This is a genomic window from Hymenobacter cavernae (assembly GCF_014641455.1).
In the GTDB taxonomy this organism is placed as follows: Bacteria; Bacteroidota; Bacteroidia; order Cytophagales; family Hymenobacteraceae; genus Hymenobacter; species Hymenobacter cavernae.
In genome coordinates this window covers 575567-632912 of sequence record NZ_BMHT01000001.1, presented here as the reverse complement: position 1 = coordinate 632912, position 57346 = coordinate 575567, and the positions used below count along the sequence as shown (strand labels likewise).

Sequence of the window (57346 nt, the reverse complement as noted above, 5' to 3'; positions counted from 1 at the left end):
CAGGCCGTGGTGGCACATCGACACGAGGACACAAGGGTGCTAAATCGCGCTCTGGCTATTCCAAGAAGTCTGGCTTCGAAGGTGGTCAAATGCCTCTACAGCGCCGAGTACCAAAGTTTGGCTTCAACAATATCAACCGAGTAGAGTACAAGGGTATTAACCTAGATATTCTACAAACTCTCGCTGAGAAAAGCGGGTCCGCTACTATGGATGCTACTTACTTTGTAACTAGCGGCTTAGTATCAAAAAATGCTAAAATAAAAGTATTGGGTCGAGGCGAACTCACTCAAGCTATTGAAATTCATGCTCATGCTTTCTCAAAATCGGCTATCGCTGCTATTGAGAAAGCTGGTGGCAAGGCCGTGACGCTCTAAGCCTATAGGCAATGAACAAGTTCATCACAACGATTAAGAACATTTTTGCGATTGAAGATCTGCGGATGCGGATCTTCAATACGCTTTTCTTCATTGCCATTTATCGGCTGGGTTCTTACGTTGTGTTGCCCGGCGTTGATCCTACTCGGCTGAAGCAAGGTGCCCAAGGGTTGTTCGGTATTTTAGATACCTTATTAGGAGGGGCATTTAGCCATGCTTCAATCTTTGCTTTAGGCATTATGCCTTACATCTCAGCTTCAATTGTACTACAACTGCTTACAATAGCAGTACCGTACTTTCAGAAGTTACAGAAAGAAGGAGAGTCAGGCCGTAAGAAAATCAATCAGTATACCCGGGTTCTGACTATTCCAATTGTAATGGCACAATCCGTTGGTTTTATTGCTACGATTAACGCAGACGCAATCATCAATCCTGGTACTTTGTTTACCATTTCTACAATGGTAATAATAACTGCAGGTACTTTGTTCTGTATGTGGCTAGGTGAGAAAATTACTGACAAAGGAATAGGCAATGGCATTTCAATGATCATAATGATCGGAATCGTCTCCCGTCTTCCTGGTGCTATCATTGGTGAAGCAGCCGCTAAAGGTATGCGTGGTTCATTGATCTTCTTGATTGAAATGGTTGTGTTGTTTCTAGTAGTTATGGCAGTAATTGTCTTAACTCAAGCCGTGCGCCGTATTCCTGTACAGTACGCTAAGCAAGTAGGCGGTACAACTCAACTGAACGCTCAACGACAATTCATCCCTCTCAAGGTGAACGCCGCTGGTGTAATGCCTATCATCTTTGCTCAATCATTGATGTTCGTACCAGCAATTGTAGCATCAATTTGGCAGAATGATAGCGATACTGCCAGTTATATAGGTGTAAAGTTTTCGGACTATACCTCATGGCAGTATAACCTGGTATTTGGTATTCTTATCATTGTCTTTACTTATTTCTACACTGCAATTAGTGTCAATCCCAATCAGATTGCTGACGACTTGAAAAGAAGCGGTGGCTTTGTTCCAGGTGTAAAGCCAGGAAGAGATACATCGGAGCATATGGATGAAGTATTAACTCGAATTACTTTGCCAGGAGCAGTAGCATTAGCACTTATTGCTATCTTTCCCGCACTTGCTTTATTAGCTGGGGTAACCCGTCCTATGTCAGCTTTCTATGGTGGTACTTCACTAATCATCATGGTTGGTGTTGTGCTAGATACATTGAACCAGGTAGAAAGCTACTTGTTGATGCGCCATTACGATGGTATGATGAAAACAGGTAAGCTTCGTGGCCGTACGCAGAACATCGCAATGGCCTCTTAAAGCATGTTGGTCTACAAAACTGAAGAAGAGATAGAACTCATACGAGCTAGCGCGAAGGTGTTAGCTCAAGCTCATGGAGAAGTGGCTTCCATGATTAGGGAAGGAGTTTCTACTCGGGAACTAGATAGCCGTGCTGAGGAATTCATCCGTGACCATGGTGGTCAGCCTTCTTTTAAAGGGTACAATGGGTTCCCTTTTAGCCTTTGCATTTCACCAAACTCAGTTGTTGTTCACGGTTTTCCTAGCGATTACACGCTAAAAGATGGTGACATCATCTCTGTTGACGGTGGTGTGTTGTTGAATGGTTATCATAGTGATAGTGCTTATACTTACTCAGTGGGAGAAGTATCCTCAGAAGTATTAGCATTATTAGAGTCAACAAAAAAATCCTTGTACCTAGGTATTGAGCAGGCAGTAGCTGGCAATCGGCTTGGTGACGTGGGTTACGCTATTCAGAGCTTTGTCGAAAAGAGGGGCTATGGTGTAGTGAGAGAACTGGTTGGTCATGGTGTAGGCCAGGATTTACATGAGTCGCCACAAGTTCCTAACTACGGTAAACGTGGTGCTGGACTGAAGTTGCAAACAGGTTTAGTTATTGCAATTGAGCCTATGGTGAATCTTGGTACCAAGAATGTTGTTCAGGAGGCAGATGGCTGGACTATCCGTACGAAAGACAGGAAGCCTTCAGCACACTTTGAGCATACAGTAGTAGTAAGAAAAGAAAAGGCGGAGATTTTAACCTCCTTCGAATACATAGAAAAAGCCTTACAGTAGCCTTATGGCCAAACAATCCTCCATTGAGCAGGACGGAGTAATTCTGGAAGCCCTCTCTAACGCGATGTTCCGTGTAGAGTTAGAAAATGGACACCAGTTGGTGGCTCATATTTCCGGAAAGATGCGAATGCACTATATCAAAATCCTGCCTGGAGACAAGGTGAAGCTGGAAATGTCGCCCTACGACTTGTCTAAGGGCAGAATTGTTTACCGTTACAAATAACCCGACGACATGAAAGTCAAAGCATCGGTTAAGAAGCGCAGCGTTGACTGTAAGGTGATCCGCCGTAAAGGCAAGCTTTACGTTATCAACAAAAAGAACCCACGCTATAAGCAGCGTCAGGGTTAATAGCACCAGACTTTTCAAAAAAAGCACATGGCTCGTATTGCAGGGGTAGATATCCCGGATAACAAACGTGGCGAAATCGCCCTTACGTACATTTTCGGAATTGGTCGCAGCTCGGCTCAGAAGATCTTAAATCAAGCTGGCGTTTCGCTAGACAAGAAGGTTAAAGATTGGTCAGAAGCTGAAGCCGGTGAGATTCGTGGCATTATCGCTGCGGAGCATAAGACGGAAGGTGTGCTGCGCTCTGAAGTGCAGTTGAACATCAAACGTCTAATGGACATTGGGTGTTACCGTGGTTTACGTCACCGTAAGGGGTTGCCGGTTCGCGGACAACGTACCAAGAACAACTCGCGCACTCGTAAAGGCAAGCGGAAAACCGTTGCCAACAAGAAGAAAGCTACTAAATAAACTGTAGCGGAAATCGAAGCCTAGCTAGGTAAAGCAAGTACCTAGCTAGGCTTCAACACCTTCCGCATTTTTGCGATAACTAAATGGCACAAAAAAGAAAAGACAAAGCTAAAAAGCGCGTTGTCGTTGTTGAGCAAGTAGGCCAAGTGCATATCAAAGCCTCATTCAACAATATCATTATTTCCATCACCAACAACAACGGCCAAGTAATTTCTTGGGCATCTGCTGGCAAGATGGGTTTCCGTGGTTCGAAGAAAAACACTCCTTATGCTGCTCAAATGGCAGCTACAGATTGTGGTAAGGTAGCTCATGATCTGGGTTTGCGCAAAGCTGAGGTGTTTGTGAAAGGACCAGGTTCCGGCCGCGAGTCGGCTATCCGGACCCTTCAAAACGTGGGAATTGAGGTGACGACCATTCGCGATGTGACGCCGCTGCCTCACAACGGTTGCCGCCCTCCTAAGCGTCGTCGCGTTTGATATATTGAACAAGCGAGCAATGACCTTCTGTTGTTGTCTTGCTTCTGGTGCCAGCTTTCTGATGTAAGTGCCTTGGTAAGTACATCTCTGACTGCTGTGCATGTAAAGTTCAACCCCAATAAAACTCAAAATCCCCGAAATGGCACGTTATACTGGTCCTAAAACCAAGATTGCCCGCCGCTTCTCGGAGCCGATTTTCGGCCCAAGTAAGGCGCTCAATAAAAAGAATTACCCTCCTGGCCAACATGGCCGCGGCCGTCGCAAGAAGCAATCTGAATATGCTATCCAGTTAATGGAGAAGCAGAAGGTGAAGTACTTGTACGGTATGTTGGAGAAGCAGTTTGAGAACCTATTCCACAAAGCTGCTACGATGCCTGGTATCACAGGTGAAAACCTACTGTCTTTGCTGGAGTCGCGTCTCGATAATACGATCTATCGCTTAGGCGTTGCTCCAACTCGTCGTGCTGCTCGTCAGCTGGTTCTTCATAAGCACATCACGGTAAACGGGGAAGTAGTGAATATTGCTTCTTACAAGCTACGTCCTGGTGATTTAGTTGGCGTTCGTGAGAAATCAAAGTCTTTAGAAGCCATTGCAACTAGTCTGAGTGCTCGTAATTCACGTGCATTCTCTTGGTTAGAGTGGGATGGTAAGGAAATGGTGGGCAAGTTCCTCAATGCCCCCTCTCGTGATCTGATTCCTGAGAAAATTCAGGAGCAGTTGATCGTCGAGCTGTATTCGAAGTAATAATTAGCCTAGGACAAGATGGAAGCCTAGGCTACTTCGATTTTTTTCCTGTTTTATTTTTAAAGCCCCATTTATGTCAATCTTAGCTTTTCAAATGCCGGAGAAGGTTGTTATGGAGAAATCCGACGACTTTTACGGAACGTTTGAATTCAAACCGCTGGAGAAAGGCTACGGCGTCACGATCGGCAACGCATTGCGCCGTATCCTGCTGTCGTCGCTGGAGGGCTACGCTATTACGTCGGTTCGCACCCCTAGCGTTCTGCACGAGTTCATGACTATTGAAGGAGTGATTGAGGATATGTCCGAAATCATCCTGAACCTTAAGCAAGTTCGCTTCAAGAAAGCGAGTGATGCCATTGAGGATAAAATCACGGTTCGTATCAAAGGTCAGGACACGTTCACAGGTGGCGATATCAACAAGTTCACCAATGGCTTCCAGGTTCTAAACCCGGACTTAGTGATCTGTCACGTTGATCCAAGCGTAGAGCTAGAGTTTGAATTTACGATTCAGAAAGGGCGTGGCTACGTACCTGCTGAAGAGAATAAGCCTTCTGACCAAGTGTTCGGCCAGATTGCTATTGATGCCATCTTCACGCCAATCAAGAATGTGAAGTATAGCATTGAGAACACTCGTGTAGAGCAGAAGACTGACTATGAGCGCTTGTTGATCGAAATCCAAACGGATGGTTCGATTCACCCGGAAGATGCTCTAAAAGGTGCTGCTAACATCCTGATCCAACACTTCATGTTGTTCTCTGACAACACGATGACCTTCGAGACGGCTAAAGCTGAAGAGGAGGAGACGGTTGATGAAGAAACACTGCACATGCGCAAAGTCCTGAAAACGCCATTGGCGGATATGGACTTATCTGTACGTGCTTATAACTGCTTGAAGGCTGCCGACATCAAAACGCTTGGTGACTTGGTGCAGCTGGATATGAGCGACATGATGAAGTTCCGCAACTTCGGTAAGAAGTCTCTTACGGAATTGGAGAACCTCGTAGAAGAAAAAGGTCTAAACTTCGGTATGGACCTAAGCAAGTATCGTCTCGACGAGGACTAGCGTTTTAAATGTGCTGATTAGCTCTTGTACTGATGCCTTAATGCATCGAGTACATCAACTAGTCAGCACATTCATTTTATACACATTCATACATCAATACGCCCTAGGGGTGGCAGTTCTAATGAGATGGTTGTTACACCAACTGTCCGCCGTGGTTGCCATCCGCAAGCGTATACTTTTGCAAAACGCATAATACAAAATGAGACACGGTAAAACCATCAATCACCTAGGTCGCACGGCTGCGCACCGCAACGCTATGTTGTCAAACATGGCATCTTCTCTGATCCTGCATAAGCGTATTACAACTACTGTTGCAAAGGCGAAAGCTCTGCGCAAGTTCGTAGAGCCGCTGCTGACTAAGTCGAAGAGCGACACGACGCACTCGCGTCGTACCATCTTCGCTACGTTGCAGAACAAAGAGTCGATCAAAGAACTATTTGATGCAGTAGCTACTAAGATTGCGAATCGCCCTGGTGGCTATACCCGCATTCTGAAGTTGAGTGACAACCGTCTAGGTGATAATGCCGAAATGTGCGTTATCGAGTTGGTTGATTATAACGAAGCGCTGCTAGAAGCTAAGAATGCTGGTGAAGCTAAAACTACTACCCGTCGTTCGCGTCGTGGTGGTAAGAAAGCAACGGACGCAACTGCTACGACTGGTGAAGCAGTGGCTCCGGCAGCAGTAGTAGAAACTAGCGCTCCTGAAGACACCCCTACAACTACGGTTGAAGAAGGCGAAACTCGGGATGAAGCGAAGGCTGCTGACGAAGAAGCTGCTTCGTAATCCTAGCTAGTAGATAATTAAAGGGACGTGCTGCATAGCACGTCCCTTTTTGTTTGTGGCAAACGCTACATTCTGCGTAACACGTTAGCCCTGTTAATTGAATTCCTTACCTTGGCGCCCGGAAAAACCCTCGCCTTGTATCTTCTTCCTTCTTAAGCTGGGCTAGGATAGAATACCATCTTTCACCTTCATTTTCTTTCATCATGAGCATTATCTCAGCCATCCATGCTCGGCAGATTTTTGATTCGCGCGGTAACCCAACTATTGAAGTAGATGTCACCACTGAAACAGGTGTAGTAGGCCGGGCCGCTGTGCCATCGGGGGCGTCTACGGGCAAGCACGAAGCCGTAGAGCTTCGCGATGATGATAAGTCCAAGTACATGGGCAAGGGCGTGCTGAAAGCCGTTGACAACGTAAATAGCAAGATTGCGGAAGAGCTGGTCGGTTTCTCGGTGTACGAGCAGGCACTGCTCGATAAGATCATGCTGGAGTTGGATGGCACGCATAACAAAGGCAACCTAGGTGCTAATGCCATTCTAGGTGTGTCGCTGGCGGCTGCTCGTGCGGCAGCGCAGGATGCTGGTATGCCGCTGTACCGTTATGTAGGTGGGGTAGGGGCAACAACTTTGCCGGTGCCGATGATGAACATCCTGAACGGTGGCAGTCACGCCGACAACTCCATCGACTTCCAGGAGTTCATGATTATGCCCGTGGGAGCTAGCTCGTTCTCGGAAGCATTGCGTTGGGGTACGGAGATCTTCCACCACCTCAAGAATGTGCTGAAGAAGCAAGGCTTTAGCACCAACGTAGGCGATGAAGGCGGCTTCGCCCCCAACATCAAGTCCAACGAAGACGCTATCAAGATTGTATTGCAAGCCATTGAAACGGCTGGCTACAAGCCCGGCGACGACGTGATGATTGCCATGGATGCTGCTACCTCGGAGTTCTACGAAGATGGGCACTACCACTTCAAGAAGAGCACCGGCGACAAGCTGACTTCTGCGGAAATGGTGGCTTACTGGACCGACTGGACCAAGAAGTACCCCATCATCAGCATCGAAGATGGTATGGACGAGGACGACTGGACTGGCTGGAAGCAACTCACCGACAGCATTGGTTCGACGACGCAGCTGGTAGGCGACGACTTGTTCGTGACCAACGTAACGCGTTTGCAGCGCGGCATTGATGAGAAGATTGCTAACTCAATCCTGATCAAGGTAAACCAGATTGGTACGCTGACCGAGACGATTGACGCGGTAAACCTAGGTCGTCGGAATGGCTACAAGAGCATCATGTCGCACCGCTCGGGTGAGACGGAGGACAACACCATTGCTGACCTGGCAGTGGCGCTGAACACCGGCCAGATCAAGACGGGCTCGGCTTCGCGCTCCGACCGGATGGCTAAGTACAACCAACTGCTGCGTATCGAGGAAGAGCTAGGTGAAATCGCCTACTTCCCCGGCAAGAAGATGTAGCTTTTGCAAAAAGCACAGCTAATTGAAACGGCTGACTCCACGAAGATGGAGTCAGCCGTTTTGTTATATTTGGACTGCTATGGAGATTTACGGCTTATTTCAGCGGGTACCACGCTTCTTTCGCAGCTTCTATTTCGTGACTGGATTGGGCTTCCTGATCTGGATGTTCGTGTTCGACGCCAACGATTTTGTGAAGCAATACGAGATGTACTCGAAATGGCGGGAGCTACAAACGGAGCGGGATTACTACCTGAAGAACATTGAGTCGGTGAAGAAGGACCGAGCGGAGCTGCTCAGTAGCCCGGAGCTGCTGGAGAAGTTTGCGCGGGAGAAGTACATCATGAAGCGCCCCAGCGAGGACGTTTTCATCCTGGTGCCGCAGGAGGAAAACTAAGCCATTCTTCTCGCGAGCTAGGTTTCATAAGCCTGCGACTTGTGACGAGTGAAGCAGCTAGGAAGCAGTTTGTTGCGTATTGGCACTATGTTGAAGCTTTTTCCTGTCACATACCGATATCTCCTGCTTGTGCTTGGGCTCACGCAGGTGCTAAGTCTGGTATTTCTGTTGAAGCCTTGTATCGCTGAACCTAGGGTAGCTCGGCCATCGCAGGTGCAGGTGGCGCGGCAGTTTCTGCTTGCTTTGTTACAGAAGCAATACAAGCAGGCGTACCAGCTGCTGGCTCCGGAGGTGAGTGCGGCCGTTACGTTGCGGCAGTTTGAGGCTTCGGCGCAACCCTTAGTGGAGCAAGGCCAGCGGCTGGGTTCAAGCATTGCGTTGTATAAGCTAGGTATGCGCATCAGTGATGGGCCGACGACGCGCTATTTCTACTCATTCTCATTCAAAAGCGACACGTTGCAGCCAAAGCCGCGGGTGCTGCTCGATGTCAGCTTCCGCGATTCCACCGCCACGCGTATTCTGAACTTCACCTTGATTCCAGCACCGCAGCGTAAGCAGAAATAGCTTTCCTGAAAACGACCAAAGCCCTTCTTGCAGCTGAACAACAGACGTTGCTCTGACTGCGAGAAGGGCTTTGGGCATTAAGCTAGGTTGGAAGAAGCTATTCTATCTTCTTGCCGGTCATGGCTTGCTTGATGGAGATGTTCATCACGCGCTCAGCGAACGGGCTCGTCAGCGACTCTAGCTCGTCCACGGCTTTCAGGATGGTATCCTTGTCATTCGAGGTAAGGGCATCTTTCAGCTTTTGGGTTTGGGCGGTAGTTTGCGTGATTTCCTCTTGGGTGAGGTGTTCCGCGTTCTTCGTGATGAAGCGTTCCACCTGATAAATCATCTGCTCGGCTACGGTGCGGGCCTCGATAACCATGCGCGCGGCTACATCTTCGCGGGCGTGGGTGAGCGAATCCATCAGCATCTGCTCTACTTGCTCGTCGGTGAGGCCGTATTGAGGCTTAATTTCGACGGCCTGATGGGTGTTTGAGCGCAATTCGATGGCTTCAACTTTCAGAATGCCGTCGGCGTTCAGGATGAAGTTTACATCCACTTTGGGCAAGCCGGCCGGCATGGCGGGAATGCCGCGCAGGTCGAATTCGGCGAGCTTGCGGTTCTCTTTTACCAAATCCCGCTCGCCTTGGTACACCGAGATTTTCAGGTTCACCTGACCGTCCACGGAAGTCGTGTACTGGCGGCCGGCTTTGGTCGGGATTTTGGAGTTGCGGGGGATGATGGGGTCCATCAGCCCGCCCAGGGTTTCGATACCTAGGGTCAGCGGCGTCACATCGAGCAGCAGTACGTCGCGGCGGTTGCCGGCCAAGATGTCGGCCTGAATGGCGGCACCCAAGGCAACTACTTCGTCGGGGTTGAGCGAGTTGTTGGCGGGCTGCTGGAAGAATTCGGACACCGTGTCGTACACCAGCGGCACGCGCGTAGAGCCGCCAACCAGCAGCACCGCATCCAAGTCTTTCGGACCTAGCTTTGCGTCGGTCAAGGCTTGGCGGCACGAATCAATCGTGCGCTGCACCAGCGGCTGAATGAGGCTGTTGAACTTGGCTTTAGTGAGCGGCAAACGCGTGCCGGCAAACTCCGCCACAAACTCGTCGTTCTGGCTCAGATGCTTCTTGGCTTGCTCGGCTAGCAGGCGCAGCTCCTGTTGCGCATTCCCATTGTTGAACAGAACTGTGGCTAGCTGATATTCAAACGTCCAATGGTCGATGATGGCGCGGTCGAGGTCGTCGCCACCTAGATAGGTGTCGCCATTGGTGCTCAGCACCTCAAAGATGCCCTGCTGAATGCGCAGAATGCTGATGTCGAAGGTGCCGCCACCTAGGTCGTACACGGCCACCGTTTTTTCCTCGTCGGGCGAGAGGCCGATGCCGTAAGCCAGTGCCGCTGCCGTGGGCTCATTTACAATGCGCAGTACCTCCAGACCAGCTAAGCGACCGGCATCACGCGTAGCCTGGCGCTGCGAGTCGTTGAAGTAAGCGGGCACCGTGATGACGGCGCGGTTGACGGGCGTTTTGAGGGCGTGCTCGGCGCGGGCGCGTAGCTCTTTCAGAATCTCGGCTGACAAGTCGATAGGCGAGTAAAATCGGTCACCGACCCGGATTTTTACCAAACCTTCGGAGTTGTCGTCAATGATTTTATAGCCGAAATGCCCGGCGTGCTCGCCCACGTCGCGGTATGATTTGCCGAGCAGGCGTTTCACCGAGTAAATTGTGTTTTGCGGATCGGTGAGCAAATACTCCCTGGCCTCGTTACCGACGATCGGATCGGCATCATCGGCGGGGAAGTGCACTATGGACGGCACGATGGTGCCGCGGCCCTGGTCGTTGATGGCCACGGGTTGGCGGCCTTCCGGGTGAATGTAGGCCACTAGGCTGTTGGTCGTACCTAGGTCAATGCCAACAATAATTTCTTCCTGTTGAATGCTCCCGGTGGAGAGGTTGATTGCGACTTTGGCCATGCGTATAGAAGAAGGCGCACCGGAGCGCGCGGAGTGAACAAAACGGTTTTGCCAGACTTGGCTATTCCTTAAACCGTTTTGGGCCGCAAAAGTAGCGAAGAAAAGCCGGCAGGTATAGACTTCACGCGCAGCCTGGCGCTGGCCCTTGCCAACGGGAGGGTATGAAAGCTAGGTATTTAAACGAAACAACCTCCAAGTAGGCGCTTGCCAGCGGCAACCTAGGTTTATTTCGGCGCCCGAGAGAATGGCCAAGGAGGGAATCAATTTGCGCCCATGCGGGTTAAATAGCTGGAAACCATCAGGAAAGTTAAGCTGCTTGATGGTTTTTTGCGTACAAAGAATCAGATGGTTTCCCGGCACTGGGAGGCCTTTTCCAATAAACCGAAACCGATCAGTGAAGATGGAAAAGCCAAATGTAGTGCATCGCCAGCGTCATAAGCGTCGCGCACGTCGGATGATGCGCCGCGTGCTGCCGTTCATCGCTTCGTTGTTCATGGCGACGCCGTTGGCTTCGCCCATCAGCAAATCGATGGCAACGGGTGTGCGCACAGAAGCGCGGACGCCCTCGGCCAAAGAGATGCAAACTGCTTTCTACGAGCAGAACCTTCATAGCCTTTATCAGAGCTTGAACGTGGAGCAGCAAGGCCTGCGCTACGATGTGTTTGAGAAAGCCATGACCGGCTACCTCAACCTCAAGCAAGATCAAAAGCTAGGTGACAAGCAGCTGCTGACAGTTGTCGACTTTAGCCTGCCTTCTACCGAGAAGCGTTTGTGGGTGCTGGACCTGGCTACCAAGCAGGTGCTGTTCCATACGCTCGTGGCTCACGGCCACAACTCGGGCGAGAACATGGCGACCAACTTCTCCAACGAGAACGAGTCGAACATGAGCAGCCTGGGTTTCTACGTGACCGACAGCGAGTACATGGGTAAGCATGGCCGCTCGCTCAAACTTCAGGGCGTCGACCAGGGCTACAACGACAATGCCCTTATGCGCTCCGTGGTGATGCATGGCGCCGACTACGTGAGCGAAGACTTCATCCGCCAGAATGGCCGCTTGGGCCGCAGCCTAGGTTGCCCGGCTCTGCCAATGGACCAATACGCGCAGATTATCGACGCGGTAAACGGCGGCACTTGCTTGTTTATCAACGGGCAGAGCCCCACGTATTCTTCGCAGTACTTGAACACCGAACTGGCAATGAACGCCTACCTAGGTGGCACTCAGACGACGATCTAACCAGACTTTGAATAAACGAAAAGCCCGACTGCTGATCTAGCAGTCGGGCTTTTTTGTGAGCGTAGCCTAGGTTTTTACAAGGTAAGGCCGAACTTCTTGCCGACGGTTTCCAGATCCTTCACCACCGGCTCCAACAGTGGAATCCCGTCGAGCAGCCGGTGCGCGGACATCTCGCGCTCCGGGTCGCCGGGAATGAGAACCTGCTTGCCTTCCACGGCGCGGGCGTTGCGGAAAGTCGAAATCCAGTTGTCCATGTGGGCTTTGAACTCGGCGGCCGGGCGGAACGCATCAATGCGCATGGCCCCGAAAAAGTGGCCGATGCCTTGGCCCACCGGATCGGCGGGGGGCTGGAGGAAGGCGACGAAGGGCGGCACCCACGGGCCGTAATTGGCGCCGGAGAGCACCGCTGAGAAAATGTCCACGATGCTACCGAGGCAATAGCCCTTGTGCGAACCGGTTTCGCCACCGAGTGGGAGCAGAGCGCCACCGTCCTTTAGCTCATTTGGGTTCGTGGAACCTAGGCCGTTCTTGTCCTGAATCCAGCCGTCGGGGGCGGGCAGCTGCTTGCGCTGCAAAATTTCGAGCTTGCCGTTGGCGGCGGTGGTCGTGGCGAAGTCGGCAACGAAGTCGGGCTGCTCGCCGGCGGGCACGGCTACGGCAATCGGGTTGGTGCCCAGGAGGCGGTCGAGCGAATAGGTAGGGGCTACGAGTGGGCTGGCATTGGTCATGGCCATGCCGATCATATCGTGGGCCAGCGCCTTCATGGCGTGGTAGCCGGCAATGCCGAAGTGGTTGGAGTTCTTAACCGAAACCCAACCTGTGCCAGCTATCCGCGCTTTCTCCAGAGCCACGTTCATGGCTTTGGGTGCTACCACCAAACCTAGGCCACCGTCACCGTCGACCACGGCCGTGCTCGGCGTTTCGTACACCACACCCACGCACGGCGTCGGGTTGATGCGCCCGGCTTCCCAGAGCCGCACATAGCCGATCAGTCGGGCGACCCCGTGCGAGTCGATACCGCGCAAATCGGCCGCCAGCAGCGACTCGGTAGCCAGGATCGCATCGTCGTCAGGGCAGCCAATGCTTTTGAAGACGGACTCCGTGAAGGTGAAAAGCTGGTTATAAGAGAACTGCACTGAAGTTTTGAGTTTTAAGTGTTGAATGTTGGATGCTTGGGAGTTAGAAGTGTTGGGTCTCGAATGCTAAGCGTTTAGAATGTTGAATATTCTTTTTTGGGAATTCTCTTAACTCAACATTCAACACTTAAAACTCAACACTTCTAACTTCGAAGCATTTCCGCCAGCAAGCCTTCCTTTAAGGCGTAAGCCGAGGCGCAGATGCGGGTGAATCCGTAGGTTTTCAGCACGAAGTCGACCAGCACGCAGGCTACCACAATCATATCGGCCCGTAAGGGCGTCATGCCGGGCAAGGCCAGGCGGCCCACGCGGTCGAGGTTGAGCAGCAGATTATAGCTTTCGTAGAAGCTGTCTAGCGTGATTTCAGTTTTAGGTGGTAAGGCATGTTCCGCCCGATTAACCCCGACACGCGCGGCTTGCAGATCACCTAGGGTATCAAAGGAGCCGGAAGCGCCCACCAGATCTATTGGCTGGTAGTGCTGCACGGCAGCTGTCAGCGGAGCTAGCTTCTCGGCTAGATACTCCTGCTCGGCGCACACATCCTCAGGCGTCAGCGGATCGTGCTTCATGAATAGATCGAGCAGACGCTGCGCTCCAATCTCGAAGCTTTGCTTCCAGAAAATAGTGGTTTGATCGGCAATGATAAACTCCACGCTGCCGCCGCCAATGTCCATCAGCAAATGTGGCTGCTGACCTAGGTTCACGGCCTGCCGCACGCCCTGGCAAATCAGCTCTGCCTCCCGGTCGCCGGGAATCACGTCGACCTTAATACCTGTCTGCTCGAAAATATCCTGCACCAGCTCGGCGCCGTTGCGGGCGCTTCGCACGGCGCTCGTAGCCGTTGCGCGCACTTCCGTAGCTTGGTGCAGCTCAATATCTTCCTGAAATGCCGTGAGCGTATGCAACGCCCGCGCATAAGCCGCTGGCGCAATTTCCCCGTTGCTGATGCCGCCTTCGCCCAGCCGCACGCCCACCTTCGTTTGAAGCAACACCGTAGGCGTGGCATGACGTGGCTCGGGCAGTTCCACGATCAGCAGGTGGAAGGTATTCGTGCCCATGTCGATGAGGGCCAGGCGCTGGTGGTGAAGCATATGTTGGTTTTTGGTTGTTTGTTTTTGGTTTTGGCTACTTGTAAAAGGGTATGGAGGCTAAGGAATAACGTACGTTTAGCCGGCCAGCTAAAACCAAAAACAAACAACCAAAAACCAACCTCAGCTGCTAAACCGGCAAAAAGTCCCGAGCGGCAGCTTGCGCTGGGCTTGGTCGTGCAGGTAAATCTCCCCGATTTCGCGCACGCCTTGGATAGGAGGGAAGATGTTAGTGACGAGATTATCCAGGATCAGCGCCGAGAAGCCCAGCGAATACAGGTTAATCAGGAAGAAGTGGTCTTCCGGATCCAAGAGTTGGCGGCAGAGCTTGAGCAATTCGTTCAGCTCATCTTCCAGCTGCCACTTCTCACCGTTCGGGCCGCGGCCGTAAGCAGGAGGGTCGAGGATGAGGCCTTGGTACTTGGTGCCGCGTTTCACCTCGCGCCGCACGTACTTCATGGCGTCTTCCACGAGCCAGCGCACACCGTCGAGGCCGGAAGCTTCCATGTTGTCGCGGGCCCAGAAGTTTACCTGCTTCACCGAGTCGAGGTGCGTCACGTCGGCGCCAGCGGCGCGGGCGGCCAGGGTGGCGGCGCCGGTGTAGGCAAAGAGGTTCAGCACCCGCGGCACCGCGGCCTTGCGCTTTTGGGTTTGCTCGAAGATGAAGCGCCAATTGGGGTCTTGCTCTGGAAACAGCCCGACATGCTTGAACGCCGACAGACCTAGCCGAAAGCGCAGGCGCAGATCATCCTGGTTATAATTGATAACCCATTGCTCGGGCATACCGGGCTTGAGCTGCCACTGGCCGCGCTCGGTGCTCCCCTTTTCGCGGCGGAAGGTGGCATTGGCCCGTTGCCACTCGCTGGCGGGCAGATGCGGGTCCCAAATGGCTTGAGGCTCGGGGCGGGCTAGCACATAGCGGCCGAAGCGCTCCAGCTTTTCAAAATTGCCGGCGTCGATTAGTTCATAATCGGGCCAGGTGCCGGTGGTCAGGAAGGAATACATAACTTTCGGTAAAACCGCTCAGGCGGAAGGACAAAGGTAGTCTGTTGCCCGGTATCGTTGTTGGCTAACCCGTTATACGGCACGGTTATGACTGAAATAGAACGTCTGCTGGATCAATTTCGCCGTGCTTACAACGGCGACTCCTGGGCGGGTCCCTCGCTCGTTGATACGCTTCAGGGCGTCACGGCCGCGCAAGCCGCTGCTCACCCGCTGCCCGGCGCTCATAGTATCTGGGAAATCGTGCTGCACCTAACAACCTGGGTCGAAATCGTACAGCAGCGGCTGGAAGAAGACAAGCTGATCGGTCCGACGGATGCGCAGAACTGGCCTGGCTTACCGGTTGTAACAGATGAGGCGGCCTGGCAGCAGGCGCAAGCAAACCTAGGTTGGGCACACGAGCAGCTGCTGTCAAAGGTTGCCAGTCTGCGCGATGAAGACCTAGGCCGGCACTTACAGCCGCTCGACGACTACCCGGCCAGTACGCCCGGACCGTACTACGTGCTGCTGCACGGATTGGTGCAGCATAATCTCTATCATACCGGCCAAATAGCCCTGCTACGGAAAGCATTTGCCTGAAAAATATGTTGAGGACCTAGGTGCCAACGCTAGGCCGCGGCTGCCGATCTTTGCCTTCTTTTACTGCTATGACGACGCTACACTTTCACAAATACCAGGGCACCGGCAACGACTTCGTGATGATCGACGACCGCGCCCGGCAGTTTGATATAACAGACTATAAACTTGTGCGCCACCTCTGCGACCGGCGCCTGGGCATCGGGGCCGATGGTCTGATCCTGCTCCGTCAGCACGCCGACTACGATTTCGAGATGGTGTACTTCAACGCCGATGGGCACCTAGGTTCGATGTGCGGCAATGGCGGCCGTTGCACCGTGGCCTTCGCCCGGAAGCTGCACGTCATTCAGGACCACGCCCATTTCCTCGCCGCCGACGGTCCGCACGAAGCGCGCATCGAAGCCGATGGTACCGTGCACCTGCGCATGCAGAACGTGCCGGGTCAGCAGGAGCTAGAGGAGCACGGCATTTTCTTAGATACCGGCTCCCCACACGTCGTGCAGTTTTTGCCGTCGAATACGCTGGCCGAACTCAACGTTTTTGCCCAGGGCCAAGCCGTGCGCTACAGCGACTACTTCAAAGAGAAAGGCACCAACGTCAACTTCGCGGAAGCACCGGCTACCCACGGGCAGCCCTGGCAGGTGCGCACCTACGAGCGCGGCGTGGAAGACGAAACGCTTTCCTGCGGTACCGGCGTCACGGCGGTGGCCCTGGCTGCTTCGCGACGCGGCGCGACTAGCCCCGTGCACCTGCGCACCCGCGGCGGCGACTTGCGCGTGTCGTTCGAAGCTCATCCGGACGGTTCATTCACCCACGTTTACCTCAGCGGCCCGGCGACCTGGGTGTTCGAGGGCACGATTCACGGCTAAGTTGCCGCCTTTCTCACCCGCATAGCCAGAAATACCTGTACCTGCAACAAGCGCCCGACCTGCTAGTCGGGCGCTTGTTGCATTTTGACGATCAGCGACTTAGCTTAAGGTGATCTTCTGCCTCATAGTGCAAGGATCTTTAGATCACCTCACCATTTGCCTTAATGCTCAGCTTCCCGAAGTTCAGCTTTTGCTAAGGGCTGATTAAAGGAATAATAACTGCACGAATCAAAATAATTATATGCAGGTCCTCTATAGATAAAGCTGAGCTTCTGTTCTATTTCAAGAAATACTATTCCGTTTTTGCGAGGGTAGAAGGACGACGTCTTGTTTTATTCTAATATTTGTTGGTAATTGAAGAAGTTTCATCTAACCTTTTTCTTCATTTGCTAAACTGTATACACCTCTTCCCCGTGGCTCACAGCATACATTGCCCAATCTGCTGGTTATGTGATACGGCAATTCGTTTACCACCTAGGTTCCTTAATATACTCTAAATGCTACAGTCTGATACCGTTCTGCTGCGGGCGCTGGAAGACTCTGACCTGGATTTTCTGTACGCTTTGGAGAATGACCCTGCTATCTGGGCCGTATCGGATACGCTGGCGCCGGTTTCGCGCTTCACGCTGCGGCAATATCTGGCCAATGCTTCCGCCGACTTCCACGAAGTGCGTCAGCTGCGGCTAATTATCTGTTCTACAGCGGATGAGCGTGCCGTAGGAGCCCTCGATCTTTTTAACTTTGAGCCGTTGCATCAGCGGGCTGGAGTCGGCATTACCGTGCTGGCTTCCGAGCGGCGCCGTGGCTATGCCCAGGCTGCGCTGGCGCTTTTGCTGGAGTATGCGGGTCGGCACCTGCGCCTGCACCAGCTGTATTGCACTATTGCCGCCGGCAACGAAGCTAGCCTGCTGTTGTTCCAGGCCGCTGGTTTTCAGCAGGTAGGTATCCGCCGGGAGTGGCTGCGCACGGGCTCCGGGTGGCAGGATGCCATTGAAATGCAGCACATAATTAAAATTTAGTTAAAACAGAAGTAGCGTTAGCACCTAAAAGTTAATCAGCTACTTAGGCGAAACCGCTTACAGCTAGTGTTGAGCTTCAACCAGCGCAGCATCGAGAACCTTCGGCCGGAAGGTATCCTTTTTCGCTGACCTCCGTATAAATAATCACTGCGGGATTAGGCACCTGTACCGGACAGAATTACCAATCCTTCGTTCTACTTTCCAGCTTCTTTGATATGCCGCTCCCGACCTCGGCGGAGGCAACGCCACGCGCTGCCTCTCCAACTAACCAAAACGCTCCGACTGCTCGTACCACTACTACTACACCGCCTATTTCCTCTTCCTACTCCCTACCCGATCTTGTGTGCTTTGCGCACCTGCACTGGGATTTTGTGTGGCAACGGCCGCAGCATCTACTCTCTCGATTTGCCCAGCAGGGCCGCGTATTTTACGTTGAAGAACCCTTTGTTCACCCGGATCAGGTAGAGCCGCACCTGGAAATCAAAGAACGGCAGAACGGTCTGAAAGTAGTGGTGGCGCACCTGCCAACTGGCTTAGACGAAGCTAGGTCCAACGAAATCCAGCAGGAATTGCTGAAGCGCTACTTCGCCGACAACGCCATCAACCAGTACGTGTTCTGGTACTACACCCCGATGGCGTTGGATAAATCGAGAGATTTTACGCCCGCTGTTACCGTGTATGACTGCATGGATGAGTTGGCTAATTTCAAGTTTGCGCCCCCACGCCTGCGGCAGCTGGAACAAGAGCTTTTCCAAAAGGCTGATTTGGTGTTCACGGGTGGCCAGAGCCTGTACGAAGCCAAAAGCAAGCAGCACAACGATGCCCACGCTTTCCCCAGCAGCATCGATAAGGATCATTTTGGACTGGCTCGCACCGAAATTGCCGATCCGCAGGACCAAGCCGCTATCCCGCACCCACGAATTGGATTTTACGGCGTTGTAGATGAGCGCCTGGATATTGAGCTGCTTGGCCAGTTGGCCGCTGCTCATCCGGAATGGCAGTTTGTGATTATCGGACCAGTTGTGAAGATTGATCCGAACAGCCTGCCCCGCCCCGCCAACATCCACTACCTAGGTGGCAAGGATTATTTACAGTTGCCCGCTTACATCAAAGGCTGGGATGTAGCCACGCTGCTTTTCGCTGACAACGAGAGCACTAAGTTCATCTCACCCACCAAAACGCCGGAGTATCTGGCCGCTGGTAAGCCCGTTGTGAGCACGCCCATCCGGGATGTAGTGCGGCCCTACGGCGAATTAAATCTCGTCCAGATTGCAGCCAATGCCAAGGATTTCGCGTCAGCTATCCAGGTTGCACTAACCCAGAAAGATGATGCCGACTGGCAGCGTCGGACCGACGAATACCTAGGTACCATCTCCTGGGATCTGACCTGGGAATCTATGGTGAATCTGATGCAGCAAAAATTAGCTGCTAAGCATACTGGTCCGAACGGAGCCAGCTAACCTTCAACACGATTAGGCCGTTCACTACTCGCGCTTCTTTCCATCTCTTCTACCAAGACACAGATTTAGCTATGTTCGACTATCTCATCGTCGGGGCCGGTTTTGCCGGTAGCGTGCTAGCCGAGCGGCTGGCTACCCGTTCCAACAAGAAAGTCCTCATCGTAGACAAGCGCAGCCACATTGCTGGCAATGCGTATGACCATTACAATGAGGAAGGTGTGCTGGTGCACAAGTATGGTCCCCATATCTTCCATACCAATTCGAAAGACGTATTTGAATATCTATCCAACTTCACCGATTGGCGTCCCTACGAGCACCGTGTGCTTGCTTCAGTAGATGGCCAGTTGGTGCCAATGCCCATCAACCTCGATACCATCAATAAGCTGTACGGCCTGAACCTGAATAGCTTCGAGGTAGAGCAGTTCCTGGAGTCGCAGGCAGAGGAAGTGCCCGTAATCCGTACTTCCGAAGACGTAGTAGTAAGCAAAGTTGGTCGCCAGCTCTACGAGAAGTTTTTCCGCAACTACACCCGCAAGCAGTGGGGCCTCGACCCATCGGAGCTAGATAAGTCGGTAACGTCACGTGTGCCTACCCGCACCAACCGCGACGACCGCTACTTCACCGACACCTACCAGTCGATGCCGCTGCACGGCTACACTCGTATGTTCGAGCGGATGCTGGATCACCCCAACATCAGCATCATGCTGAACACCGACTACCACGACATCGTTGACTTCATTCCGTTCAAGGAAATGATCTTCACGGGTCCGGTAGACGAGTACTTCGACTTCAAATTCGGCAAGCTGCCCTACCGCTCGCTGGAGTTCAAGCACGAAACGCTGAACACGGAGCAAGCCCTAGCTGCTGCGGTAGTGAACTACCCGAACGACAACCTCTACACGCGTGTCACGGAGTTTAAGGCCCTCACCGGTCAGAAACACTCCAAAACCAGCCTCGTGTATGAGTATCCGAAGGCAGAAGGCGACCCATATTACCCAGTGCCACAACCGCAAAACGCGGAATTGTATAACAAGTACAAGAAGCTAGCCGACGAAACCCCTGGCGTACACTTCGTAGGCCGTTTGGCTACGTACCGTTACTACAACATGGACCAGGTAGTGGCCCAAGCTCTAACGCTTTACAAGAAGCTGACGGAGAAGTCGGAGGAAGCTGCTACTAAGCTGCCGCCCATCACTGGTTCGACTTCCATTCTGGATAAGATTGTGAAGCGTGCACCTTCTAAAGAATAGAACACGTAACACAGAGTAGCCCGCTGCGCTGGTAGTAGCTGGTAAAAGGTTCGCCTGTCATCCTGAGCTTGCCTAGGATCTTTTGCACGGTTGGGTTTCAGGACCTGACACAGTGAGAAAGATCTAAAAGGCAGCTTAGGATGACAGTCGCATTTTGTACCGGGGAGAACTCAACGGGGGAACAGGATAACCCCCTGAGCGCTACCCACAACTAGACGTTTGATGGAAGCAGTAGAAGTATGGGGTGGCATCGAGTGCACAATTCGACGCATTGGCGAAGGATACTCGGACCAGCTCGTCAGTAGCGGCCACCGGACCCGCGTCGAAGACCTGGATCTGTTTGCTGACCTAGGTATCCGCAAGCTGCGCTACCCGATTCTCTGGGAGCAGGTAGCCCCGGAAAGCCTCGATAACCCCGACTGGACCTGGACCGACGAGCGCATGGCGCGCCTACAGGAGCTAGGTATCGACCCGATTGTGACGCTGCTGCACCACGGCAGCGGGCCGCGCTACACGGCGCTTCACCAGGATAACTTTGTGCCGTTACTGGCCCGCTTTGCCGGGATGGTGGCCGAGCGCTACCCCTGGATAACGCACTACACCCCCGTAAACGAACCCCTCACGACGGCCCGCTTCAGCGGCCTGTACGGCATCTGGTATCCGCACGGCATTGATGATCATACCTTTGTGCGGGTGCAGCTGAATCACATTAAGGGCACGAAAGAGGCCATGAAAGCCATTCGGCAGGTAAACCCGAATGCCAAGCTGGTGCAGACCGAAGACCTCGGCAAAACGCACAGCACGCCCAACCTAGGGTATCAGGCGGAGTTTGAAAACAACCGGCGCTGGCTTACCTACGACCTGCTCTGCGGCTACCTCGACGACCACCACCCAATGTGGGGCTACCTGCGTGATAATGGCGCTTCTGCTGAGGAACTGATGGAGCTGGTGAATGAGTCATCGCCGCCCGACATCCTAGGTATCAATCATTACATTACCAGCGAACGGTTTCTCGACGAGAACTACCAGTTCTTTGAAGCACATCGGCGCGTCAATGGTCATGAGCGCCCCGACTACGCCGATGTAGAAGCCGTACGGGTGCGCCCAATCCAGCTTATGGGATTCCACGGGCTGCTGAAAGAGGCTTGGGAACGGTATCATATCCCGATTGCCATCACCGAAGTACACCTCGACTGTACGCGTGAGGAGCAGATGCGCTGGGTGCAATATGCGTGGGAGGCAGCCAACAAGTTGAAGGAAGAAGGCGTAGACATGCGAGCCATTACCATCTGGTCGTTGCTCGGCGCCTACGACTGGAACTCGCTGCTCACCCAGGAAGGAGCCTTTTACGAAAGCGGCGTATTTGATCTGCGTGGGGGCAAACCTCGGCCTACCGCGTTGTTCAAAATGGTCAAAAGCCTCGCTACGCAAGGTTATTATGAGCACCCCTTGCTGCGGAATAAGGGGTGGTGGGAGCGCGACGACCGATTTCGCTACCATCACCATTGTCCCACCTCCAAGACCTCCTAAACTATGCAAATACTCGAACGAAACGACCTGATCGGCGGCCTCACCCAGCCACCAGTCCGGCCTTTGCTCATCACCGGCGCCAATGGTACCCTAGGTCGCGCCTTCCAACGCATTTGTGCCATTCGGGGCATCGAAGCAGTTGCCCTGAGCCGCGCCGAACTGGACATCACCGATCCGGTTTCGGTAGAAGCAGCCTTGTCGCGCTACAACCCGTGGGCAGTGGTAAATACCGCCGGCTATGTAAAGGTTGACGAAGCCGAGAAGGATTTTGATCGGTGCTACCGCGAAAACACCACCGGCCCCGCCATTATGGCCGCCGCTTGCGCCTACCGCGACATTTATTTCCTCACGTTCTCGTCGGATATGGTATTCGACGGCAACAAGTCGGCAGCGTATGTAGAAAGCGACACAACCTGTCCGCTCAACGTGTATGGCAACAGCAAGCGCCTCGCCGAGCGTGATGTGCTGGCGCGCATGCCCAAAGCCCTAGTGGTGCGCACGAGTGCTTTCTTTAGTGCCTGGGACGAATACAACTTCGTGTATTATGCCTTGCGGGCCGGCCACCAGAAGCAAGCCTTCGAAGCCGCCGACAATGTGCTCGTTTCCCCGACCTTTGTGCCGGATTTGGTGAATGTATCCTTGGATCTTCTCATTGATGAAGAGCGCGGCGTGTGGCACTTGGCTAACCAGGGCGCCTACACCTGGGCCGACCTGGCTCGCCTGGCCGCCGACATGGCCAGCCTGGATACGTCCTTTGTTGTGCCGCGCTCCATGCAGGCCTTTGGCTTACCGGCTACCCGGCCCGCTTACAGCGTGCTTGGCAGCAAGCAAGGTAACCTGCTGCCGACTACCGAGGATCGGCTGCACCGCTGCGTATCGGAGGTGATGACGGCCATGCGCAACTCCCCCGAAGAGTCAATGGCAGTGGCCTCGTAGAACCTAGGTTGGGCTCCAGACTGAGGCAAAGCATCGGCTCTGCCCTTCCGACTTTAGCAAGCTATTATAGGCAACCTAGGTTTGGCTGATAAGCCCTAGGCGCAAGCGTTTGAAACTCTGCCAAGATTTCCTTTTCTGAAACCCTGCATACTCTTTGAAGTAGCAGGGTTTCTTCGTTCAGGGAACCAAGGAGCACCACGGGCGGGTTTTTCCTAAAAACGCCGTAAATTTGAGGTGCGCCCCGGCGTTTCAGCTAAAAAACACTAGCATGCTTGATTTTATAGGGAAGACCGTCGCCAAGATTTTCGGCTCGAAAGCGGACCGGGACTTGAAGGAGATTATCCCATACGTGGCACTTATCAATGCCGAATATGCCAAACTGGCATCAATCTCCGATGATGAGCTGCGCCAGCGTACCGAGGAGGTGCGCGGCCGCATTGATGCGCATCTGAAAGCCATTGATGACCAGATTGCCGGGCTGCACCAGCACATTGCCAACGAGACTAGCCTTGATGCTACGCAGAAAGAAGCCCTTTTCGACCAGATTGATGCGCTGGAAAAGCAGCGTAACAAGGAGCTGGAAGTAGTGCTGCTCGAAGTGCTGCCAGTGGCTTTTGCTATTGTTAAAGAGACATCCCGTCGTTATAAAGAAAATGGTCAGTTGGTGGTAACTGCCACCGATTTCGACCGCGAAATAGCCCGCCAGAAGAGCAACGTGACCATCAGCGGTGACAAAGCCATCTGGGCTAATAAGTGGATTGCCGCCGGTGCGGAAATCACCTGGGACATGGTGCACTACGATGTGCAGCTTATTGGTGGCGTGGTGTTGCACCAGGGTAAGATTGCGGAAATGGCGACAGGTGAGGGTAAAACCCTCGTTTCGACGCTGCCTGCTTTCCTGAATGCGTTGGCTAAGCGCGGTGTTCACCTTGTAACGGTGAACGACTACCTGGCCAAGCGTGACTCGGAGTGGAATGCGCCGCTGTTCGAGTTTCACGGCATCACGGTGGATTGCATCGACAAGCACCAGCCCAACACGGATGCTCGTCGTAAGGCTTACCTGGCCGATATTACCTACGGCACCAACAACGAATTCGGCTTCGATTACCTGCGTGACAATATGGCGCGCGACCCGGAAGAGCTGGTGCAGCGCAAGCACCACTACGCCATGGTCGACGAAGTGGACTCGGTACTCATCGACGACGCCCGGACGCCGCTTATCATCAGCGGCCCCGTACCGCGCGGCGACGTGCACGAGTTCTACCAACTGAAGCCCCGCATTCAGATGCTGGTGGATGCGCAGAAAAAGCTTGTGCAGGATTACTTGGTGCAGGCACGTAAGCTCATCAAAGAAGGGAAAGACGGCCCCAAAGAAGGGGAGGGTGGCCTGATGTTGTTCCGCGCTTACCGTGGACTGCCTAAGAGCAAGCCGCTCATCAAGTTCCTGTCGGAAACGGGCATTCGCGCTGTGTTGCAGAAAACAGAAAACTTCTACCTGCAAGATAACTCGCGTCAGATGCCGGAGGCTGACATGCCGTTGTACTTCACCATCGACGAGAAGAACAACCAGATCGAGCTGACCGAAAAAGGTATTGACCTGATTACGGCCCAGGGCGAAGATCCGCACCTGTTCATCATGCCCGATATCGGCTCTGAAATCGCCAACATCGAGAAGTCGAAAGACCTAGGTGACGAAGAGAAAGTGCACGAGAAAGACCGGCTGATGCACGAGTATCAGGAGAAGTCGGAGCGGGTGCACACCGTGAACCAGCTGCTGAAGGCTTACACGCTGTTTGAGCGCGACCAGGAATACATCTTGACCGAAGACGGCAAGGTAAAAATCGTAGATGAGCAGACCGGCCGCGTAATGGAAGGTCGTCGCTACTCCGATGGCTTGCACCAGGCCATTGAGGCCAAGGAAAACGTGCGCGTGGAAGATGCAACGCAGACCTACGCTACCGTGACCTTGCAGAACTACTTCCGCATGTACCACAAGCTGGCCGGCATGACCGGTACGGCTGAAACGGAAGCAGGCGAGTTTTGGGAAATCTATAAGCTCGACGTCGTGGTTATCCCGACGAACCGTCAGATTTCGCGCAAAGACGAGCACGACAAGGTGTACAAAACCGTGCGTGAGAAATACAACGCTGTAGCCGAGGAAATCCAGACGCTGGTACAAGCCGGCCGTCCGGTGCTCGTAGGTACAACGTCGGTTGAAATTTCGGAGCTGGTAAGCCGCATGCTGAAGCTGCGCGGCATCAAGCACCAGGTGTTGAACGCCAAGCAGAACCAGCGTGAGGCTGAGATTGTAGCCGCCGCTGGTTTCCCCGGTACTGTGACCATCGCTACCAACATGGCTGGTCGTGGCACCGACATCAAACTGCGCGAAACCTCGCGTGACTCCGGTGGCCTAGCTATCATCGGTACCGAGCGCCACGAAAGCCGCCGCGTCGACCGCCAGCTGCGTGGTCGTGCCGGCCGTCAGGGCGACCCAGGTTCGTCGCAGTTCTTCGTGAGCCTGGAAGACAACCTGATGCGCTTATTCGGCTCGGACCGCATTGCCAAGCTCATGGACCGCATGGGCCTGGAGGAAGGTGAAGTGATTCAACACTCCATGATTACGAGCAGCATCGAGCGCGCCCAGAAGAAAGTGGAGGAGAACAACTTCGGCACGCGTAAGCGCCTGCTGGAGTACGACGACGTGATGAACGCTCAGCGCGAGGTCGTGTACAAGCGTCGTCGCAACGCCCTGTTCGGTGAGCGTCTGGAACTGGATATTTGGAATATGATCTATGACGTCTGCGAAGACATCGTGGTCGGTCACAAGATTTCCAACGACTACGAAGACTTCAAGCTAGCTATCATCCGCGTGTTTGGCTACGACACGCACCTCACGCCGCAGGACTTCAGCGCCGTACAGGCGCCGCAGCTCACACAGCGTTTGTATGACGAAGCCCTAGGTTATTACCAGAGCAAAAACGAGTTCATTGCCGGCAATACCCTGCCGCTGGTCAACGACCTGCTGAGTCAGAATGCGCCGTACGAGAACATTGCTGTGCCGTTCACTGATGGCCGCAAGCAGCTTCAGGTAATTGCCAACTTGCAGCGCATGCAGGCTAGCAGCGGGCACGAGGTGATCCGGAGCATGGAGAAGGTGGTGGTATTATCCGTCATCGACACGGCTTGGACCCAGCACCTGCGCCAGATGGACGACCTGAAGCAAGTCGTGCAGAACGCGGTGTACGAGCAGAAGGACCCGCTCCTGGTGTACAAGTTCGAGTCGTTTGAGCTGTTCAAGCAGATGATCGGCAAAGTGAACGAGGAAACGGTTTCCTTCCTGTTCCGCGCCGATGTGCCGGTGCAGCAGGGTGCCCAGGGCTACGACGAGCCCGAGTTCTTCTTGGAAGACGAGCTGCCCGCTCCTGCGCCCGCTCCGAAATTGAAAGCGCGTAAGGAAGTTTCGTCCGTATCGCTCGGGGCTGGCCCCGAGGACCTAGGTCCGGCCGACGCACCTGTTATGGAAAAGCAACAGCCCGTGCGGGCGCAAAAAGTGGCTAACCGCAACGACAAGGTGAGCGTGCAATATATGGACGGCCGGATCGTTCGGGACGTGAAATACAAGACCGTAGAAGACGATCTGGAAAACAACCGCTGCGTGCTTCTGGATTAGCGAAAATCTGACTAAGTTGTCTTGAAATTAATGGCAGGTGGGCACCCATCTGCCATTAATTGTTTTTAGACTATATTCGTCACGCTCTTTTCCGAGCTAGCGAGCAGTTGGGCTGATTCTTGTCTTTCTGCGCGCCGGCTAACTACCATTTGCACGATGTTTCACCCGATGAGTGCTACCACTACGAACCTCGCCAGCCGTATCGACCACACCCTGTTACGGCCGGATGCCACGCAAGCTCAGATTGCGCAATTGTGCGCCGAAGCTAGCCATTTCCAATTCGCAACCGTGTGCGTGCCGCCGTGCTACGTGCGGTTTGCTGCTGATAAGCTCTTGGATACTGGTGTTGTCGTTTGTACGGTAGTAGGCTTCCCTCTGGGGTACCAGCTCACAAAGGTCAAGTTCTTTGAGGCCCACCAGGCGCTGGCCGACGGTGCCCGCGAGATTGACATGGTGATGAACGTCGCGGCGTTTAAATCGGGTCAGCTGGAGGAAGTGGAGGAAGAAATCGGGCAATTGTCCGAACTTTGCCACTTCAAAGGTGCCCTGCTTAAAGTAATTATTGAAACGGCTCTGCTTTCGGAAGAAGAAATCATCATGGCCTGCGAGCTTTGCGCCGACGCGGGCGCTGATTTCGTAAAAACCTCCACCGGTTTTGCCAGTCGTGGCGCTTCAGAGGCCGATATCAAGCTGATGCGTCGTCATTTGCCTGGTCATATCCGTATTAAGGCGGCTGGCGGCATTCGCACCCGCACGGCGGCGCTGGTATTGGTAGCCGCTGGTGCCGACCGGATTGGGTCATCGAATAGCGTGGCCTTGCTGGAAGAAAATGAAACACCTGCTCCCTAACGTGTCCTTTGCATTTGCCCTGTTTGCCCTAGCTTCTTGCGCGGCTACTGCCCCGAGTACGCCCACCACGGCACCCGTACCTACGGATACCACGCGAAAAACTAGCTCGTCTTTGCCGGTCGAGAATCTAAGTAAGTACCGACCTAGCTTTAACGCGGCAAAAGCTGAAATTGCCCCACCCGCGGTAGCTGCTAAGCCGCGCCCAGTTACGCCAACTAATCAGGTAAACGCCCAGATTGAGCAACGCCTGCGCGACCAGGCCTACACCAACCAGAACGTGAAGTACGCCCAGGGCTACCGTATCCTGGCGTATGTTGGGCTGGAGCGGAATCAGGCGATGGCCGTGCGCCGTGCTATCATCGGGCAGTACCCGGAAGAAACCGACTACATCACCTTCAAGCAGCCCATCTACCGCCTATGGGTCGGCGATTATCTCACGCGCCTGGAAGCCGAGCAGGCCATGCAGCGCATCCGGCCGCTGGCGCCGAAAGCGGAGCTGCAACCGGCCCAGGTGGTGCTAAATAAGACGGCGTATTGAAAAGCCAACTGACCTAGGTACTAAGTGCCTAGGTCAGTTGGCTTTTTGCTGTTCAATAATAAATTGGGTCTGGATAACTGAGTTTGTCATTCCGGGCAAAGCGAGGAATCTGAATTACTTTAGTCAAATAGTAAATCAGATCCCTCGCTTTGCCCGGAATGATAATTCCGTAACAGCACCCACAAAATCCGTGTAATCCGAAAAATCCGGAGGAATCCGTGGTTCAGATATGATTGAGACGATCAAACAACTCGCGGCCTCAGCTACCGCCGATACGATTGCGCTACGCCAGCACCTGCACGCGCATCCGGAGCTTTCGTTCAAGGAATTTGAAACAGCTGCATTTGTCACGGAGCAGCTGAAAAACCTAGGTTTAGACCCGCAGCCGATGGCTACCACCGGTGTGGTGGTGCTTATCGAAGGGCGAAACCCCGGTAGCCGCACCGTGGCGCTGCGCGGTGATATGGACGCGCTGCCCATTCTGGAGCAGAACGACGTACCGTATAAATCAACCAACCCAGGCGTAATGCACGCCTGTGGCCACGATGTGCATACGTCTTCCCTGCTAGGAGTAGCCCGCATCCTGACGCAGCTCCGCGACCAGTTTGAGGGCACGGTGAAGCTCATCTTCCAGCCCGGCGAGGAGCTGGTGCCCGGCGGGGCTTCCCTTATGATCAAGGAAGGCGTATTGGAAAACCCCGCGCCCGCCAGCGTGCTGGGTCAGCACGTATTTCCGATGTTGCCGGCCGGGCAGATAGGTATTCGGAGCGGCCGCTACATGGCCAGCACCGATGAGCTATATCTGACCGTGCGCGGCAAAGGCGGCCACGGCGCCATGCCCGACCAGAACCTAGACCCCGTGCTCGTAGCGGCGCACATCATTGTAGCGGCGCAGCAAATCGTGAGTCGCCGCGTGAACCCGAAGATTCCGACGGTGCTGTCGTTCGGGAAAGTCATTGCCAACGGTGCCACCAATGTTATTCCGAATGAGGTGCACATTGAGGGCACGTTCCGCGCCCTTGATGAAGCGTGGCGCGAAGAGGCTCACGTTATTCTGCGGAAGCTGGTGGAAGGCCTGGCCGAATCGATGGGGGCGACCTGCGAGCTGGAAATCCGGCGCGGCTATCCTTGCCTCGATAATGAGCCGGAGCTGACGGCCCGCGTACGCGCCGCCGCCGAGGAATACCTAGGTGCCGAAAACGTTATTGAGATAGATCAGTGGATGGCTGCTGAAGACTTTGCCTACTATTCGCAGGCGACAAATGCCTGCTTCTACCGGCTCGGTACCCGCAGCGCCAGCGGCGACGGGCGCTTTGCTTCGTCGGTGCACACGCCTACCTTCGATATCGACTCCAAAGCGCTGGAGGTGGGCCCCGGCCTGATGGCTTGGCTAGCTATTTGTGAGTTGGGAGCAGGTGAATCGACAACTACAACGGAAACGCTTGCGGCTGCTTCGGCGGCTGGGGCTCATGCATAATTTCGGCCGGAAAAGCTTGTGTGCGGCAGGTTTGCTGTTGGCGCTAACCGGCGCTAACTCAGCAATGGCACAAAGCCGGCGGGCCGTGAACAGCCTGGAAGTGTGGCCGGAGCTACAGGCCGAATACGCTTTGGAGGGCGACAGTTACGCCTGGCTAGGTTTGAATGGCCCCATTGCAACTGACAATGACACGGAGCGGAAGCAGCTAGGTTTGCGGGCCGGCTACGAGCACTTCTGGGATGCGAAGTGGAGCGGCGGCGGCTTGCTGCGCCTCGATTCGTATTCTGGTGCGCAGTCGACGCGCTACACCGATGTGACGCCGGAGGCTTACCTGCGCCATTGGAACACGTTCGGCGGGTTCAACTTCCGGCAGCGGCTAGGGTTGGAATACTACATTCCGGCCGGCAATGCCGAGAGCCGGGCGCTGGTGCGTCTGCGCTTCGACCTCGACCGGCTGGTACCCGTGGGGCGCATTGTGTTGCGGCCGCGCGTGGCGTATGAAGGGCGGGCTTTCCTGCGCTTGCAGCGCGATGCCAACGAGCCGAAAGAACGGGTAATTGACTACACCACGCTGCGGGCCGAAGTAGGCGTGCGGCTTTCCGACCACTTCGACTTCACGCCGTGGTTCGCCCACCAGACGTCTTACGCTTTCACGCTGCCCCAAACCGACGCGAAAGGCAACGTGACCATTCCCGGCGGCCGGCGCAATTTCGTGACGCCCGTTCTGGGGCTGGATGTCCGCTACACGCTCTTCCGCGGCAAGCAGGTGTTTGAGCGGCGGCAGCTGCCCACGCAGCACTAGGTGCTAACGGCTAGGGCCGCAAAACCTAGGACCTAGGTTCCGACCTAAGCCGAGTAGCCCCAGCGGGGCGGCAGATCGGTAGAAAACAACACCGTAAAATAACCAAGCCCCAGCGGGGCGACACCTAGGTTCCAACGACCGGTGTCGCCCCGCTGGGGCTTGGTCGTTTTCTACAGGCTATGTTCTACCGATCTGCCGCCCCGCTGGGGCTTGCTTCAACCGTGTGGCTGCGACAAGTTGTTAGGGTTATATGTCAAAAAGTCGCGGCTATGATTTACTTGAAAGCTTTGTTTGCAGCTCAAAAAGTTATGTTTTCAGACAAAAGGCTTTAGCGGCTGGCAAGCATTAAACCTAGGTTAAGACTTTTTGGCATTGTTTGAGGCTCCAATTTGCCTTGGTACAGAATTTATAGAATAGGGGTGTACCGGTAACGATACCACTTGACTCAGACTCTAAAAAGACTTGTTAACCATGGCAACTCTCTTGTATAACAACCGTCCTGCTCTTCGTCCTTCGCGCGCTTTCAACTCAGTGCTAAACGAGCTGCTGCGCGACACGCTTCCTACCGTAAACCAACCCGCCAAGAGCTTCGTGCCTCAGGCCGATATCCTAGAATCGGAGCACGGTTTTGAGCTGCAACTGGCCGTGCCGGGCGTAGCAAAAGAAGACGTGAAGATCGACTTTCAGGAAGGCAACCTCGTGATTAGCGGCGAGCGGAAAGCGCCGGCTGCCGAGGAAAACGCGCCGAAGTTCCGCCGCGTCGAAACGGCGTACGGCACCTTCACCCGCAGCTTCCGCCTGCCGGAAACCGTGGATGTAACGGCCATCGACGCTCAGCTGACCGACGGCATCCTGCGCGTGACCTTGCCCTTCGATACCAACAAGGTGACCAAGCACCACATCGAAGTGCGCTAAGCGGCTGCGACACGACAAAAAAAGGCATCGGCTACGGTGCCTTTTTTGTTGAAATGCGTGTTATCAATATATAGTTTGCAACCGAATACCAAGAAACCGACTCTCTACGTTTGAATTCGTAGTTCATTGGCGGCTCACGATTTCTGTTGTAACTTCCCTTCTCTTCTTTCAAATAAAACAACCCATTTCTTACCCATGCAAGCAAAACAAATGATGCTCGGCCTGCTGACTTCCGCGGTACTAGGCGGGGGCGTGGCCGTGGGTGGGTACAAGCTGTTGGAGCCGGAGCGCACCTACGCGCCTCAGGCCGTAGCGGCCGACCCCAACGTGCGGTACACCAGCGAGCTGCGCCGCAGCGCGTACAATGTGCCGGAAGGTCTGAACTTTGTGGCGGCGGCGGCTTCCGTGACGCCGGCCGTGGTGCACGTAATGACCGAGTATGCGCCGAAGGTGAATGAGCGCGCCATGCAGATGGACCCGTTCCTGCGCCAGTTCTTCGGTGATGATGCCGACCAGTTCCACGGCCAGTCGGGGCCGCAGATGGGTTCGGGCTCGGGCGTGGTGATTGCCGCCAACGGCTACATCGTGACCAACAACCACGTTATCGACAAAGCCGACAAGATTGAGGTTGTGCTCGACGACAAGCGCAAGTTCAAAGCGACGCTTGTGGGCGCTGACCCCAACACCGACCTAGCTTTGCTGAAAGTAGAGGCCGATAATCTGCCTTTCGTGAAATACGGCAACTCCGACGATGTGAAAGTAGGCCAGTGGGTGCTTGCCGTGGGCAACCCCTTCAACCTGAATTCAACCGTAACGGCGGGTATTATCTCTGCCAAAGGCCGTAACATCAACATCCTGCGCCGCGAGGACAACATGGGCATCGAGTCGTTCTTGCAGACCGACGCGGTGGTGAACCCCGGCAACTCGGGTGGGGCCCTCGTGAATCTCAACGGTGACCTGATCGGTATCAACTCCGCTATTGCCTCGCGCTCGGGTGCTTTCGAAGGCTACTCGTTTGCCGTACCTAGCTCTATCGTGAGTAAAGTGGTGGATGACCTGCTGAAATACAAAGTGGTGCAGCGCGCCCTGCTTGGCGTGAGCATCCGCGAAGTAGACGCGCAGCTGGCTTCCGAGAAGAAAATCAAGAACCTGAACGGCGTGTACGTGATGGGGCTGACCAAAGGCAGCGCCGCTGCTGATGCTGGCCTGAAGGAAGGTGACGTGATTACGGCTATCAACGGCGCGAAAGTGAACACCTCGTCGCAGCTTCAGGAGCAGGTAGCCCGCTACCGCCCCGGAGACAAGATCAAGGTGACCTACCTGCGCGGCGACGATGAGCGCACCGCCAACGCTACCCTGCGCAACGCCACAGGCACCACGGACATCATCCGCGAGACGGCCAATGCGACGATGAAGTACGAAGGCGCGACGCTCGCCCCGGTGAGCCGCGTGGAGATGAACAAGCTAGGTATCGAGGGTGGCGCGAAGATCAGCGGCATCAAGAGCAGCAACTTCCGCGAAACCGGCATTGCTGATGGCTTCATCATCACCCGCATCGACAAGAACAAAGTGAGCAAGCCTCAGGACGTAGCCACGTATCTGGAGCAAGCCAAGGAAGGCAATGGCGCCCTCGTAGAAGGCGTTTATCCGGACGGCCGCAAGGCGTACTACCCCATCGGGCAGGCTGAATAAGCTAGCTTCTCTTTAATGCAAAAAGCCCCGCCAGTACTTGGCGGGGCTTTTTTGTTGAGACTTGGGGTACTCGCACAGCGGGGCAAGTAGCTTTGTTCTGGCGGTGCGCCTCACCCCCCGGCCCCCTCTCCGAAAAAGGAGAGGGGGAGCCACGGCGGCAATGAACAATGGGTAATGTAGAATGAACAATTACTCATTACTCATTGAGAATTGCTCATTCTCGTCTGGCTCCCCCTCTCCTTTTCGGAGAGGGGGCCGGGGGGTGAGGCGCCCACCAGAACGATACCCGTTACGTAAGGCCCAGCGGTGAGGCTACCCCAGCAGCCACTGCATGGCCGGGCCTTCTTCGCCGAAGAGGCGCATGCGGTAGGTGCGCTCGTTGGAGAGGCCGTAGCTCAGGTATTCTTTCTGCTCGGAGCTGGTCTCGTAGACGGCCATGCGGGCGGGCGAGCACAGCACCGAAATGCGCAGCTGCTGCGGCAGCAGCTGCGTGGCGGCAAGTGGGTAAAAGGTGCTCGTGGTCCAGTGGCCTAGCTCGGGGCTGAGCTGGTCGCGGCGGCGCACGTCGAGGAGCCAGCGCGCGGTGTGGTGCTGCTCGGCCTGGGCGAGCAGGGCCGTGAAATCGGCTTGCAGCTGGGCCAGCGGGGCATTATCCAGCCAGCGGGCAACCAGCACCCCTAGGTCGGGGCGATGGGTGATGAAGCAAGTACTCGTAGTAGTAGACATAGCGCGGAAAGGAACCTAGGGTGGGAGAGCAGTAGCAGATGGTGCGGCGTTAGCTAACACATCCTATGCCACGAGCGTAGGGCAGGAAAGGACCTGAAGCTACAGAATTTGGATTAATAGAACAGCATTAGCAGAACGGCAGTAGCAGAGCGGCAATCGTTGAACGTCATTGCTAGACCATCGTCATGCCGAGCTTGTCGAAGCAGCTCGCGTGCAATGGTAAACCAGATGATTGGAGTTACTACTGCACGCGAGCTGCTTCGACAAGCTCGGCATGACGTTCAACGACTGCACGCGAGATTCCTCCCGTTGGTCGGAATGACGGGCGGCTACTACCGTTCTTTTTGTGCGCTTTCTGCCCTGCAACCTAGGTTTTGGCTGTTTTATTGCCTGGGGCTTGCCGTTCTGCACTACCTGTTTGCACGCGTTGATTTTTTACGTTTTCCTTTATCTCATTTCTTCTATTCTATGCCCAACGAGTTCCATTCCGACATTCCCCAAAGTGTAGTGCTGGAGGTGCAGCAAGCCCTCAACACCATCAAGGCGGCGCTGGCGCCTTACTTGGTGTCGCTCACGCCCGAGGAGCGCAAAACCATGCTGCGCATGGCCGACAAAACCGTGGCCTTCGTGCAAAAAACGAACGACTACGCCACCTCCAACCCCGCCTTCGTGCCGCCCTTCGTGGACCTGGCCGAGCTGAAGCAGGACGTGGCCGCCCTCACCGCTCTCACGCCCCTGCACCAGCAGCTGGAGCAACTGGCCCTCGACGTTGACTCCACGATGATGACGGCCGGCTCCGAAGCCTACGGCAACTCGCTCACCATCTACAACAACATCAAGTTCCTGGCCCAGAACAAGCAGCCCGGCGCCCAAACCGCCTTCGAGGATCTGAAGCAGCGCTTCGCCGGACAAGGCAAGGTGAAAGCCGACCCCGCCAAGGCCTCGGCCAACTAGCCAACCTAGGTACCCAAAAAGACGAACGAGTTCGGGTCAGACCCGAACTCGTTCGTCTTTTTGGGTACCTAGGTTGGGGTCCGACCCGAACTGGTTTGCCGAATTGGCTGCCCGGTTGGCCGGCTTGCCGAACTCGTTCGTTGTTTTGGACAACCCGTTCGGCTCCGCGCCGAACGGGTTGTCTTTTTTAGGTAACTGCCTCGGCGCAGCCCCAACCCCCTGGCCCGCGCGGGCAGCCCGGTAGGCCCCGACCCCGACTAGCGGCCTTCCACCAGGGCTATTTCCGCGGGGGTGAGCTGGTAGAGCTGGTACACGAGCTGGTCGAGGGCGGCATCCTGAGCTTGGAGGGCGGCGCGGCGCTGCTGCTGGCGCTCCTGGTGCGCGGCGTAAAAGCCCAGCCACTCCTGTTTCTCGGTCAGCGTGAGCTTGCGGCCCAGCGCGCGTTCCAGGGCCGTGCTCCACGGCTTCCACTCCTGGCTCGGGGCTAGCTTGCCCGTGAGCGGCACCCCTAGGCCTAGCTCCGCCCGCACCAGCTGTTCAAACTGCGCCTCCGCCGCGTGCAATTCCTTGTGCCCGGCCAGTAAGGCTTCGGCCGCGCTGATGAAAGGTTGTTGTTCGGCGGGGGAGATGTCGGGAATGGGAATTTGAGATAAGTATTCTTTAGAAATATTAACAGTTAGCTTTGATTCATTAGTGAATCGAATCGTGTAAAACCAATTAATTAATCTAGAATTAAGAAGCCCCAAGATATACTTTATGGAAAATTTAGAATCTTCTTTTAGTATTAGATTGTTGATTGACTCTTTGTTGTAAAATTGTTGATTGTCATATGCTACCGTGATAGGTCGGCTGCCACCTGTAATTCTTTGAATAAGTAGTTTTTCACTTGCTTCAAATATTTTTGGGCTTCTAGCTCTATGGAGTTGTTTAGGATCGTAATTTAAGTATTTAAAGCTTCTTATAATATAACGTCCTACATGTTTGCCTTCAAGGAACTTTTTATAGTTAGGTTTAGGAGTATCTGAGATTATATCTTCTTGATTATGCGTAATTACAACACCAAAGATCAGCTCTTCACATAGTTCGCCAAGAAGTATAGAGTTACTGGTAAGCTTCTCTAGAATTGTACTGTTGGCAAGATTTGTATTAATGCCTATAACATACCCTGCTTTTTTAAAATCATCTTGTTTGATAGCTTGCTCAATATTTGATTCAGTATCAAAACGGATGATGGTTTCGTGTTTGTTATTATCCTTGGTCTTTTCAGCAGATATAATAATTGCGCTAGTAGTTGCATCCGCGAAAACACCACTACCTAGGTCAGTGAGATATTCTAGCTTTGCATTGTCTAATAAAAATCTTCGTGAGCTATCATATGAAGTTACTCTTAGAAAGGTATTGGGAATGATAAAAGATAATTTCCCCTTTTCTTGAAGCAAGTTTATAGAAAGTTCATTGAAAAGAGTAAAGAGGTTTACTTTGCCTGAACCAGATTGGTAATTGACTTGAAAAAACTTCTTTTCGTCTTTTGATAAAGTAGCATTGCCTCCAAATACATACGGCGGGTTTCCAATCACCACGTCAAAGCCGCCTTGTTCGAATACTTCGGGGAAAGCGGCGTGCCAGTTGAAGGCACGGGGGCCGGCCACTGCCGGGTCTGAGATGAGGGAGTTGCCGCAGCGGATGCTGTGGTCGAGGGAGGTGAGGGGCTTGCCGGGGTTGGCGGTTTGCAGCCACAGGCTGAGGCGCGTGATGTCCACCGATTCGGGGTTCAGGTCGACGCCGTAGAGGTTGTGCTGCAAGATGTGGCGGTCGAAGTCAAAGACCTTAAACTGGCCGGCGCGCAGCGTAGCCAGCTCCTGGTTCACCTGTTCGCCCTCGCGCAGCAGGTAGCCAAAGGCCTCGTTCAGAAACGCCCCCGAGCCGCAGGCCGGGTCGAGCACCCGGATGTTTTCGAGGCGCTGGGCGTACTGCTCCCAGGCCGCAATGTGCTTCTGCACCCGCGTGGTAGGCTGCACGAGGCGGTTGCCCACGCCAATCCGGATGCTGGCGCGGTCGTCGTCGGTCAGCTCCGGCAGTTGGTCGAGGCCGGCTTCGCGGCGGCGTTCCTGTAGCCACCCGCCCACGGCCTGCCGCACGATGTAGCGCGTGATGTATTCGGGGGTGTAGAAGATGCCGTCCTGCTTGCGCTTGCCCTGTTTCTGGTCATAGGCTAGGTTTTGCAGGCGGGCGCGCTCGGCTTCGAGGTCGGAGAGGCTTTGCTCGAAGATGTGGCCCAGGATGTTCACGTTCAGGTCGGAGGCGAAGTCGTACTTCTCCAGCTGAATCACGGGCGTGAGGGTGCGGTCCAGAATCCGGAGCGCATCCAGGGCCGCATCCGGCGCAAACAGCCCCCCGTTGAAGCGGTTGATGTTGGCGGCGGGGTTACCTAGGTCGATGCTGCGAAACAGGCCGCGCACGGTGCGGTACACCTTGTCTTCGTCGGTGGGGTCGAAGTTGTTTTCGCGCACGTTGTTGAGCAGCCTCCGGAACGTCTGGCGCGGAATAATGGCCTTATCCTCGCAGAAGCACACGAAGATGACCCGGTCGAGCAGCTTCTGGGTGTGGGCCAGCAGCTCCAGCGGCGGCACCGCGGGGTTCTGCTCGATGAGGTGGTCGAGGAGCTGGCGGCGGGCCAGGCTGTAGTCCTTGTAAAACGACTTCGTGATTTTGATTTCTTCCTGCTGGCGCTGTTGCAGGGCTTCGTCGAGCAGAGCTTCGGCGCGGCCGGGGGCGGGCAGCAGGTGGGCGGGCAGCAGCAGGGCAAAGAAGCGCCGGAGCTGCTCGGGCTGGTCGGGCAGCGTATCGAGGCGGAAGATTTCGGCGCGGGTCTGGTCGGAAGCCGCGTACAGGCGCAGCTCCACAAAATTGCTGACCAGCACCCAGCGGCAGGCGCTGCCAAACTTGCTGGGGTAGCTGAAAGCCTGCTCCACGGGCGTTTCGGCGCGGCCTTTCTGGTGGCCGCGCTGCTTGGCGTCGAGCGGAGTGCGGGCATCTTTCAGCTCCACCACGGCGCGCACCGGCCCACCTAGCCCCCCGCCCGGCGAGGCGACGAAGTCGCCGAGGGCGCCGTCGGGCTTGGTGCCGTCGGTGAGGGTTTTCAACTCGAGCTGGAGCTGGCGGTGAGTGGTGGCCTGGTACTCGTAGCCCAGCACCTGCCCGAAGAGCAGGTTCAGAAACTCGGCCTGCAAGGCTTCTTCCTTCTGGCTGCGCACGTAGCCATCGGCAATGCCCTGCTGCCAGCGGCGCAGGTGGCGCAGGCGCTCGGCAAAGTCGGGCAGGGCGCGGGTGGGGTCATACTGGGTGAAAGGAGCGGGGAGGGCAGCGGCGGGGAAGAGGGGAACTAACTCGGGCATGGAGAAGGATAAATAGCGAATAAGGAAAGGCGGAAGATACGGAAGAGGGACCTCACCCCCTAGCCCCCTCTCCCCAGGAGAGGGGGAACTAGCTCTAGGGGTAGCTTTTTAGTTTGGAAGAATAGCCAGAAAATTAGAAGCTAGTTCCCCCTCTCCTGGGGAGAGGGGGCTAGGGGGTGAGGTTAACCGTTGCGCCGCTTTGCTGGTTACTACCATTCTCCTCCGCTCTGCTACCTTTCCTCATGCTCCGCCTTTTGCTGTTCCTCTTCTTGCTCCTCGCGCCGCTGACACCCGCTGCGGCGTATTCCCTCCTCACCCACCAAGCCGTAATTGACTCGACTTGGCAAACATGCCTCGTGCCGCTGCTGCACCAGCACTACCCCGGCGCCACGCCCGCGCAGCTGGATGAGGCCAAGAGCTACGCCTACGGTGGGGCCATTATTCAGGATATGGGCTACTACCCGCTGGGGGGCGAGCTGTTCACCGACCTTACCCACTACGTGCGCCCCGGCGACTTCGTGCGCAACCTCCTCGACCTGGCCCACGACCGCAACGAGTACGCGTTTGCCCTCGGGGCGCTGTCGCACTACGCGGCCGATGTCGTGGGCCACCCCCAAGGCACCAACCTGATTATGCCCACCGTGTACCCCGACCTGAAAGCCAGGTACGGCCCCGTCGTGACCTACGAAAACGCCCCGCACCGCCACACCGAGCTGGAGTTTTCGTTTGACGTGGTGCAGGTGGCGGCCGGACACTACCGCACCCAGGATTACCACAAGTTCATTGGGTTTCGGGTGAGCAAGCCGGTGCTGGAGCGGGCGTTTCGGCTGACCTACGGGCTGGACCTAGGTCGGGTGGTGTTCAACGTGGATGCGGGCGTGGCCTCGTTCCGGTTTGCCGTCAATCAGCTGTTGCCGGCGGTGGCGCGGGCCGCCTGGCACAGTCAGCATAAGAAGATCCGGCAGGTAAGTCGGCGGGCGCGGCGGCGTGAGTATCTGTACAAAACCAACCGACGCCGGTTTGAGCAGGAGTTCGGCACCGAGTACGAGAAGCCGGGTTTCGGGGCTAGGCTCATGGCGAATATCATCAACCTGCTGCCCAAAATCGGCCCGCTCCGTACCTACGCCTTCAAGCTGCCCAGCGCCGAGGGCGAAGCTAGGTTTCGGGCCAGCTACCGCGCCGTGCTGGCCCGCTACTGCACCCTCACTCGCCAGCAGCCATTGGATACGGCCGCCACGGTCCCGAACCTAGCTAACACCAACCTCGACACCGGCCAGCCAACCCAACCCGCCGCCTACGCCCTCGCCGACGAAACCGCCGCCGAGTGGCTGCACGAGCTGCACAAGGATAAGTTTGAGCACCTCACGCCCGCGCTGCGGCAGTACGTGCTCACGTATTTCACCCAAGGCATTCCGCCCCTGAAAGCGGAAGACGAAGACGAGAAAGATGACCAGCGGGAAGCCCGAAAGGAGCGCCAGCAAGCCGAAGAAGCGCTGGAGGCGCTGCGGGCGCTGGAGCGCTGAAAGAGGCAAGGCTATTTTGCTAGCTTTGTAAGAAGCACCCCTGACGTCACCTGCCGGTCCGATACCTAGGTTATCGGACCGGCAGGTGACTTCCGCGAAACCTCTCAATCTACCTTTCCCCATGAAACAAGCCCTCGAAGAGGCCGTTGCCACCGGCGCCGCGCCTGCCCCAGAAGATCCGCACGGCATCCAGACGATTTTGCAGGAGCTAGGTGTGCGGGCCGATAATCCGGCCTACAGCACCGGCCTAACCTGGGGCGGCGAAGCCAACGAAAAGGCTCGCACCATTCACTCGCCAGCCGACGGAAAGGTTATTGCCGCCGTGCGTTTCGCCACCGCCGAAGATTACGATCAAGTTGTGAAAACTGCGCAAGCGGCCTTCCAAACCTGGCGCCTCGTGCCTGCCCCCAAGCGCGGCGACATCGTGCGGCAGATCGGCAACAAGCTGCGCCAGTACAAGGAGCCGCTGGGCAAGCTGGTGAGCTACGAGATGGGCAAAATCATGCAGGAAGGCCTGGGGGAAGTGCAGGAAATGATTGACATCTGCGACTTCGCTGTGGGCCTTTCGCGCCAGCTGCACGGCTTCACGATGCACTCGGAGCGGGCCGCGCACCGCATGTACGACCAGTACCATCCCCTAGGTGTTGTGGGTATCATTTCGGCCTTCAACTTTCCGGTGGCGGTGTGGAGCTGGAACGCCATGCTGGCCGCCGTGTGCGGCGACGTGAGCATCTGGAAGCCCTCGGAGAAAACGCCGCTGGTAGCGGTAGCCGTGCAGCATATCGTGCAGGAAGTACTCAAGGAAAATGAGCTGCCGGAAGGCGTCTTCAACCTCATCATCGGCGACGCGGAAATCGGGCAGCTGCTAGCCGCCGATGGGCGGGTGCCGCTGGTGTCGGCCACGGGCAGCACGCGCATGGGCAAGCAGGTGGGGCAGGTGGTGGCCGCGCGGCTAGGCAAGGCGCTGCTTGAGCTAGGTGGCAACAACGCCATCATCCTCACCGAGCACGCCGACCTGGATATGGCGATGCGCGCCGTGGTGTTCGGAGCTGTAGGTACGGCTGGCCAGCGCTGCACCACTACGCGCCGCCTCATCATCCACGACTCTATTTTCGAGGAAGTAAAGCAGCGGCTGCTCGGCATTTATCCCAAGCTCCCCATCGGCCACCCGTTGCAGGATGGCACGCTGGTCGGGCCGCTCATCGATCAGCAGGCGGTGGAAGGCTTTACCAAAGCCCTGGCCCAAGTGCAGCAGGAGGGAGGCACACTTTTGACCGGCGGCGAGGTGCTGACGGGTGATGCGTACCCGACCGGCACCTACGTAACACCTGCCTTGGTGGAAGCCGAAAACCACTACTCTACGGTGCAGGAAGAAACCTTCGCGCCGATTCTCTACCTCATCCGCTACAGCGGCGACGTAGAAGCAGCCATTGCCCTGCAAAACGGCGTGCGCCAAGGGCTGTCGTCGTCCATCTTCACCCTGAACATGCGCGAAGCCGAAGCCTTCCTGGCTGCTACCGGCTCCGACTGCGGCATCGCCAACGTGAACATCGGCACAAGCGGGGCCGAAATCGGAGGCGCTTTCGGGGGCGAGAAGGAAACCGGCGGCGGCCGCGAGTCCGGCTCCGACGCCTGGAAAGTGTACATGCGCCGCCAGACGAACACCATCAACTACTCGCGCGAGCTGCCGCTGGCGCAGGGGATTAAGTTTGACGTGTAAGCTAGGTATTAGGCTTGCTGAGCTTGTGGCAAAGCTAGGCTAGGTTCTTCTTGCTATAAAAAGAGCAGCGCCCGGCGGGAGATTCCGCCGGGCGCTGCTCTTTTGATTAAATAACTTGTGGCTAGTATAGTGCGGCCTTGTCGGCTGCTATAGCAACGTTCTTAGCGCTATGATAATTACGGCTCTGAGTTGATGCGCCGAGTTCGTCAGCATTTTTGGAAGTCATAGAAAGCTCCTCTGTCTTCCGCATAGGTGCGTACCAACTAATTGTTGGAGTAAGAACCATTATCGGTAGCGGCGACACGACAGCATCAATAAGACGTCGGCCTAGTTGATAAGCCCACGTAATATCACCACCTAGCTTGCCAATACTCAGCAGTAGAATGCAGGTAAGGAAAACCGCCAGGTAGGCTCGTATGACTAGCTTAAGCCGATAACCGGAGTTCAGTAGCAGCGCCATAATCAGGCAGCAGACGCTGGTGTAGAGTAGGCCGTACGTGAGCATCGCGGGTAGGCTGCGCGTGGTTACCTGGGTGCTTACACCTTGCTGCAAAGCTCCGACCCGGTGAGCTAGGCCGACACTGGAAAAAACGTGTTGCCAGAAGCTCGTGAGGCTGGGGAAGAACTGCTCACTGTTGGCGCCAGCGATGAACAGCAGCAGACCTAGCCCTGTCGCCAACCCGTAGCGTAGCACCGCAGGAATCCGGAAAGTACTAAGGCTAAGCATGTTGCAATGCTGTTGAGAAGGTGGCACCTGCATTGCCCGCCAGTCGGCGCACCCAGATCATCCAGAGCCCAAAAATGCAGCCGTAGGCCACGAACGTGAAAGTATAATGGTGGTTGAACTCGACCGTATGGTACCAGTACGCATGGTTCAGGGCCAGAACGGCCACGCGAAACACATTCAGGCTATAAACGGCCAGCACACCCAGCGGCATAAACCAGAGCTTGTGCCGTATCGGCCCCGGAAAAGCTAGCACAAAGCCCATGAACAAGGCATACAGGACCAGGCCGTTGCAAGGATCACCGACGAATACGGCAGGATGACCCGCTAAGCTCACGGTGGAGGGCGCTAACGCGCTGACGTGGGCCGCAAACCCTAGGCCACGTAGCAACGCTGCCGCAGTGGTAGCAATGTGCACGGATAACGTTCGGTCGAGGGCATTGTCCGGCCCCAGGCCCTGCTCATATCCTACTACCCAACCTAGATAGAGGGCCGCGGCCGTGAGCACAAAGCGCAACATAGGACGGGCGCCAAAGAAGGTACGTAGTGCTAGCATATTCTTATTCTTAAAACCTAGGTATAGAGAAAGAAAGCCGGGCTGGCGCGGCTGCACCAGCCCGGCCGGATTTCGTTTTCAGGTTACGCGCGTCGACGGCGCAGTTTGCGCAGACCGTAAGCGGCACCACTGGCCAGCAGCAGCGAAGCGCCGCCATCAATGGGCACCGCGGTGGGCTCAGTGGGGTCAGCGGGGGCTCCGGGCGTGGGGCCACCTGAACCCGGGCCCTGGGCGAGGGCCGCCTGCGTGGTAAGTGCGAGAACCAGCGTGGCCGTAGCGAGCGAGTAGCTGAGTAGTTGTTTCATGATATGGTACTTCTGACTTGTTGTAGTGTAAGAATAAGGGCGGGACAGCACCGGCTCCTGCGGATCGGAGCTGCCCCGCCGCTGAGACAATTATTTAATAACCAAACGTTTGTTTACTATACGCTGACCTAGGTGCAGGCGCATCGTGTACACACCGGGGGCCAGGCCCGCCACATCGAAGGAAAGCTGCGCGCCACTGGTGGGCAGCGCCGCACTCTGCCGGCGCACCGCCTGACCTAGGTTGTTGTAGAGTTCCGCGGAGAACTCCTGCGTGCCCGCCTCCGCGGGCACCAGCAGCGTCACGCTCTGGTGAGCCGGATTGGGGTAGAGGCTCACGCCGGGAGCGGTCAGGCCCGCTTTCGAGGCTAATACGGCGGTGGTCGCAAAGCGCAGCACAAAACGCGTATTGGTCTGGGTCGCGGCGGCTACGCTGAAGGTGTAGCGGGGCTGCTGGGCTAGGTTTACCTGCTCGCCGGTCACCTTATCGAGCAGGTACACGCTGGCCGTGCTCAGGTTCAGCAGCTCGTTGGCTTCCAGCGTGTAGGTACCTGCCTGGGGCAGGTCGATGCCGAGCGGTACTTCGGTGCTGGTGCTCAGCTCAGGCAAACCATTGATGGAAAGCTCTTGCGCCGCGGCCAGCGAGTACAGCGAGGGTGCCCCGCCCGAGTTGTGTTGAATCTTCAGCGCGTCGTAGCGGGCATCCGTGCCGGCAGTAGCATCCTTCTGGAAGTAGACGTAGGTCTCATCGGTGAACGTGTTGCCGCTACGGCTCAGCGTGAGGTGCGCCAGCGGGCGGCTCGTCGTGGTACGTTGCAGCGCTGGCTGTAGCTCGAAGCTCGTCACGCGGCTTTTGTTGTTCAACGTCAACGTGGCCGTGCTGCTACCGGGGCTGGTGCGCACAAAGAAGCCTTGGCCCAGCGCCACCAGCGGATTGCCGATGCCATTCACGTAGCTGCGGTACTGCCCGCCATACTGCGAGGTGCTCTGATACACGTACATGGCGGCATCGACACCCGGCTGCGCCGTTACCTGGCTCCAGTCCAGCGGGGAGGGATACGGATTGCCGATCAGGTTCCAGCCGCCTTCACTGTCGGTGCCCCGCGTCAGGGGCAGGTCTACGCGGCCGTCGTTGAGCGTGCCGACGAAGTCCAGGGTCTGGTTGGCGGCCAGGTTCACGGTGTAAGCTTTGCCTACTTGCAGGGCAGAGGAGAAGTCAGCCGGCGAAAACCAGCCCTTGTCGAAAGCACCTAGGCCCGTGGCCGGGCTGGTGGCCAGGCGCTGCTCGTCGTAGCCGAAGATGGTCGGATAGGGCGTAGTCATGCCCGGCGTAGCCGAGTTGTTGTAGACCGCATTCACGGTCGGCGTAAAGCCTGGGGTGGCCAGGTCAGCCACGGTGGTGTTGCTCACCGGAGCCGTGAGGTGGCGGTAGCCAGCGGTTGGGTTCAAGCTGCCATCAACATAGCGCTGCACGGTAACGGCACCGTTTACGACGCCGCCATTGTTCACGACCAGGGCCGTGCCGGCAGCGTTGGAAAGCAAGGTCAAATTCCGACCGTTCGTATTCAGGTCATAGTCCAGGTTCAGCGTCTGGGCAATGGCTAGGTCGTTGCTCAGTTGCAAATACGTTTCATTATCGCCGTAGATATCAATTACGGAGAGGCTGCGTACCTGCGCCGGCAAGCCCGAACCGGTCACGGCGCCGGGCTGATAGCTGCCATACACGTAGTTGGCATCCGAGCTGAACGAGCGGTCCGTCGTCTGGATGCCACCGCTGTTGCCGCTGGCCGCAATGCCTTCGATGCCGCCAATAGTCAGGGTGCCGCCGGCCGCGAGCACGAAGCTGTTACCGGTCACGGTGTTGCCCTTGATATTCAGGTTGCCACCATTCTGGACCGTGAGCGTACCGGTCACGGTCAGGTTGCCCTGGAGGATAGCCGTACCGCTGCCGGTTACCGTTACGTTACGGTAAGAACCACTAACGTATTGCGAGTTAGCGACAACCAGGTCGGCTACCACATTGAAGGATTGCGTCGAAGTAACCGTGCCACCGGGCGTAACGACAGAAATGGTACCGGTGGTAGCGCCCGCAGGCACAATGGCCGTAAGCTGGGTGGCTGAATTAACCGTATAGCTGGCAGCAGCCGTGCCGTTAAACTTAACGCTGGTAGCACCCGTGAAATTGGTGCCAGTCAGTACTACACTCGTTCCAGCCGTGCCACTCGTGGGCGTGAAGCTCGTGATAGTGGGAGGTGAAACTACTTTGTTTAGTAGTACACTTACATTGTTGCTGCTGTAATTCGCAACGAGAACATCTATTGCACCATCATTATTGACATCAGCCAAGGTTACACCTTGTGGGCTGCTGCCAGCTGATAAGCTAGGTTTAAGTGAGAAGTTGCCGCTGCCGTCATTAAGAGCAACGCTCACCGTATTGTTGCTGTTGGCAGTAAGGAAGTCTAGGTCACCATCAGCGTCGATATCTGCTGTCTGTATGGCGCTAGGCTGACCGTTTATGCCTACGCTGGTAGTACCTGAAAATGACCCTGTGCCATTATTCAAACGCACAAGTACAGTCCTAGAAAGAAAGTCGCCGATTAATAGGTCCATATCGCCGTCACCGTCTACGTCGGCGGATGTCATAGCATAGGGGCGAACGTTCGTTGCGATGGTACTGCCACCTGAGAAGTTCCCCTGACCATCGTTGATTCGTACAACGGCAGTAAGGCCATTGACAGCACCAGCGAAGAGGTCTATATCACCATCGGCGTCTACGTCAGCGGCTACTACACTGCCGGCACCATCGCCAATGGCTACAGAACCAGAGCCCGAAAAATTACCTGATCCATCATTTAGCCGTACAAGGATTGCACCGGCGTTGTAGGAAGTTGACAGCAAGTCCAGGTCGCCGTCACCATCTATATCAGCAACGGCAAGTTCATAGGGTGCACCTATAGTTAGGTTGGTAGTACCGGAGAAGTTGCCTCGTCCGTCATTGAATCTGACACTGACCGTACCAGCTGTGGTATTGCCAACGAGCAGGTCAACATCGCCGTCGCCGTCGATATCTGCTGCTACTGGCTTGTTAGCGCCACCGCCTGTTGTTAGGGTAGTAGTACCGGAAAAATTACCTGAACCATCGTTTAAGCGTACGCTTACGTTGCCTGCGCTATAGTTAGCAACGAGCATATCGGCATCACCATCGCCGTCGATGTCAGCTGCGGCTACGCCATAAGCGCCACTGCCGGTTGGCACGCTGGTAGCAGCTGAGAAGGTACCAGAGCCTGCGCTTACTGCTCCGGTAAATTGATGCACACTTGCTTTGGCCAGGCCCAGGTTGCTCGCCGACCTAGCTGCCGTTGTTACGCTCACTGAAGCCGTTTCGCCGGGCTTCAAGTCCTGGCTTGGGTCGAACGTGATGGTGTTGGTGCCCGCACCCGAGAAGGTGCCGGCCCGCTTACCCGTCTGAGAGCCAAATACTTTGATAGCTGCATCGGTGGCGGCGGTGCCACTCATGTTTTGTGAAAAGCCTACAGATACATTGCTGTTGCGTGCCGCACTCACCGCATTGCGTGCCGGCGAGAGACTGGTTATAGTAGGGGCCTGCGCCTGCACCGATTTAGCCGGGAGCAACAGCACGAATGCGCAGGAAGTAAGAAGCGTAGAGGCAGTGAGGGCCCTATGCGGAGTTAGGTAAGACTTTTTCATAAGCAAAAGTGTATTGATGATATTGACAGGTAAACAGCGCCCAAGAGCAGGCATGCTGTTAGTACCAACTATGGTAAAAGGATCTTCTCGGGGCGTCCTATTGTGGTTTCATAGAGGTGCTATGGAACCGTGAGCTAGCTTTTCAATGCTAGAGTTCAGCAGCCTGTTGCTGATGAAACCTGTAATAGAATAATGTTCTAATGAGTGTCATTTAGAGAGCTAAACTGTTCTTCATAATTATCTTATTCTGTTAAAATTAGAGGAATGGATACGACGCAAAATTATTAGAATCGTGTGGTAATGGAAATAATTAAGATATTTATATACTATACTTCTTGCTCTTATCTGCCGACATATTATTAGGGTTATATTGCAGTAAATCAGTTGATTATATTCAAATAATAGCAAATTAAATATTATTAAATAATTCAAATTTATTGTTGGAATATGAAAACGTATTCTGCTTAACTGATTAGGGATGAGTAATTGTTATTTTGTGTTTTTATTATATCTAATTGTTGTTGTCTGATTTCACTAGGTAGCTCCTGGATGCCGTATAATCTGATTAAGCTGAGCTGTAATTGCGTTATAGCAGCCCACTCCTCCAAAGTTGCTGCTGCCGTGCAACCCTAGCCTTCCTGCCTTGTCTTTCTCCCGCTTACCTACCAGATTAGCAGCTTAGCCCGGAAAGTATGATATTTACCCTATCTGCTCTCGATTAACTGCAACCGAAGAAGGACCTATGGAGGCTTTTGCGTACACTGATATCAATGCTCCGCTGGTGGAGCGCTGCCGCCTGGGCGACCGACGTGCTCAGGCCGAAATCTATAAACGCTACGCCAAAGCCATGTTCAACGCCTCGCTGCGCATCACCGGCGACTACGCCGAGGCGGAAGACGTGTTGCAGGAGTCGTTTCTGAGCGCGTTTCGGGAGCTGCATGGGTACAAGGGCGACTCGTCGTTTGGCAGCTGGCTCAAGCGGATTGTCATCAACAAAAGCATCAACTGCCTGCGTAACCGGCGCTTGCAGCTCGTGCCCTTGGCCGAGCAGCACGACGGTGCCGGCACAGACGGAACCGATGACCTAGGTCTGGAGGGCGAGCAGGTAACGTGGCGCGCCGACGTGGTGCGGCGCTGTGTGCAGGAACTGCCCGATGGCTACCGCGTCGTTCTGTCACTGTATTTGCTAGAGGGCTACGACCACGCCGAAATAGCTAGCATTCTGAATATCACGGAATCAACTTCGAAATCACAATATAGTCGGGCCCGCAAGAAACTCCTGGAGCTGGCCCGCCTGCGCGGTTTGTAAAAGCAGACACACCAAAAAACGGCAGCCGCTTGTCGCCCACCCGGCAACCATGACGAAAAGCGGCCAGCCAAGGGGAGAAACGTGCGTATAACCACCTGTATGAACGAGAACAAAAACGGATTAGAGGCTTTTGTCGAGCACCATCGAGCTGATTTCGATGCGTTCGAGCCGCGCCCTGACCTTTGGGATGCTATTGAAAGTGAGCTTGCTACCTCGTCGGAGGCGGACGAAGAACCGCCCCTGCGCGTTATCAAGCTAGCTCCTGACACACCTGCGCAACCTGCGCAACCGCGTGGCTACTATCGCCTAGCGGCGGTGCTGGCGCTGGCGCTGCTGGCGAGTGGCAGTTATTTTTGGAAACAAGCAAATAAGACGTTTGCCTGGACGAGCAGCAAAGCAGCTCCTTTCGCGGTGCAGCCGGCCGCTGACTTGCGGTCTACGCCGCCGGCTTACCTAGGTCAATTGCCTGAGGCAACGCCCGCGGCCAATGCGCCGACTCAGCGTCTTTCGCAGGCGGTGAGTCGCATGGAAGCCTACTATGCCGCCCAGATTACGGAGCGCGAAACCGAACTAGCCCAACTGGACAGCGAGCTACGCAACGCGCCCGCCGACTGGCAGCACGAGCTGACCGGCCTCGACTCGACCTACCGGCAGCTGCGGGTGGAGCTGTACCGCAATCCGGAGCCCGATGTGGTGCTGGATGCCATGAACCGCAACCTTCAGATCCGGCTTGATATTCTTAACCAGCAGCTGCGCACGCGCGAGCAGATTCAGGCGTACCACGCCGCCTCGCCCATGCTGGCCGCCGATAACCACCGTATGCCATGATGATAGCGCACCTCCTAGGTACCCGCGGGTGGCACCGGTTTCTGTCGGCGGCGGTGCTGCTGACGGCTGCCATTGCTCATACTAGCTACGCGGAAAGTGCTTCTGTGAGCAGCCCGCTGCACCCGTTAATCAGCTCAAAAGCTGCGGTGTGGGCGCAGGGCGGGCCGGTGAGTGTGCAGCAAGGAACCCAGCAAGGTTCTGCCACAGAGGTGCAAGGCACACAGGGCGAACAAGGAGAGCAAGGCGAATCGGCTGCGGCCCTCACCAGCGAAAAAAGCCGGAAGGTGAGCCGCACGTTTAAGGTAAGCGCCAGTCAGCCCTATGTGCTCGAGACCCGCTACGGCCGCGTGCAGATTAACACCTGGAGCCGCAACGAAATCCGCACCGACGCCGAAGTCATCACCCACGCGGATACCGACCAAAAGGCGCAGCAGCTGCAAGACATGATTGAGGTGCAGATGACGCCGAACGACGCCGAAACGGGTGCGGTAGCCGTGCGCTCGAAGTTCGGCGCAATGCCGCACGAGTGCTGGAGCCGGCGCCGTCTGTACGAAGTGAACTACACCGTGTGGTTGCCCAAAAACACGCCGCTGCGCGTGTACAACACCTTTGGCGACATCAGCATAAGCGGCGACCTGACCGGCTCGACCCAACTGGCCGTAGAGTATGGTTCGCTCCGCACCGGCCGGCTCGATGGGGCGCAGAATCTGTTACGCGTCGGGAATGGCCAAGCGGCCGTGGCGTTTGTCCGCAAGGCTAGCATTGATGCGTCGTACTCCAAACTGCGCCTCACCGAAGGCGTGCTGGTCGACCTGCGCAACAACTACTCCGACATCGACATGGGAACGGTGCAGGACCTGACGGTGCATAGCAAGTACGGCGACGTAGCCCTAGGCACCGTACGCAACCTGCGCGGCAGCTCCGGTTTTTCTACCTTCAGCATTGATAAAATCAATGAGAAGCTCGACATGAAGGTGCAGTATTGCCCTTCGTTCGAGGTGCGCAACACGGGCAAGAACTTCCGCCAGATCAACGTGGATAGCGGCTACAGCACGATTCTGCTCAACTTCCCCGACGGCGCCGGCTTCAACTTCGATGTGAACACCGACCACGGCAAGCTGCTGGTTGATAAAAAGTTGATTCAGGTGCAGTCGGAGGAAAGCAGCGCTTCGTCGAGCGACATGCAGGGCCGGTTTGGCGGCGTAGTGGCCAAAAATGCGGGTAACGTGAACATCAAAGTGCGCTACGGCAACGTGCGCTTCAACCGCTAAGCGAGTAGAACCTAGGAATGCGGCGTGTCGGTTGGGTGGTTGGATGAGCCATTTGGCCGGCACGTTTTGCTAGGTTCTACTCGCTTATCTTTGGGCCGCTCTACATCATCAGCTTTGTGCGTCGTTTCGTTCTATCGTTATTCCTGGGGCTAGGTAGCCTGAGCGCGCCAGCCGCTTTTGCCCAGCAAAAAATGTCTGCCTTGCCTGCTGCTCCGGCTGCTCTTTCTTCCCCGATGCGCACCTACGCGCTGCGGCTGCGCCCCGGCGACGATTTGCGGCAACAGCTCACGGCCTTTGCCCAACAGTACAGCATCAAGGCCGGCGCCATCGTGACGTGCGTGGGCAGCCTGACAACAACGACGCTGCGGCTCGCCAATCAGGAAGGCCCGACGGTATACCAGGGGCACTTCGAGATTGTGTCGCTGGTGGGCACGTTGTCGGTGAATGGCAGCCACTTGCACCTGGCCGTATCCGATTCGACGGGGCGGACCCTAGGTGGGCATTTGCTGGATGGCAACCGGATCTATACGACGGCGGAGCTGGTAATCGGGGTGCTGGAAGAGCTGGATTTTCGGCGCGAAACCGATCCGGTATCTACGTACCAGGAGCTGAGCATCTACCCAGCTTCGCCAAAACCTAGGTCGGCAACGCCAGCCAAAGCTTCGCCGAAAAAGCCCTAACTTCATCAGGCTACACCTTACTTAGCCCGTATGAGTTCTGACAAAACGCCGCCCCCGGAAGACACGCCGCAGATGGCTGCTTTCCGGCGCACAATTCTGCACCCGCTGAAGCTGCGGCTATTTATGCTGCGCCGTCTGCCGATGGCGTACCTGGCCGGGTTGCGGGTGCAGCGCCTCACCACCGACGAAGCTGCGGTAACGATTTCTTTTAAATACCTCACCCAGAACCCATTCCGGAGCATCTACTTCGCTTGCCTGGCTATGGCGGCTGAGCTGGCCAGCGGCGTGCAAGCCATGATGCACGTGAGCAGCGGCGCGCCCGTGTCGATGCTGGTGACGGGGTTGGAAGCGCAGTTCACCAAGAAAGCCGTGGGCCTGATTACCTTCACCTGCCCCGATGGCGCCAGCATCAGCAAGGCCGTGGCCGAAAGTCGCACGACGGGCGAAGGGCGCACGGTAGTAGCAACCAGTACCGGCGTCGATGAGGCTGGCGACGTAGTAGCCGTGTTTCGGATTGTGTGGTCGTTTCGGACGAAGAAAACCAGCTAGCTAGCTTATCTACCTAGGTTACAAAAAAGGGGCAGCCTCGACGGCTGCCCCTTTTTGATGCTGAAGGAATAGTAGGTGCTACTTGATGAAGTTGGAAGCAATAGCCAGCACCGAAGCCATATCGAGCGGCTCGTCGAAAGCCTCCGAGGCTTGGGCAGCCGTGGCGAACGGACCAACCAGCTCAACACCAGCTTGCACGGTGTTAGCTTCGCTTGGGTAAGCGGTAGCCGGGTTACCAGAACCGTAGATGGGTAAGGTGATGGCTGGAGAAGGTCCGCCAGCGTCGTTGCCGCTGATCCAGCTCTTCGGTGCAGTTTGTGGAGAACCTGGCAGCGCCTGTGGGCCACCCCGGCGCATGGTGCGGAAGTGGGCTACGTGGCGAGCTTCGACGGAGTGAATGTTCAGGGCAGCTTCCAGAATGGTGTTGTTGCTGATGAGCAGGGGGGCGCCGCCTTTGTAGGCCCGCACGCCGGTATCCTCAAGCCCTTGAGCAACAGCCAGGAACGTAGCGCGGTTGGTGAATACATCCGGGAACAGAGGCGCACGCGTGCCGCCTTTCGAGCCGGTGTAGTCGAAGTTGTTGGCGGTGAGCGGCGCAATAGCGTCAGCGCCTAGCACGTTCCGCAGAAACTTAATGTGGTTGAACTCGTCGTTGGTGATGGTAATCAGGTCAGCGCGGTCTTGGCCGGTGAGCAGGCCGGGGCGGTTCACGCCCTCGTTATAGAACGTGCTATCCAGGTACTCTAGGCGCAGCGCGAAGTTGAGCACATCTTTGATCTGCTGGCTCAAGCCCGAGGTTTGACCGTAGGCTTTGTTGAACATGGCGCCCATGGCAAACGGCACAGCCGCGACAGCTAGCTTTTTGCCGAAGCCCGCGAAGTGCTTGAACATGGTACGCCGCTGATCAAGCCGATCGTAGACTTCCGGGTCGATCTTCTCGATTTCAGAAATGATGTTGAGAATATTCATGGGGTATGAGTTTTGACAATAGAGGAAAGGGAACTCGACTCGATGCTATTCAGTGGGTAGGTTGCTGACGTTCAGCTTCGAGCCCTTTTTGAGGTAGTTATTGGCAATGGCTACTACCTGGGCGGGTGTCTTCGACATTTCAAGGCCCGTGGTCTGGTCGACTACGTCGGGGCCAACGAAGGTGCCATTGGCAATAAGGTCGCGGATGAGGGAGGCGTGGCGGGCTTCCACCGACACGATTTTGCCGGCCAAACCTAGGTATACAGGGTTAGAAATCAGCTTGCCGGCACCATTGTAAGCGGCAACGCCTAGGTCTTCGAAAGCCTTGGCGGTAGCCAGCACGCTGGTGCGCGAAGTAAAATCGACGGTAGTAAAGTCCGGATCAAGGTCGCGGATGGGCGTGCCACCGTTGGCTTTGATGGCCGTCTTCAGGAAGTCGCGGTGAATCCGTTCGTGGGCTTCCAGGTCGGAGAAGATCTGGCGCTCAGCGGCCGAAGCACCGGTGTAGTAAGCGCTGGCCACTACTTTCGTGTAGAAGGCGGCTTCCAGCTGCTCTAGCGCGTAGGCGAAGTTCAGCACGCCAAAGTCGCCGCTGCCGACGTTCACCTCAATGAGGCTCGGCGGCACGTTCGGGTTGTTGAAAATTTCCTCCAGAATGTCGTCGCAGCCCGTGAGAGCCAGGGTTCCGGCGGCTACGCCGGCACCGGCAGTATAGCGCAGAAACGTGCGCCGGTGCAAAGGCGTGCTCGACTCTTTTTCGGAGTCTGCATTAACAGGTTTTTTGGACAGAAGTTTTGACATATTTTTTTGAACTAAAACGTGAAAGAATACTAGGTTACAACGATACGCAATAAGTTGATTTTCAGATTTCAACCTCAATAAAATACGTGTTTATACTTAGGTGTAATCGTTTTAGAATTGGATATAGCAGAGCAAGTAGGACTTATTAGTTATAGCTTTTGGTGCTTTGTCGATTTTGTACATTCTGGTAATAGTTCGGTAATCTTGCGAGGCTGCTTTCCAGCACTTCCCTGCCGTTGAATTGGTGGACTTCCGCCCTAGCTGTCGGCTTAGGACCTAGCTTCTTAGGTTGTCATTTCGACCAGCGGGAGAAATCTTGCGTGCGTTGGTAACTCCAATCGACAGGGTTTACCATTGCACGCAAGATTCCTCGCGAGGCTCGGAATGACGTTCTGGCGAAGCACACGCGATTTCTCCGGCTGGTCGGAATGACGACCTAGGTGGCAGCACAGAACCTGGCCTAGAGAAAAAGCCCTCGCCGGCGCATCATCGTTGCCGATTGATGTCGCCGGCGAGGGCTAGGTTTTATATGGTAAGAAAAAGGCCGTTACTCTATTTCCGGCTCCGGCTCTTCCTTGGTAATTACGTCCACCAGGCCATCTTCGCTGACCACAATGGCCATGCACGGGTAAGGCGAGCTTTCCACGTAGCGAATGGCGGAGTTGTAGCGGGCGCCGCGGGTGCTGTTGCCGCGGCCGCGCATCGAGGCTTTGCCATCCAGAATGACGCCGATGGAATAGCAATACGCCTCCGGGTCGATGAGTACGGCTCCATCGATGGCCGTGACCAGGCGCGTGATAAGCGGCGTGAGCGGCACCGGCTCGATGAGCGTGCATTGGAGCTTAAGACGGTCGGCTTCGGCCAGTGCTTCCGTCGTCACAACCACGAGCGTGCCGTGCTTTTGGCGGCTTGCCTCCGACACTACATCCCACAGACGCTCCACTTTGGCGTGGTCGGTGAGGCCGAAGGTGCGCTTCAGGTCTTTGCGGAAGCGGCTGCGGTTCAGGCGAGTGCGCGGCAGGGTAGGCAGGCCGTAACTGGCGCGCATCAGCACCTTGCTGTCGTGCTGAAGCTCCCAGGCGTAGTGATTGATGAAGTTGACCACGAACAAATCTTCGCGGCTGTCGTCGTAGGTACCCACCAGTCGACCTAGGGCGTACACGTTCTCGCCGTCGGCCAGCAGGCTAATATCTGGCGTCGTCATTTCCAGCAGCTTGCGCACGGCGCGGTAGTCGGTGAGCGGCGTGGGACAGGTCAGGGCAAACACTTCCTCCACGTTTGGGTGCCGACGCTGGGCGAGCAGCAGCTTGCCCACGCCCTCGGCGCCTTCGTAGCGCAACGACGAGATGGTGTTGCAGGTGTCAAACAGCTTGGCGGCATTAGGGTTAACGCTCAGTGCTTGCGCGGGCGTATCCATGAGCAGGCGCCCAGCGGCCCGTAGCAGCTCATCCTTCTCGCGGGCCCGTTCCATCATGCTCGACCCCGGCTCCAGCTCCGATAGTGCCTTGCCACACTCTTCACTAAAGCGTAGAATGGCCGACTGGAGCAGCGAAAAAGCCAGCGGCCGGCCGTTCAGGTAGTAGCGGTTGGGTTGCAGGGAAGGATACGTGCGCAGCGCCCGCCGATTGACCTGCAATACCGTAACGACGTAGAATGACCCAATCTCGACCGGCCAGCCAGCGAACGACTGCCGCTTGCTCATAGGCGTTTCCAGCGTATCCAAGGCTTCCTGCACGGCCATGCGCAGGCTGCGTCCGTGCCGCCGGCGCCGCAACAAGCTCTCGCTCATACCCTCCTGATCGGAATTAAGCCACAGCTCAACCTGTTGCAGTCGGGTGCTGCGGGCCGTAACGGCGCCGAAACTGGCAAAGTCGAGGCCGCAATCGGAAGGCTCCAGGCACACGGGCAGCACCGGCTGGTTTTCCTGCTCCACGGGAATTCCGATCAGAATAACGGACGGGTCTACCTCGTCGTCGAGGACGCTGAACAGATCGTTGGCCAGCAGTTGCGCCGCCTGACGAAACCTAGCTTGGTTGGGCCAGATCGGCAGGGTTTCCGCGGACGCGGGAAGCTGCGGAGCCACCGGCGGCGCGGCAATAAGCGGAAGCTGAGTAAGCATGAGGCAGGAAGGTAGCTAGGATATCATTTCTAAACGCGGCCAAACCGGCCGACGATGCCCACCCGCGGAAAAAGCGCCGTGGCTGGTGGCGAAGCAATGCTACAAAAACGAATCAGGTCTGTAGTTCTGCTTCGCCGCCAATAAGTTAAGCAGCGCATTGAACGAGTGGTATAGTATAACAGACGAACAACGGCCGCGGTTACTTTACGCTACAGCTGAAATACGATGGGCAGCACCATTTTCTGCCGCAGCGGCTGGCCTTTGTAGCGGGCTGGGTTCCACTTGGGCGCGGCTTTGATCAGGCGCAGCGCTTCTTCGTCGCAGCCAGAACCTAGGCGCTTCACGAGCTTGGTATCCGCCAGGGAGCCGTCTTTCTGGACCACAAACTCCACCATCACGCGGCCTTCCACCTTGCGCTGCCGGGCCAGGGCCGGGTAGCGCAAGTTCTCCTGAACCCAGGCAAAAAACGCGTCGGTGCCGCCCACGGGCCGGGCAGGCTCATCGGGCGTTATGATCTGCGGTTGGTCGGAGCTAAGGTTAGTAGGAGCAGGGGCACTGCCGGTTTCGGAGCCCTGAGGAATCTGGAAGGTAACCGGAATGCTGACGCGCTGCCGCACCTTTTCGCCGCGCTGCTGAGCGGGCGTCCATTTTGGCCCACCTTTAATCAGCCGGATGGCTTCCGCATCGAAGGCAGGAGCGAGGGGTTGTGGCACCGTGACATTGGAAACCACGCCGGTTTTCTCCACCACGAAAGTCACGTTCACGGTGCCTTGCAGGCCTTGCTGCAAAGCGGCCGTGGGGTATTGCTGGTTTTCAGTGAGGTAGTGCGCGTACGCTTCCACACCGCCCAGCGGCACGGCGGGCTGCGCCACCGCGTCGTAGATTTCGTTGGCTTTGGGGGCTTTCGGGTACTTGAGCTTCTGTTGGGCGTGGGCAGTAAAGCTAGCTGCACCTAGCAGCGCCACGATTATCAAACGGGAAGAGATTGTCATATGGGTAGTTATAAAAAGCGTAGTGTCATTCCGAGCAGCGCGAGGAATCTGAGTTTATGGACCTAGGTAGATAACTCAGATACCTCGCGCTGCTCGGAATGACAAAGGAAATGGCACCTAGGTTTCAAGCTGAACCTTTAGCTTGCGTTGCCTATCAAAAGTCAATTGCTATGCTTCATTCTATTGTATGCTTTCGCTCTACGCTTATAACCGCCGTAATAGCCTTGCTCACCTGTCAGGCTGAACCGCACAAGACGCCCAAGGAGCCAACCGCTACAGTAAGCCGCCCGCTGGTAGCCGATGCCGTTGATTTTGCGGGCGTGTATGATGGAAAGCTAGGTGACAAGTACCCGATCCGCTTACTGATCAATGCGCAGGAACCAAACGATTCCGTTTGGTGGGGTGAGTACTACTATCTGTCAAAAGGCGAGCTGATTTCCCTCCGCGGGCACCTAGATGCGGCGGGTAATTTGAAGCTGCGCGAGTACGGCGCTGGTGATAATAAGCCGGCAACCGGCGTGTTTACGGTGCAGCTACCCACAGCGCAGGAACTGACCGGCACCTGGCAAGCACCCGATGGCACCCGGAACCTATCTGTTGCGCTCCGCCGCTACGATGGAGCCGCACCACCTGGGCGCTCCTGCGCTGTGCAGGTGCGGGAACGTACCTACTTCGGCCGGTACACTGTGCCGATTATCACTACTTCCGACAAAGGCGTAAATAAGCTGCTGGCCAAGCAGTTCAGTATTGAGGCAGCTACAGGAACGAGCCTAGCCGATCTACGCGAGCAAGCACCGCCGAAAGATGCTATTCGAGGCTTTATGGACTTGTCTTTCGAGGAAAATTATAATGCAAATTGCCTGCTGAGTATAACGCAAACACAAGAAGATGTAGGGGCTAATGTGAATTCTGGTATAACTACTACCAGCTTAGATCTGCGCACCGGTTTTGGAATTCAGATAGGCAGTGAAATCCGGCAGGAGAAGATGGCAGCATTCGTGGCCTACTGTGATGCTCAGCTTCAGCAACAAATAGCCAAATATGTGCGGGAAAATGGGTATTTCGATGCAAGTGATAGTGTTGGCTTAAACGGTCAACGGTTTAGCTACGACAACCTAGGAACAATCATTATTCGGAAGGACACCGTAGCCTTGCCGTATGGCGTTGAATATGCTGATATGTACTATATGATGTATAAGCAGTATCAAAGTGCCTTTGCGCCCACCATCAGCTTTGCCGCGTTGCAGCTCTACTTACGCCCCAACAGCCCCTTGCGGCGGCTGGCACCTAAGCAGCAGCCATAGCCGTGTATCTTTAGCGGAAACTTTCCTTTCGTGCCCGTGCCTGCCACTGACTTTCGCCCCCTCACCGTACCGCCCGCCGACGTATTCCTGGAAAACCAAGCCGTGCACGCCGCGCGCGAGCAGCACTACGCCGCCCGGCATCAGGCAGTGGCGTGGCTGCGGGTGGTGGCGTTTGGGCTGAGCGC

The 57346-nt window shown here is 55.7% G+C and carries 52 protein-coding genes (2 of these 52 cut by a window edge); 38 read left to right on the top strand and 14 right to left on the bottom strand.

The features are described 5' to 3' along the window. The 13 genes from rplO to IEX74_RS02580 form a co-directional block, all read left to right on the top strand. Positions 1-374, top strand: the 3' portion of a protein-coding gene (rplO, locus tag IEX74_RS02640) for a 50S ribosomal protein L15 (RefSeq protein WP_188810660.1). The gene continues 73 nt to the left of window position 1, outside the view; the window shows 374 of its 447 coding nt (coding positions 74-447); its start codon lies off the left edge, out of view; its stop codon occupies positions 372-374. Between the two features lie 11 nt (positions 375-385). Then, positions 386-1702 (top strand): preprotein translocase subunit SecY, encoded by a 1317-nt coding sequence (gene secY, locus IEX74_RS02635; protein ID WP_188810659.1) that lies wholly within the window; start codon positions 386-388, stop codon positions 1700-1702. A 3-nt stretch (positions 1703-1705) separates the two neighbouring features. Beyond that, entirely contained in the window at positions 1706-2476 is a 771-nt protein-coding gene (map, locus tag IEX74_RS02630; RefSeq protein ID WP_188810657.1) for a type I methionyl aminopeptidase, read from the top strand. A 4-nt stretch (positions 2477-2480) separates the two neighbouring features. Then, positions 2481-2699 (top strand): translation initiation factor IF-1, encoded by a 219-nt coding sequence (gene infA / locus IEX74_RS02625; protein WP_086592757.1) that lies wholly within the window; start codon positions 2481-2483, stop codon positions 2697-2699. Positions 2700-2708: 9 nt separating this feature from the next. Then, the gene (gene rpmJ / locus IEX74_RS02620; protein WP_071890035.1) at positions 2709-2825 is read left to right on the top strand and encodes a 50S ribosomal protein L36; all 117 of its coding nucleotides are present in this window, start codon (positions 2709-2711) and stop codon (positions 2823-2825) included. 27 nt (positions 2826-2852) lie between these two features. After that, a complete protein-coding gene (gene rpsM / locus IEX74_RS02615; protein WP_188810649.1) occupies positions 2853-3230 on the top strand; it encodes a 30S ribosomal protein S13 in 378 nt (125 codons plus the stop codon). 83 nt (positions 3231-3313) lie between these two features. Then, the gene (rpsK, locus tag IEX74_RS02610) at positions 3314-3706 is read left to right on the top strand and encodes a 30S ribosomal protein S11 (RefSeq protein WP_086592759.1); all 393 of its coding nucleotides are present in this window, start codon (positions 3314-3316) and stop codon (positions 3704-3706) included. Between the two features lie 139 nt (positions 3707-3845). After that, a complete protein-coding gene (gene rpsD / locus IEX74_RS02605) occupies positions 3846-4451 on the top strand; it encodes a 30S ribosomal protein S4 (RefSeq protein WP_188810647.1) in 606 nt (201 codons plus the stop codon). Between the two features lie 73 nt (positions 4452-4524). Further along, positions 4525-5514, top strand: a complete 990-nt coding sequence (locus tag IEX74_RS02600; RefSeq protein WP_188810645.1) for a DNA-directed RNA polymerase subunit alpha — start codon at positions 4525-4527, stop codon at positions 5512-5514. 199 nt (positions 5515-5713) lie between these two features. After that, positions 5714-6298, top strand: a complete 585-nt coding sequence (rplQ, locus tag IEX74_RS02595) for a 50S ribosomal protein L17 (RefSeq protein WP_188810643.1) — start codon at positions 5714-5716, stop codon at positions 6296-6298. Positions 6299-6501: 203 nt separating this feature from the next. Further along, a complete protein-coding gene (gene eno / locus IEX74_RS02590; RefSeq protein ID WP_188810641.1) occupies positions 6502-7773 on the top strand; it encodes a phosphopyruvate hydratase in 1272 nt (423 codons plus the stop codon). 136 nt (positions 7774-7909) lie between these two features. After that, positions 7910-8167 (top strand): FtsB family cell division protein, encoded by a 258-nt coding sequence (locus IEX74_RS02585; RefSeq protein ID WP_229755092.1) that lies wholly within the window; start codon positions 7910-7912, stop codon positions 8165-8167. A 129-nt stretch (positions 8168-8296) separates the two neighbouring features. Continuing rightward, a complete protein-coding gene (locus IEX74_RS02580; protein ID WP_188810637.1) occupies positions 8297-8731 on the top strand; it encodes a hypothetical protein in 435 nt (144 codons plus the stop codon). 97 nt (positions 8732-8828) lie between these two features. On the opposite strand, the gene hscA is transcribed toward IEX74_RS02580, so the two are convergent. After that, on the bottom strand, positions 8829-10688 hold the full coding sequence (gene hscA / locus IEX74_RS02575; protein WP_188810636.1) for a Fe-S protein assembly chaperone HscA: 1860 nt from the start codon (positions 10686-10688) through the stop codon (positions 8829-8831). 400 nt (positions 10689-11088) lie between these two features. Between hscA and IEX74_RS02570 the strand changes: the two genes are divergently transcribed. Next, a complete protein-coding gene (locus IEX74_RS02570) occupies positions 11089-11922 on the top strand; it encodes a murein L,D-transpeptidase catalytic domain family protein (RefSeq protein ID WP_188810635.1) in 834 nt (277 codons plus the stop codon). Positions 11923-11996: 74 nt separating this feature from the next. On the opposite strand, the gene IEX74_RS02565 is transcribed toward IEX74_RS02570, so the two are convergent. From IEX74_RS02565 to IEX74_RS02555, 3 genes are all read right to left on the bottom strand, one after another. Next, a complete protein-coding gene (locus IEX74_RS02565; protein WP_188810633.1) occupies positions 11997-13058 on the bottom strand; it encodes an Ldh family oxidoreductase in 1062 nt (353 codons plus the stop codon). Between the two features lie 143 nt (positions 13059-13201). Next, positions 13202-14149 (bottom strand): Ppx/GppA phosphatase family protein, encoded by a 948-nt coding sequence (locus IEX74_RS02560; protein ID WP_188810631.1) that lies wholly within the window; start codon positions 14147-14149, stop codon positions 13202-13204. A gap of 120 nt (positions 14150-14269) precedes the next feature. Then, a complete protein-coding gene (locus IEX74_RS02555; RefSeq protein WP_188810629.1) occupies positions 14270-15151 on the bottom strand; it encodes a class I SAM-dependent methyltransferase in 882 nt (293 codons plus the stop codon). An 87-nt stretch (positions 15152-15238) separates the two neighbouring features. Here IEX74_RS02555 and IEX74_RS02550 point away from each other — a divergent pair, with 87 nt between their 5' ends. From IEX74_RS02550 to IEX74_RS02490, 14 genes are all read left to right on the top strand, one after another. Further along, complete coding sequence (locus IEX74_RS02550) at positions 15239-15727, top strand: DinB family protein (RefSeq protein WP_188810627.1); 489 nt, start codon at positions 15239-15241, stop codon at positions 15725-15727. Between the two features lie 68 nt (positions 15728-15795). Next, on the top strand, positions 15796-16593 hold the full coding sequence (gene dapF / locus IEX74_RS02545; RefSeq protein ID WP_188810625.1) for a diaminopimelate epimerase: 798 nt from the start codon (positions 15796-15798) through the stop codon (positions 16591-16593). Between the two features lie 497 nt (positions 16594-17090). Further along, complete coding sequence (locus IEX74_RS02540) at positions 17091-17612, top strand: GNAT family N-acetyltransferase (RefSeq protein WP_188810623.1); 522 nt, start codon at positions 17091-17093, stop codon at positions 17610-17612. A gap of 215 nt (positions 17613-17827) precedes the next feature. Continuing rightward, on the top strand, positions 17828-19072 hold the full coding sequence (locus IEX74_RS02535) for a glycosyltransferase family 1 protein (protein ID WP_229755091.1): 1245 nt from the start codon (positions 17828-17830) through the stop codon (positions 19070-19072). A gap of 71 nt (positions 19073-19143) precedes the next feature. Further along, positions 19144-20322 (top strand): UDP-galactopyranose mutase, encoded by a 1179-nt coding sequence (gene glf, locus IEX74_RS02530; protein ID WP_188810621.1) that lies wholly within the window; start codon positions 19144-19146, stop codon positions 20320-20322. Positions 20323-20544: 222 nt separating this feature from the next. Continuing rightward, positions 20545-21852 (top strand): family 1 glycosylhydrolase, encoded by a 1308-nt coding sequence (locus IEX74_RS23115; RefSeq protein ID WP_229755090.1) that lies wholly within the window; start codon positions 20545-20547, stop codon positions 21850-21852. Positions 21853-21855: 3 nt separating this feature from the next. Further along, a complete protein-coding gene (locus IEX74_RS23110) occupies positions 21856-22788 on the top strand; it encodes an SDR family oxidoreductase (protein ID WP_229755089.1) in 933 nt (310 codons plus the stop codon). A gap of 268 nt (positions 22789-23056) precedes the next feature. After that, complete coding sequence (secA, locus tag IEX74_RS02520; RefSeq protein WP_188810619.1) at positions 23057-26458, top strand: preprotein translocase subunit SecA; 3402 nt, start codon at positions 23057-23059, stop codon at positions 26456-26458. Positions 26459-26614: 156 nt separating this feature from the next. After that, a complete protein-coding gene (deoC, locus tag IEX74_RS02515; RefSeq protein WP_229755088.1) occupies positions 26615-27307 on the top strand; it encodes a deoxyribose-phosphate aldolase in 693 nt (230 codons plus the stop codon). Continuing rightward, positions 27288-27845, top strand: coding sequence for a sporulation protein (locus IEX74_RS02510; protein WP_188810614.1), 558 nt, complete (start codon positions 27288-27290; stop codon positions 27843-27845). Before deoC ends, IEX74_RS02510 begins: the two co-directional genes overlap by 20 nt. A 229-nt stretch (positions 27846-28074) precedes the next feature. After that, complete coding sequence (locus IEX74_RS02505; RefSeq protein ID WP_188810612.1) at positions 28075-29322, top strand: M20 metallopeptidase family protein; 1248 nt, start codon at positions 28075-28077, stop codon at positions 29320-29322. A gap of 64 nt (positions 29323-29386) precedes the next feature. Next, positions 29387-30124, top strand: coding sequence for a hypothetical protein (locus IEX74_RS02500; RefSeq protein WP_188810610.1), 738 nt, complete (start codon positions 29387-29389; stop codon positions 30122-30124). A gap of 471 nt (positions 30125-30595) precedes the next feature. Next, positions 30596-31039, top strand: coding sequence for an Hsp20/alpha crystallin family protein (locus IEX74_RS02495; RefSeq protein ID WP_188810609.1), 444 nt, complete (start codon positions 30596-30598; stop codon positions 31037-31039). A gap of 195 nt (positions 31040-31234) precedes the next feature. Next, positions 31235-32731, top strand: a complete 1497-nt coding sequence (locus tag IEX74_RS02490; protein ID WP_229755087.1) for a Do family serine endopeptidase — start codon at positions 31235-31237, stop codon at positions 32729-32731. Positions 32732-33043: 312 nt separating this feature from the next. Here the strand turns inward: IEX74_RS02490 and IEX74_RS02485 are convergent, their stop codons facing one another. Beyond that, positions 33044-33457, bottom strand: coding sequence for a hypothetical protein (locus IEX74_RS02485; RefSeq protein ID WP_188810607.1), 414 nt, complete (start codon positions 33455-33457; stop codon positions 33044-33046). Positions 33458-33925: 468 nt separating this feature from the next. Between IEX74_RS02485 and IEX74_RS02480 the strand changes: the two genes are divergently transcribed. Beyond that, on the top strand, positions 33926-34411 hold the full coding sequence (locus IEX74_RS02480; RefSeq protein ID WP_188810605.1) for a hypothetical protein: 486 nt from the start codon (positions 33926-33928) through the stop codon (positions 34409-34411). 257 nt (positions 34412-34668) lie between these two features. Here IEX74_RS02480 and IEX74_RS02475 read toward each other — a convergent pair whose 3' ends face one another. Further along, on the bottom strand, positions 34669-37806 hold the full coding sequence (locus IEX74_RS02475; protein WP_188810603.1) for an Eco57I restriction-modification methylase domain-containing protein: 3138 nt from the start codon (positions 37804-37806) through the stop codon (positions 34669-34671). Positions 37807-38048: 242 nt separating this feature from the next. Between IEX74_RS02475 and IEX74_RS02470 the strand changes: the two genes are divergently transcribed. Continuing rightward, positions 38049-39329, top strand: a complete 1281-nt coding sequence (locus IEX74_RS02470; protein ID WP_188810601.1) for a zinc dependent phospholipase C family protein — start codon at positions 38049-38051, stop codon at positions 39327-39329. Positions 39330-39450: 121 nt separating this feature from the next. Then, positions 39451-41049 (top strand): L-piperidine-6-carboxylate dehydrogenase, encoded by a 1599-nt coding sequence (amaB, locus tag IEX74_RS02465; protein WP_188810599.1) that lies wholly within the window; start codon positions 39451-39453, stop codon positions 41047-41049. A gap of 121 nt (positions 41050-41170) precedes the next feature. On the opposite strand, the gene IEX74_RS02460 is transcribed toward amaB, so the two are convergent. From IEX74_RS02460 to IEX74_RS02445, 4 genes are all read right to left on the bottom strand, one after another. After that, positions 41171-41776, bottom strand: coding sequence for an XrtX-associated membrane protein (locus IEX74_RS02460; RefSeq protein WP_188810597.1), 606 nt, complete (start codon positions 41774-41776; stop codon positions 41171-41173). Next, entirely contained in the window at positions 41769-42329 is a 561-nt protein-coding gene (gene xrtX / locus IEX74_RS02455) for an exosortase X (RefSeq protein WP_188810595.1), read from the bottom strand. Before xrtX ends, IEX74_RS02460 begins: the two co-directional genes overlap by 8 nt. Positions 42330-42412: 83 nt before the next feature. Beyond that, the gene (locus IEX74_RS02450; RefSeq protein WP_188810593.1) at positions 42413-42634 is read right to left on the bottom strand and encodes a PID-CTERM protein-sorting domain-containing protein; all 222 of its coding nucleotides are present in this window, start codon (positions 42632-42634) and stop codon (positions 42413-42415) included. Positions 42635-42724: 90 nt separating this feature from the next. Next, complete coding sequence (locus tag IEX74_RS02445) at positions 42725-46339, bottom strand: FG-GAP-like repeat-containing protein (protein ID WP_188810591.1); 3615 nt, start codon at positions 46337-46339, stop codon at positions 42725-42727. A gap of 742 nt (positions 46340-47081) precedes the next feature. On the opposite strand from IEX74_RS02445, the gene IEX74_RS02440 reads away from it, so the two are divergent. The 5 genes from IEX74_RS02440 to IEX74_RS02420 all read left to right on the top strand — a co-directional run bounded on the left by IEX74_RS02440 (position 47082) and on the right by IEX74_RS02420 (position 50976). After that, complete coding sequence (locus IEX74_RS02440) at positions 47082-47648, top strand: RNA polymerase sigma factor (RefSeq protein WP_188810589.1); 567 nt, start codon at positions 47082-47084, stop codon at positions 47646-47648. A gap of 99 nt (positions 47649-47747) precedes the next feature. Further along, complete coding sequence (locus tag IEX74_RS02435) at positions 47748-48476, top strand: hypothetical protein (protein ID WP_188810588.1); 729 nt, start codon at positions 47748-47750, stop codon at positions 48474-48476. Continuing rightward, positions 48473-49747 (top strand): hypothetical protein, encoded by a 1275-nt coding sequence (locus tag IEX74_RS02430; RefSeq protein WP_188810586.1) that lies wholly within the window; start codon positions 48473-48475, stop codon positions 49745-49747. Before IEX74_RS02435 ends, IEX74_RS02430 begins: the two co-directional genes overlap by 4 nt. Positions 49748-49863: 116 nt before the next feature. Continuing rightward, positions 49864-50427, top strand: coding sequence for a PPC domain-containing DNA-binding protein (locus tag IEX74_RS02425; protein ID WP_308421106.1), 564 nt, complete (start codon positions 49864-49866; stop codon positions 50425-50427). Between the two features lie 30 nt (positions 50428-50457). Further along, positions 50458-50976: a DUF4442 domain-containing protein gene (locus IEX74_RS02420; protein ID WP_188810584.1), complete on the top strand. Its 519-nt coding sequence runs from the start codon at positions 50458-50460 to the stop codon at positions 50974-50976. A 78-nt stretch (positions 50977-51054) separates the two neighbouring features. Here the strand turns inward: IEX74_RS02420 and IEX74_RS02415 are convergent, their stop codons facing one another. The 4 genes from IEX74_RS02415 to IEX74_RS02400 form a co-directional block, all read right to left on the bottom strand. Then, positions 51055-51945, bottom strand: a complete 891-nt coding sequence (locus IEX74_RS02415) for a ferritin-like domain-containing protein (RefSeq protein WP_188810581.1) — start codon at positions 51943-51945, stop codon at positions 51055-51057. 45 nt (positions 51946-51990) lie between these two features. Next, positions 51991-52746: a ferritin-like domain-containing protein gene (locus tag IEX74_RS02410; RefSeq protein ID WP_188810580.1), complete on the bottom strand. Its 756-nt coding sequence runs from the start codon at positions 52744-52746 to the stop codon at positions 51991-51993. Positions 52747-53293: 547 nt separating this feature from the next. Beyond that, positions 53294-54865 (bottom strand): DNA integrity scanning protein DisA nucleotide-binding domain protein, encoded by a 1572-nt coding sequence (locus IEX74_RS02405; protein ID WP_188810578.1) that lies wholly within the window; start codon positions 54863-54865, stop codon positions 53294-53296. A gap of 209 nt (positions 54866-55074) precedes the next feature. After that, positions 55075-55857: an energy transducer TonB gene (locus IEX74_RS02400; RefSeq protein WP_188810576.1), complete on the bottom strand. Its 783-nt coding sequence runs from the start codon at positions 55855-55857 to the stop codon at positions 55075-55077. 170 nt (positions 55858-56027) lie between these two features. Between IEX74_RS02400 and IEX74_RS02395 the strand changes: the two genes are divergently transcribed. Both IEX74_RS02395 and IEX74_RS02390 read left to right on the top strand, forming a co-directional pair. Then, a complete protein-coding gene (locus tag IEX74_RS02395) occupies positions 56028-57161 on the top strand; it encodes a hypothetical protein (protein WP_188810575.1) in 1134 nt (377 codons plus the stop codon). Positions 57162-57197: 36 nt separating this feature from the next. Next, a protein-coding gene (locus IEX74_RS02390) for a MutS-related protein (protein WP_229755085.1) crosses the window boundary here: on the top strand, positions 57198-57346 show its 5' end (the start). It continues 1705 nt past the right edge of the window; only the first 149 of its 1854 coding nucleotides appear in the window; the start codon lies at positions 57198-57200; its stop codon lies beyond the right edge, outside the window.

Bases quoted from the DNA above. Each gene is read 5' to 3' on its own strand.
- secY (WP_188810659.1), top strand. From the start codon at position 386: ATGAACAAGTTCATCACAACGATTAAGAACATTTTTGCGATTGAAGAT.
- map (WP_188810657.1), top strand. From the start codon at position 1,706: ATGTTGGTCTACAAAACTGAAGAAGAGATAGAACTCATACGAGCTAGC.
- infA (WP_086592757.1), top strand. From the start codon at position 2,481: ATGGCCAAACAATCCTCCATTGAGCAGGACGGAGTAATTCTGGAAGCC.
- rpmJ (WP_071890035.1), top strand. From the start codon at position 2,709: ATGAAAGTCAAAGCATCGGTTAAGAAGCGCAGCGTTGACTGTAAGGTG.
- rpsM (WP_188810649.1), top strand. From the start codon at position 2,853: ATGGCTCGTATTGCAGGGGTAGATATCCCGGATAACAAACGTGGCGAA.
- rpsK (WP_086592759.1), top strand. From the start codon at position 3,314: ATGGCACAAAAAAGAAAAGACAAAGCTAAAAAGCGCGTTGTCGTTGTT.
- rpsD (WP_188810647.1), top strand. From the start codon at position 3,846: ATGGCACGTTATACTGGTCCTAAAACCAAGATTGCCCGCCGCTTCTCG.
- IEX74_RS02600 (WP_188810645.1), top strand. From the start codon at position 4,525: ATGTCAATCTTAGCTTTTCAAATGCCGGAGAAGGTTGTTATGGAGAAA.
- rplQ (WP_188810643.1), top strand. From the start codon at position 5,714: ATGAGACACGGTAAAACCATCAATCACCTAGGTCGCACGGCTGCGCAC.
- eno (WP_188810641.1), top strand. From the start codon at position 6,502: ATGAGCATTATCTCAGCCATCCATGCTCGGCAGATTTTTGATTCGCGC.
- hscA (WP_188810636.1), bottom strand. From the start codon at position 10,688: ATGGCCAAAGTCGCAATCAACCTCTCCACCGGGAGCATTCAACAGGAA.
- IEX74_RS02570 (WP_188810635.1), top strand. From the start codon at position 11,089: ATGGAAAAGCCAAATGTAGTGCATCGCCAGCGTCATAAGCGTCGCGCA.
- IEX74_RS02560 (WP_188810631.1), bottom strand. From the start codon at position 14,149: ATGCTTCACCACCAGCGCCTGGCCCTCATCGACATGGGCACGAATACC.
- IEX74_RS02555 (WP_188810629.1), bottom strand. From the start codon at position 15,151: ATGTATTCCTTCCTGACCACCGGCACCTGGCCCGATTATGAACTAATC.
- IEX74_RS02550 (WP_188810627.1), top strand. From the start codon at position 15,239: ATGACTGAAATAGAACGTCTGCTGGATCAATTTCGCCGTGCTTACAAC.
- dapF (WP_188810625.1), top strand. From the start codon at position 15,796: ATGACGACGCTACACTTTCACAAATACCAGGGCACCGGCAACGACTTC.
- IEX74_RS02540 (WP_188810623.1), top strand. From the start codon at position 17,091: ATGCTACAGTCTGATACCGTTCTGCTGCGGGCGCTGGAAGACTCTGAC.
- IEX74_RS02535 (WP_229755091.1), top strand. From the start codon at position 17,828: ATGCCGCTCCCGACCTCGGCGGAGGCAACGCCACGCGCTGCCTCTCCA.
- glf (WP_188810621.1), top strand. From the start codon at position 19,144: ATGTTCGACTATCTCATCGTCGGGGCCGGTTTTGCCGGTAGCGTGCTA.
- IEX74_RS23115 (WP_229755090.1), top strand. From the start codon at position 20,545: ATGGAAGCAGTAGAAGTATGGGGTGGCATCGAGTGCACAATTCGACGC.
- IEX74_RS23110 (WP_229755089.1), top strand. From the start codon at position 21,856: ATGCAAATACTCGAACGAAACGACCTGATCGGCGGCCTCACCCAGCCA.
- secA (WP_188810619.1), top strand. From the start codon at position 23,057: ATGCTTGATTTTATAGGGAAGACCGTCGCCAAGATTTTCGGCTCGAAA.
- deoC (WP_229755088.1), top strand. From the start codon at position 26,615: ATGTTTCACCCGATGAGTGCTACCACTACGAACCTCGCCAGCCGTATC.
- IEX74_RS02510 (WP_188810614.1), top strand. From the start codon at position 27,288: ATGAAACACCTGCTCCCTAACGTGTCCTTTGCATTTGCCCTGTTTGCC.
- IEX74_RS02505 (WP_188810612.1), top strand. From the start codon at position 28,075: ATGATTGAGACGATCAAACAACTCGCGGCCTCAGCTACCGCCGATACG.
- IEX74_RS02500 (WP_188810610.1), top strand. From the start codon at position 29,387: ATGGCACAAAGCCGGCGGGCCGTGAACAGCCTGGAAGTGTGGCCGGAG.
- IEX74_RS02495 (WP_188810609.1), top strand. From the start codon at position 30,596: ATGGCAACTCTCTTGTATAACAACCGTCCTGCTCTTCGTCCTTCGCGC.
- IEX74_RS02490 (WP_229755087.1), top strand. From the start codon at position 31,235: ATGCAAGCAAAACAAATGATGCTCGGCCTGCTGACTTCCGCGGTACTA.
- IEX74_RS02485 (WP_188810607.1), bottom strand. From the start codon at position 33,457: ATGTCTACTACTACGAGTACTTGCTTCATCACCCATCGCCCCGACCTA.
- IEX74_RS02480 (WP_188810605.1), top strand. From the start codon at position 33,926: ATGCCCAACGAGTTCCATTCCGACATTCCCCAAAGTGTAGTGCTGGAG.
- IEX74_RS02475 (WP_188810603.1), bottom strand. From the start codon at position 37,806: ATGCCCGAGTTAGTTCCCCTCTTCCCCGCCGCTGCCCTCCCCGCTCCT.
- IEX74_RS02470 (WP_188810601.1), top strand. From the start codon at position 38,049: ATGCTCCGCCTTTTGCTGTTCCTCTTCTTGCTCCTCGCGCCGCTGACA.
- amaB (WP_188810599.1), top strand. From the start codon at position 39,451: ATGAAACAAGCCCTCGAAGAGGCCGTTGCCACCGGCGCCGCGCCTGCC.
- IEX74_RS02460 (WP_188810597.1), bottom strand. From the start codon at position 41,776: ATGCTTAGCCTTAGTACTTTCCGGATTCCTGCGGTGCTACGCTACGGG.
- xrtX (WP_188810595.1), bottom strand. From the start codon at position 42,329: ATGCTAGCACTACGTACCTTCTTTGGCGCCCGTCCTATGTTGCGCTTT.
- IEX74_RS02450 (WP_188810593.1), bottom strand. From the start codon at position 42,634: ATGAAACAACTACTCAGCTACTCGCTCGCTACGGCCACGCTGGTTCTC.
- IEX74_RS02445 (WP_188810591.1), bottom strand. From the start codon at position 46,339: ATGAAAAAGTCTTACCTAACTCCGCATAGGGCCCTCACTGCCTCTACG.
- IEX74_RS02440 (WP_188810589.1), top strand. From the start codon at position 47,082: ATGGAGGCTTTTGCGTACACTGATATCAATGCTCCGCTGGTGGAGCGC.
- IEX74_RS02435 (WP_188810588.1), top strand. From the start codon at position 47,748: ATGAACGAGAACAAAAACGGATTAGAGGCTTTTGTCGAGCACCATCGA.
- IEX74_RS02430 (WP_188810586.1), top strand. From the start codon at position 48,473: ATGATGATAGCGCACCTCCTAGGTACCCGCGGGTGGCACCGGTTTCTG.
- IEX74_RS02420 (WP_188810584.1), top strand. From the start codon at position 50,458: ATGAGTTCTGACAAAACGCCGCCCCCGGAAGACACGCCGCAGATGGCT.
- IEX74_RS02415 (WP_188810581.1), bottom strand. From the start codon at position 51,945: ATGAATATTCTCAACATCATTTCTGAAATCGAGAAGATCGACCCGGAA.
- IEX74_RS02410 (WP_188810580.1), bottom strand. From the start codon at position 52,746: ATGTCAAAACTTCTGTCCAAAAAACCTGTTAATGCAGACTCCGAAAAA.
- IEX74_RS02405 (WP_188810578.1), bottom strand. From the start codon at position 54,865: ATGCTTACTCAGCTTCCGCTTATTGCCGCGCCGCCGGTGGCTCCGCAG.
- IEX74_RS02400 (WP_188810576.1), bottom strand. From the start codon at position 55,857: ATGACAATCTCTTCCCGTTTGATAATCGTGGCGCTGCTAGGTGCAGCT.
- IEX74_RS02395 (WP_188810575.1), top strand. From the start codon at position 56,028: ATGCTTCATTCTATTGTATGCTTTCGCTCTACGCTTATAACCGCCGTA.